Annotated in this window: 44 protein-coding genes (1 of these 44 running past the window's edge); 28 read left to right on the top strand and 16 right to left on the bottom strand. The window is 51.3% G+C overall.

Annotation, left to right across the window (positions count from 1 at the left end):
* The 3 genes from JW499_RS00920 to gap all read right to left on the bottom strand — a co-directional run.
* Nucleotides 1-664, bottom strand: a 664-nt coding sequence (locus JW499_RS00920) for a carbohydrate porin (RefSeq protein WP_205208816.1), incomplete at its 3' end; no start/stop codon positions are given.
* A gap of 744 nt (nucleotides 665-1,408) precedes the next feature.
* The gene (pyk, locus tag JW499_RS00915) at nucleotides 1,409-2,842 is read right to left on the bottom strand and encodes a pyruvate kinase (protein WP_205208815.1); all 1,434 of its coding nucleotides are present in this window, start codon (nucleotides 2,840-2,842) and stop codon (nucleotides 1,409-1,411) included.
* A gap of 13 nt (nucleotides 2,843-2,855) precedes the next feature.
* Nucleotides 2,856-3,860: a type I glyceraldehyde-3-phosphate dehydrogenase gene (gene gap / locus JW499_RS00910; RefSeq protein ID WP_205208814.1), complete on the bottom strand. Its 1,005-nt coding sequence runs from the start codon at nucleotides 3,858-3,860 to the stop codon at nucleotides 2,856-2,858.
* A 187-nt stretch (nucleotides 3,861-4,047) separates the two neighbouring features.
* On the opposite strand from gap, the gene edd reads away from it, so the two are divergent.
* From edd to JW499_RS00865, 9 genes are all read left to right on the top strand, one after another.
* Nucleotides 4,048-5,874, top strand: a complete 1,827-nt coding sequence (gene edd / locus JW499_RS00905) for a phosphogluconate dehydratase (protein ID WP_205208813.1) — start codon at nucleotides 4,048-4,050, stop codon at nucleotides 5,872-5,874.
* Complete coding sequence (locus tag JW499_RS00900; RefSeq protein WP_205208812.1) at nucleotides 5,875-6,840, top strand: glucokinase; 966 nt, start codon at nucleotides 5,875-5,877, stop codon at nucleotides 6,838-6,840.
* 145 nt (nucleotides 6,841-6,985) lie between these two features.
* Nucleotides 6,986-7,708 (top strand): response regulator, encoded by a 723-nt coding sequence (locus JW499_RS00895; protein ID WP_332873984.1) that lies wholly within the window; start codon nucleotides 6,986-6,988, stop codon nucleotides 7,706-7,708.
* Nucleotides 7,705-9,150 (top strand): ATP-binding protein, encoded by a 1,446-nt coding sequence (locus JW499_RS00890; protein ID WP_332873985.1) that lies wholly within the window; start codon nucleotides 7,705-7,707, stop codon nucleotides 9,148-9,150. Before JW499_RS00895 ends, JW499_RS00890 begins: the two co-directional genes overlap by 4 nt.
* Before the next feature lie 207 nt (nucleotides 9,151-9,357).
* A complete protein-coding gene (locus JW499_RS00885; RefSeq protein WP_205208811.1) occupies nucleotides 9,358-10,617 on the top strand; it encodes an ABC transporter substrate-binding protein in 1,260 nt (419 codons plus the stop codon).
* A gap of 199 nt (nucleotides 10,618-10,816) precedes the next feature.
* On the top strand, nucleotides 10,817-11,680 hold the full coding sequence (locus tag JW499_RS00880) for a carbohydrate ABC transporter permease (protein ID WP_205208824.1): 864 nt from the start codon (nucleotides 10,817-10,819) through the stop codon (nucleotides 11,678-11,680).
* Nucleotides 11,673-12,551: a carbohydrate ABC transporter permease gene (locus JW499_RS00875; RefSeq protein WP_205208810.1), complete on the top strand. Its 879-nt coding sequence runs from the start codon at nucleotides 11,673-11,675 to the stop codon at nucleotides 12,549-12,551. Before JW499_RS00880 ends, JW499_RS00875 begins: the two co-directional genes overlap by 8 nt.
* 36 nt (nucleotides 12,552-12,587) lie before the next feature.
* Nucleotides 12,588-13,703, top strand: a complete 1,116-nt coding sequence (locus JW499_RS00870; RefSeq protein WP_205208809.1) for an ABC transporter ATP-binding protein — start codon at nucleotides 12,588-12,590, stop codon at nucleotides 13,701-13,703.
* Nucleotides 13,704-13,815: 112 nt separating this feature from the next.
* Nucleotides 13,816-14,754, top strand: a complete 939-nt coding sequence (locus tag JW499_RS00865) for a helix-turn-helix domain-containing protein (protein WP_232846149.1) — start codon at nucleotides 13,816-13,818, stop codon at nucleotides 14,752-14,754.
* Nucleotides 14,755-14,966: 212 nt separating this feature from the next.
* On the opposite strand, the gene pgi is transcribed toward JW499_RS00865, so the two are convergent.
* Nucleotides 14,967-16,598 carry a glucose-6-phosphate isomerase gene (gene pgi, locus JW499_RS00860; RefSeq protein ID WP_205208808.1) on the bottom strand — a complete coding sequence of 544 codons (1,632 nt, stop codon included), beginning with the start codon at nucleotides 16,596-16,598 and terminating at the stop codon, nucleotides 14,967-14,969.
* Between the two features lie 529 nt (nucleotides 16,599-17,127).
* Here pgi and JW499_RS00855 point away from each other — a divergent pair.
* On the top strand, nucleotides 17,128-18,096 hold the full coding sequence (locus JW499_RS00855; protein WP_332873986.1) for a carbohydrate porin: 969 nt from the start codon (nucleotides 17,128-17,130) through the stop codon (nucleotides 18,094-18,096).
* A gap of 182 nt (nucleotides 18,097-18,278) precedes the next feature.
* Here the strand turns inward: JW499_RS00855 and JW499_RS00850 are convergent, their stop codons facing one another.
* Nucleotides 18,279-19,349, bottom strand: a complete 1,071-nt coding sequence (locus JW499_RS00850; protein ID WP_205208807.1) for a LacI family DNA-binding transcriptional regulator — start codon at nucleotides 19,347-19,349, stop codon at nucleotides 18,279-18,281.
* Nucleotides 19,350-19,803: 454 nt separating this feature from the next.
* Here JW499_RS00850 and JW499_RS00845 point away from each other — a divergent pair, with 454 nt between their 5' ends.
* The 7 genes from JW499_RS00845 to JW499_RS00815 all read left to right on the top strand — a co-directional run bounded on the left by JW499_RS00845 (nucleotide 19,804) and on the right by JW499_RS00815 (nucleotide 28,005).
* Nucleotides 19,804-20,814, top strand: a complete 1,011-nt coding sequence (locus JW499_RS00845; RefSeq protein WP_205208806.1) for a LacI family DNA-binding transcriptional regulator — start codon at nucleotides 19,804-19,806, stop codon at nucleotides 20,812-20,814.
* 78 nt (nucleotides 20,815-20,892) lie between these two features.
* Nucleotides 20,893-22,128, top strand: coding sequence for an extracellular solute-binding protein (locus JW499_RS00840; protein WP_205208805.1), 1,236 nt, complete (start codon nucleotides 20,893-20,895; stop codon nucleotides 22,126-22,128).
* 78 nt (nucleotides 22,129-22,206) lie between these two features.
* Nucleotides 22,207-23,337: a carbohydrate ABC transporter permease gene (locus JW499_RS00835; protein ID WP_205208804.1), complete on the top strand. Its 1,131-nt coding sequence runs from the start codon at nucleotides 22,207-22,209 to the stop codon at nucleotides 23,335-23,337.
* Nucleotides 23,337-24,206 (top strand): carbohydrate ABC transporter permease, encoded by an 870-nt coding sequence (locus JW499_RS00830; protein ID WP_205208803.1) that lies wholly within the window; start codon nucleotides 23,337-23,339, stop codon nucleotides 24,204-24,206. The genes JW499_RS00835 and JW499_RS00830 overlap by 1 nt, the downstream gene beginning before the upstream one ends.
* Before the next feature lie 70 nt (nucleotides 24,207-24,276).
* Nucleotides 24,277-25,416 carry an ABC transporter ATP-binding protein gene (locus JW499_RS00825; protein WP_205208802.1) on the top strand — a complete coding sequence of 380 codons (1,140 nt, stop codon included), beginning with the start codon at nucleotides 24,277-24,279 and terminating at the stop codon, nucleotides 25,414-25,416.
* Between the two features lie 66 nt (nucleotides 25,417-25,482).
* Nucleotides 25,483-26,976, top strand: coding sequence for a glycoside hydrolase family 32 protein (locus JW499_RS22605; protein WP_205208801.1), 1,494 nt, complete (start codon nucleotides 25,483-25,485; stop codon nucleotides 26,974-26,976).
* Between the two features lie 126 nt (nucleotides 26,977-27,102).
* Nucleotides 27,103-28,005, top strand: a complete 903-nt coding sequence (locus JW499_RS00815) for a D-hexose-6-phosphate mutarotase (protein WP_205208800.1) — start codon at nucleotides 27,103-27,105, stop codon at nucleotides 28,003-28,005.
* Between the two features lie 77 nt (nucleotides 28,006-28,082).
* On the opposite strand, the gene JW499_RS00810 is transcribed toward JW499_RS00815, so the two are convergent.
* The 4 genes from JW499_RS00810 to zwf form a co-directional block, all read right to left on the bottom strand.
* Nucleotides 28,083-28,547 (bottom strand): methylglyoxal synthase, encoded by a 465-nt coding sequence (locus tag JW499_RS00810; RefSeq protein WP_205208799.1) that lies wholly within the window; start codon nucleotides 28,545-28,547, stop codon nucleotides 28,083-28,085.
* 114 nt (nucleotides 28,548-28,661) lie between these two features.
* Nucleotides 28,662-29,330, bottom strand: coding sequence for a bifunctional 4-hydroxy-2-oxoglutarate aldolase/2-dehydro-3-deoxy-phosphogluconate aldolase (locus JW499_RS00805; RefSeq protein ID WP_205208798.1), 669 nt, complete (start codon nucleotides 29,328-29,330; stop codon nucleotides 28,662-28,664).
* A 68-nt stretch (nucleotides 29,331-29,398) separates the two neighbouring features.
* On the bottom strand, nucleotides 29,399-30,106 hold the full coding sequence (gene pgl, locus JW499_RS00800) for a 6-phosphogluconolactonase (RefSeq protein WP_205208797.1): 708 nt from the start codon (nucleotides 30,104-30,106) through the stop codon (nucleotides 29,399-29,401).
* Nucleotides 30,093-31,568 carry a glucose-6-phosphate dehydrogenase gene (zwf, locus tag JW499_RS00795; protein WP_205208796.1) on the bottom strand — a complete coding sequence of 492 codons (1,476 nt, stop codon included), beginning with the start codon at nucleotides 31,566-31,568 and terminating at the stop codon, nucleotides 30,093-30,095. Before zwf ends, pgl begins: the two co-directional genes overlap by 14 nt.
* Before the next feature lie 264 nt (nucleotides 31,569-31,832).
* On the opposite strand from zwf, the gene JW499_RS00790 reads away from it, so the two are divergent.
* A complete protein-coding gene (locus JW499_RS00790; protein WP_205208795.1) occupies nucleotides 31,833-32,678 on the top strand; it encodes a MurR/RpiR family transcriptional regulator in 846 nt (281 codons plus the stop codon).
* A 61-nt stretch (nucleotides 32,679-32,739) separates the two neighbouring features.
* On the opposite strand, the gene JW499_RS00785 is transcribed toward JW499_RS00790, so the two are convergent.
* Genes JW499_RS00785 through JW499_RS00775 form a run of 3 tightly spaced genes read right to left on the bottom strand, consistent with a single transcriptional unit; the run spans nucleotide 32,740 to nucleotide 38,801 of the window.
* Complete coding sequence (locus tag JW499_RS00785) at nucleotides 32,740-33,837, bottom strand: DUF6765 family protein (RefSeq protein WP_205208794.1); 1,098 nt, start codon at nucleotides 33,835-33,837, stop codon at nucleotides 32,740-32,742.
* Nucleotides 33,838-33,885: 48 nt separating this feature from the next.
* On the bottom strand, nucleotides 33,886-37,308 hold the full coding sequence (locus JW499_RS00780) for a GMC family oxidoreductase N-terminal domain-containing protein (protein WP_205208793.1): 3,423 nt from the start codon (nucleotides 37,306-37,308) through the stop codon (nucleotides 33,886-33,888).
* A 20-nt stretch (nucleotides 37,309-37,328) separates the two neighbouring features.
* Nucleotides 37,329-38,801 (bottom strand): metallophosphoesterase family protein, encoded by a 1,473-nt coding sequence (locus JW499_RS00775; protein ID WP_205208792.1) that lies wholly within the window; start codon nucleotides 38,799-38,801, stop codon nucleotides 37,329-37,331.
* A 324-nt stretch (nucleotides 38,802-39,125) separates the two neighbouring features.
* Here JW499_RS00775 and JW499_RS00770 point away from each other — a divergent pair, with 324 nt between their 5' ends.
* Genes JW499_RS00770 through JW499_RS00750 form a run of 5 tightly spaced genes read left to right on the top strand, consistent with a single transcriptional unit; the run spans nucleotide 39,126 to nucleotide 44,283 of the window.
* On the top strand, nucleotides 39,126-40,973 hold the full coding sequence (locus JW499_RS00770) for an NAD(P)H-dependent oxidoreductase subunit E (protein WP_205208791.1): 1,848 nt from the start codon (nucleotides 39,126-39,128) through the stop codon (nucleotides 40,971-40,973).
* Nucleotides 40,970-41,674 carry a 2Fe-2S iron-sulfur cluster-binding protein gene (locus tag JW499_RS00765; protein ID WP_205208790.1) on the top strand — a complete coding sequence of 235 codons (705 nt, stop codon included), beginning with the start codon at nucleotides 40,970-40,972 and terminating at the stop codon, nucleotides 41,672-41,674. The genes JW499_RS00770 and JW499_RS00765 overlap by 4 nt, the downstream gene beginning before the upstream one ends.
* A complete protein-coding gene (locus JW499_RS00760) occupies nucleotides 41,671-42,300 on the top strand; it encodes an NADH-quinone oxidoreductase subunit B family protein (protein WP_205208789.1) in 630 nt (209 codons plus the stop codon). The genes JW499_RS00765 and JW499_RS00760 overlap by 4 nt, the downstream gene beginning before the upstream one ends.
* Before the next feature lie 14 nt (nucleotides 42,301-42,314).
* Complete coding sequence (locus tag JW499_RS00755; protein WP_205208788.1) at nucleotides 42,315-43,781, top strand: Ni/Fe hydrogenase subunit alpha; 1,467 nt, start codon at nucleotides 42,315-42,317, stop codon at nucleotides 43,779-43,781.
* Nucleotides 43,765-44,283: a hydrogenase maturation protease gene (locus JW499_RS00750; RefSeq protein WP_205208787.1), complete on the top strand. Its 519-nt coding sequence runs from the start codon at nucleotides 43,765-43,767 to the stop codon at nucleotides 44,281-44,283. Before JW499_RS00755 ends, JW499_RS00750 begins: the two co-directional genes overlap by 17 nt.
* A gap of 36 nt (nucleotides 44,284-44,319) precedes the next feature.
* Here the strand turns inward: JW499_RS00750 and JW499_RS00745 are convergent, their stop codons facing one another.
* Nucleotides 44,320-46,824, bottom strand: a complete 2,505-nt coding sequence (locus tag JW499_RS00745) for an EAL domain-containing protein (RefSeq protein WP_205208786.1) — start codon at nucleotides 46,822-46,824, stop codon at nucleotides 44,320-44,322.
* A gap of 232 nt (nucleotides 46,825-47,056) precedes the next feature.
* On the opposite strand from JW499_RS00745, the gene JW499_RS00740 reads away from it, so the two are divergent.
* From JW499_RS00740 to JW499_RS00720, 5 genes are read left to right on the top strand one after another with little or no spacing between them, the layout of a single operon-like run.
* Nucleotides 47,057-47,578: a DUF2878 domain-containing protein gene (locus JW499_RS00740; RefSeq protein ID WP_205208785.1), complete on the top strand. Its 522-nt coding sequence runs from the start codon at nucleotides 47,057-47,059 to the stop codon at nucleotides 47,576-47,578.
* On the top strand, nucleotides 47,568-48,083 hold the full coding sequence (locus JW499_RS00735; RefSeq protein ID WP_205208784.1) for a hypothetical protein: 516 nt from the start codon (nucleotides 47,568-47,570) through the stop codon (nucleotides 48,081-48,083). The genes JW499_RS00740 and JW499_RS00735 overlap by 11 nt, the downstream gene beginning before the upstream one ends.
* Before the next feature lie 14 nt (nucleotides 48,084-48,097).
* A complete protein-coding gene (locus JW499_RS00730) occupies nucleotides 48,098-48,691 on the top strand; it encodes a DUF3833 domain-containing protein (protein ID WP_205208783.1) in 594 nt (197 codons plus the stop codon).
* Entirely contained in the window at nucleotides 48,688-49,551 is an 864-nt protein-coding gene (locus JW499_RS00725; protein ID WP_205208782.1) for an SDR family NAD(P)-dependent oxidoreductase, read from the top strand. Before JW499_RS00730 ends, JW499_RS00725 begins: the two co-directional genes overlap by 4 nt.
* The gene (locus JW499_RS00720; RefSeq protein WP_205208781.1) at nucleotides 49,535-49,984 is read left to right on the top strand and encodes a nuclear transport factor 2 family protein; all 450 of its coding nucleotides are present in this window, start codon (nucleotides 49,535-49,537) and stop codon (nucleotides 49,982-49,984) included. The genes JW499_RS00725 and JW499_RS00720 overlap by 17 nt, the downstream gene beginning before the upstream one ends.
* Here the strand turns inward: JW499_RS00720 and JW499_RS00715 are convergent.
* From JW499_RS00715 to JW499_RS00705, 3 genes are all read right to left on the bottom strand, one after another.
* The gene (locus JW499_RS00715) at nucleotides 49,969-50,253 is read right to left on the bottom strand and encodes a SemiSWEET transporter (RefSeq protein ID WP_205208780.1); all 285 of its coding nucleotides are present in this window, start codon (nucleotides 50,251-50,253) and stop codon (nucleotides 49,969-49,971) included. The two genes, JW499_RS00720 and JW499_RS00715, sit on opposite strands and share 16 nt — an antisense overlap.
* Nucleotides 50,254-50,375: 122 nt before the next feature.
* Nucleotides 50,376-51,731, bottom strand: coding sequence for an SAM-dependent methyltransferase (locus JW499_RS00710; protein WP_232846148.1), 1,356 nt, complete (start codon nucleotides 51,729-51,731; stop codon nucleotides 50,376-50,378).
* On the bottom strand, nucleotides 51,718-51,938 hold the end of the coding sequence (locus JW499_RS00705; protein ID WP_205208779.1) for a DUF1365 domain-containing protein. It continues 592 nt past the right edge of the window; 221 of the gene's 813 nt are visible here — the last part of the coding sequence; the start codon falls outside the window, past its right edge; its stop codon occupies nucleotides 51,718-51,720. Before JW499_RS00705 ends, JW499_RS00710 begins: the two co-directional genes overlap by 14 nt.

The raw sequence follows: 51,938 nt of genomic DNA, 5'->3' as shown, positions 1-51,938 counted from the left end.
CGGACAGATCAAAGTTCGCCGTTAATGCATAACCGGTCTGATCGACGTTGCCGCCCGCGGTCAGGTCGTATTTAACACTCTCGAAGCCTGCGGTCAGGCTGAATCCATCCGTACTCCAGGTAACGGAAGGGCGGTAACCGGAAACCGCGGTACCGTTATCACCGGCGGTGTCATCATCACCATAGATAGTATCCAGTTCAAACTTCAGACTGTCAGAGGCTTTGAAGTGCAGGGCGATCTGACCGCCATCATCACCGGCAAAACCGCGCACTTTGTTTGCTTCATAAACTGATACGCCACCGGCATGCGAAACCAGGGTGTCTTTACCCAGAGGGAACAGGTTGATCGCCTCGAAGCGGCCGATCTGCGCATCCCAGGTATTGTTGCCCAGCTGAATATAGGCATCACGCACCACCACATTTTTATCGCCATCGGTGGTCAGACGCACGCCGCCTTTGGCTGCAACGAAGTACTCTCCGTTTTCACGTTTAGAGGCGACATTCAGTTCGACAAAACCGTTCTGGTCATAGGTTGTGGAGGAGGTTGCGGTATCAACCGCATCGGTATCGAGTTCAAGATTTGCATCAAACGCAAGCTGTGCCTGTGCCAGGCCTGATAGCGTGCAGCCAAGAATTGCGCCGGTGAGTAAAATTGACTTATTCAAAGTGAAACCTCTTACGATTATTATGTTTATTTTTCGTATTTTGTGTTTATCAGTATTATTTTTATTATCTGATGCGGTTTATTTAATAGGAGGTGGAAACTTTGAACAAATACAAAAATGATGGATGTTGTGTATTTTTTTGACTATGGATTACATCTGTACTTTCAGGTGTCTGAGTTTATACTTTTTTGATTATTTTATTAGTCTGTTCTTTTAGTATGGATTTTTTTGGTTGGGGCTTTCCAGATATCAGCCCCCCGGCCTTTATCAGCAGAGCTCCTTACTGACACTTTTCTGATTCAGATATTCGTACCGATCAGATAAAGTCAGATAGTCAGGTTTGACGGGGTTGATAGTGAGGTGGAAGCGTTTTTTTTCGTCACAACATGGGCCCCACATAGTGCAAGTAATAACAAGCTTGCAATAAATGCTTATCCGCTACGGTGTGTCGACTATTGAGGGTACCTGTTTTTTTAGGGTAACGGTTTTTGTTTATCGTGTGGATAATCTCGTAACTATTATGGCTTTTTATAGAAGATTATTGCTGGCAGGCGGCTAAAGGTTTTAGATTGTTTGTCAGGCTGGTTTGGTTGAAAGGGATTTATTAAAAAATGGCACTCATATTTAAAATATAAGTGCCCAAAGACCTTTGTATACACTCAGGTCATTCCGCGAACGAGCAGTTTTTCAGACAAGCTTTTCAGATAGTCTATTCAGGTAAGCTATTCAGGTAAGCCTTGCCGCTTAAACTCTCACCACTTTCATGGTGTTTGTGCCTCCCTGAGCATTGAGGTAATCACCCTTAGTGATAATAACCATATCCCCTGGTACCACGATTTTACGCTCAATCAGTTCCTGAACCGCCTTGGTATTGATCTCTTCGGGATCATACTGTTCGGTATAAAAGGGGATGGTGTAGACACCGCGATAGAGACCCACTTTGAACTGAGTATCTTCACGGCCTGACAGGGCGAAGATAGGCACTGAGGTGCGCAGGCGCGACATCAGTTGGGGTGTAGCGCCTGACTCGGTCATGCTGATGATCGCTTTAATCCCTACCAGGTGGTTGGCCGCATAGATTGCAGACAGTGCGATGGTTTCATCGATGTCGTGGAAATCTTCATTGATCCGGTGCTTTGATCGTTTCGATGATGGGTGGCGCTCAGCCCCGAGGCAGACCCGCTCCATCGCCTGTACGGTCTCTGTTGGATAGTCCCCTGCCGCGGTTTCTGCGGATAGCATGACCGCATCGGTATAATCCAGAACAGCATTGGCAACATCCGATACTTCAGCGCGGGTTGGCATCGGGCTGCTGATCATCGATTCCATCATCTGGGTGGCGGTGATCACTACGGTATTCAGGGTGCGGGCACGGGCGATAATATGTTTCTGTACTGCGATCAGTTCCGCATCACCGATCTCCACCGCCAGGTCGCCCCGGGCCACCATAACTGCTTCTGAGGCGCGGATAATATCGTCCAGTACTTCAGGGTCAGCGACGGTTTCTGCCCGTTCAATTTTAGCGACCAGCCCGGCAGTCGAACCGGCAGCCTTAAGCAGGGCCCGTGCTTCATGCATATCAGCGGCATCCCGGGGGAATGATACTGCCACGTAATCCACGCCAATGGCTGCAGCGGTTTTAATATCTTCTTTGTCTTTATCGGTGAGCGCCTTTGCCGAGAGTCCGCCACCTAAGCGGTTAATCCCCTTGTTATTGGACAACCAGCCGCCAACCAGCACCTCGGTATTCAGCTTGTTTTCGAACGTTTCCGTCACTTTTAATTCGATACGGCCGTCATCCAGCAACAGAATGTCGCCCACACGGGCATCTTCTATCAGTGCTTTGTAATCAAGACCCACCCGGGTTACATCGCCGGCATCTCGATCCAGTGTGGCATCCAGAGTAAATGGCTGGCCGATTTTCAGTTTGATCTTTTGCTCAGCAAAGCGGGAAATACGGATTTTCGGACCCTGAAGGTCGCCCAGAATGGAAACAAACCGGCCGTGCTTTCTGGATAGTTTACGTACCAGCTCTGCGCGTTGACGGTGGTCTTCCGCTTCGCCATGGGAGAAGTTGAGGCGCACTACATCAGCTCCTGCGAGAATCAGTTTTTCGAGTTGCTCTTCACTACTGGTTGCAGGTCCCAGGGTTGCAATTATTTTAGTACGTCTCAACATTTTCATCATTTCCTCAGGCTGGCGCGTGCATCAGGGCCAGAGTGTTATCCAGCATACGGTTGGAGAAACCCCACTCGTTGTCATACCAGGACATCACTTTTACCAGTCGTCCGGATACCTTGGTTTGAGAGGCATCGAAGATTGAGGAGAGCGGGTTATGGTTAAAGTCAACTGACACCAGCGGAGCTTCGTTATAACCCAGCACCGCTGAGTGGGCGGCAGCGTTGGCAAGCAGTTGGTTGACTTCATCGACGCTGGTTTGCCGTTCGGCGATAAAACTCAGGTCGACCAGAGAGACGTTAATGGTAGGCACCCGTACCGCCATGCCATCAATTTTGCCGGCCAGTCCGGGCAGCACCAGGCCGACCGCTGCTGCTGCGCCGGTTTTAGTCGGAATCATTGACTGTGTGGCAGACCGTGCCCGGTACAGATCAGAGTGATAGACATCGGACAGGTTCTGATCATTGGTATAGGAGTGAATAGTGGTCATCAGGCCGCTTTCGATGCCGATCTCATTCTGCAATACCTGAGCCACCGGAGCCAGGCAGTTGGTAGTGCAAGAGGCGTTTGAAATCACTTCGTGAGACTGACGCAAAATCTGATCGTTGACGCCATAGACCACGGTGGCATCAACATTTTTACCGGGGGCTGAGATAATCACTTTACGTGCCCCCGCAATGATATGTTGCGCGGCTTTAGCACGCTCGGTGAACAACCCGGTACACTCAAAAACAACATCGACGTGCAGCTCTTTCCAGGGAAGTTCCGCTGGATTGCGTACGGCGCTGATGGTGATATTGTCACCGTTGACGACAATATTTTCATCGTCGTGGCTGACTTCGCCTGTAAACTGACCGTGAACCGTATCATACTTAAACAGGTGGGCGTTGATAGTGGCATCGCCCAGGTCATTGATGGCAACCACCTGAATTTTATCGCGGTAGTTATTTTCATAAAGTGCCCGGAGCACATTGCGGCCGATGCGGCCAAATCCGTTGATTGCTACGCGAATTGTCATTGAATATACCTCGGTACTGGCGTTGTAAGTGTTATTTGTTGTTAATATTACGTAGTTTTATGCAAAAATCAATGGAGATTTGAAAAATAAATTAGTAAACTTACCGATATAAAGGTATCGAACACAGGTTATGTTGCAGGCTTTATACTCAGTTTGCGTCTGACCAAAGAGAAGCTCAGGAGTTACTATGCACACCGTTGTTAAGCAGGTTACAGATCGAATCATTGCGCGCAGTCGGGCAACCCGTGAAGACTATTTACGCCAGATGAAAGGCGCAGAAGAGAGAGGTGTGCACCGGGCCCGTCTATCCTGCGGTAATCTGGCGCACGGTTTTGCAGCCTGTGGGGCTGACGATAAGCAGGCGCTGAAAATGGTTAACGCGGTGAATGTCGGCATTATTTCGTCATATAACGACATGTTGTCCGCCCATCAGCCGTTTGAAAAGTTTCCTGATCAGATTCGTGAAGCGGTGCATGAGCTGGGGTCTGTGGCACAGTTTGCCGGGGGGGTTCCCGCTATGTGCGATGGTGTCACCCAGGGACAACCTGGCATGGAGCTGAGCCTGTTCAGCCGCGATGTCATCGCGATGGCGACGGCGGTTGGTCTGTCTCACAATATGTTCGATGCTGCGCTCTATCTCGGTGTCTGCGATAAAATCGTGCCCGGTTTGCTTATTGGTGCATTGCGATTTGGTCATCTGCCAACGCTGTTTGTGCCGGCAGGGCCGATGCCGAGCGGTTTACCGAATAAAGAGAAAGCCAGGATTCGCCAGCTCTATGCCGAAGGAAAAGTTGGCCGTGATGCCTTGCTCCAGTGTGAATCAGATTCCTACCACAGCGCAGGTACCTGCACCTTTTATGGCACCGCGAACAGCAACCAGATGGTGGTTGAGGTGATGGGGCTGCATCTGCCAGGTTCCTCCTTTGTTAATCCCGGCACTGAGATGCGTGAAGCGCTGACCCGTGAGGCGGCCAGGCAGGCTGTACGTCTGACGGCTCAGAATGGTGAGTTCACACCCCTGTATAAAATTGTTGATGAACGCTCTCTGGTGAATGCGGTGGTTGCTTTGCTGGCGACCGGCGGCTCCACCAACCATACCATGCACCTGATCGCGATCGCCCGGGCTGCGGGTGTGATTATTAACTGGGATGATTTTTCAGACCTGTCTGCTGTCGTGCCGCTGCTGGCAAAGGTTTATCCCAACGGTGAAGCGGATATCAACCACTTTCAGGCGGCGGGTGGTGTTGGCTATCTGGTGCGTGAGTTGCTGGCCGGTGGTTTTTTACATGAGGATGTGATGACTGTCGTGGGGCAGGGGTTGTCACGCTACACTCAGGAGCCCTTCCTCGAGAATGGCAAACTGGTATGGCGCGAAGGGGTGCAGGAATCGCTGGACCCTGCCGTACTGAGCACCGTGGAGCAACCCTTCAGCCCGGATGGTGGGTTGAAACTGATGCAGGGTAATCTCGGTCGCGGTGTTATTAAGGTATCTGCGGTTGCACCTGAACATCAAATCGTGGAAGCCCCGGCGATTGTGTTTGAAGATCAGAATGAGATCGGTGCGGCCTTCGAGCGGGGTGAGCTGGAGCGTGATTTTGTTGCCGTGGTGCGTTATCAGGGGCCAAAGTCTAATGGTATGCCAGAGCTACACAAACTGACGCCCTTTTTAGGCGCGCTGCAGGACCGGGGCTTTAAGGTGGCGCTGGTGACCGATGGACGGATGTCTGGTGCATCGGGTAAAGTGCCGGCTGCGATCCATGTCTGGCCTGAAGCCAGTCTGGGTGGGCCGTTGGCGCAGGTGGCCGATGGTGATCTGATCCGGGTTGATGCGACCACCGGCACGCTGGAGCTGATCGCTGAAGATTCATCCTGGTTATCCCGCGGCCTGACGATGCCAGCTTCTGCGGCACAACATCATCATGCGATGGGGCGTGAGCTGTTTGCCCCGATGCGCGACCAGGTTTGCTGTGCAGAAGAGGGTGCAACTGTTTTCAATTTTTCCGGAATAAAGTGAATGACCCAATACGCACTCGTTGGTGATATCGGTGGCACTAATGCCCGTTTTGCATTGGTCCGGCCAGGGGCCGTGGTGTTAGAGCATGTGGATACCCTGCAATGTTCTGAGTATGACAATATAGATGTGGCATGCAGAGCTTATTTCAGCCGTGTCGGTATCGCTGGAATTGAACGGGCCTGTCTGGCATTTGCCTGCCCGGTGCAGGGTGAAGTGATTAACATGACCAACAATCACTGGCACTTTACCCGAACAGGTCTGGCGCAACAGCTTGGCCTGAAACAGCTGAAGCTGGTCAATGACTTTACCGCGATGGCACTGGGGATGCTGCACATCGATGAGGATGAGAAAATTCAGGTGGGCGCTGGTCGCTCTCTTGAGGGCGCAGCGCGACTGGTCATCGGCCCGGGAACCGGGCTGGGTGTCTCCGGATTGGTCAAAGCCAATGATGACTGGATTCCCTTATCAACGGAGGGGGGGCATATCAGTTTTGCTCCGGCAGACGAGGTTGAGATCGATCTGTGGCGAGCGCTGGTCGCCCGTTTTGGCCGGGTCTCGGTTGAGCGGATACTCTGCGGTCAGGGGTTACTGAATCTGTATCAGATTTTATCAGAACTGCGGGGGAGCGGGATCGTCTGTCAATCGCCCGCAGCGGTGAGTGTTGCCGCGGTGGAGGGACGCGATCCTGTTGCGGTAGATGCGCTAAGCCGGTTTTGCCGAATTCTGGGGGGCGTGGCGGGTGATAACGTATTAACGCTGGGGGCCCGGGGAGGTGTTTACCTCTGTGGTGGAATATTGCCCAGGGTAGCGGAGTTTCTCCTTCAGAGTGAGTTCCGGCGGGCCTTTGAAGACAAAGGTCGTTTTACGGATTACATGCAGGCTGTTCCAGTCTGGCTCTGTACCGCAGAAAATCCTGGGTTGTTGGGTGCGGCGGCGGCACTGGATAACAGTGAAGTGATCGGCTGAGTTGTCAGACTATAATCTGTTCATCATAATGACTGGCCATCAGGGTCTGCACGCTGTTCAGACTGGACAGGCGGCGCTGCTGTTGACTGTCAGGCAGCGAGGCTGTAGCAGAGATTAGTCCCGGATTTTTTGAAGGAAACATATCGTGTCGAGTGAGCAGACTAAGCGCATTTTGATTGTTGATGATGATAATGAGATTCGTGAACTGCTGGGGTCTTATCTCGGCCAGAATGGCTATGAGACGCTATCGCTTGAAAGTGGTGAACAGCTGATTAAACAGTTGCAGACAACTCAGATTGATCTGATTATTCTGGATCTGATGATGCCGGGTGAGGATGGCTTCAGTCTTTGCCGTCGGGTACGTATCGATTCTGACGTGCCCATTATCATGCTCACCGCGTCCGCTGAGGAAACTGATCGTATTGTCGGTTTAGAGTTAGGCGCTGACGATTATGTCGCCAAACCTTTTAATCCACGAGAGTTGCTGGCCAGGATCAAGGCGGTTTTACGCCGTAGTCGCTCTGCGGGTACGTCGGGGTCAAAGGGGCGCTATTTCTGTTTTTCCGAGTGGCGTCTGGATACCGTTAACCGTGATCTGATCGGTTGTTCCGGTGAAGTTATTCCGTTGAGTGGGGCCGATTATAATCTGCTGCTATTGTTTCTGGAAAATCCAAATAAAGTGTTGAATCGTGACGATCTGCTGGGAGCCACCCGGGGACGGGAGTCCAGCCCCTATGATCGCAGTATCGATGTGCAGCTAAGCCGGCTGCGACAACGTCTCGGTGAAGATGCCAAAGACCCCCACATCATTAAGACCGTCAGGGGCTCGGGCTATGTGTTATCCGTCGAAGTTGAGCGTGAGATGTGAAGCGCTGGTTCTGGTTTCCCCGTTCACTGCTGGGTCGAATGCTGGCGGTAATGTTGCTTGGCGTGTTGCTGGCTCAGGTGATGAGCAACCTGGTCTGGGTGCAGGAGATTAACCGGGAGAATGAGAAGATGGCCAGCAGCATGGCTGTGGATCTCGCTGAAAGTGTCTCCTCTACTGTTACCTTTTTTAAGGCGCTGCCCAGTGAGTATCGGCACATCGTTTTGTCCCAGCTACGGGATATGGGGGGGACCCGTTTTTTTGTATCACTGAATAAAGAGCTGATCACTATCGAAGATATTGAGGACTCTAAACTCAAGAACATCGTGATTGATAACTTTATTCAGGGGTTACGCAAGAAGCTGGGTAATCAGGTAGAGATTATCGTCAGTTTTTCCCGCCCCGAGACGCTGCATGTGTTTAATAATCAAACGCTGCTGTTGGATCTGCCGCCACGGTGGTCGCAACAAAGCCTTATTTATGATCCGCAATCACCACCAATTTTAGTCGCTCAGATCGGCATGGAGGAGGGGGAGTGGTTGTATCTGGCGGCGTTGTTGCCCAAACCTGATCTGCTAATCAAGACCGATTACCTGCCTGCAGATCGGCTCTATTTTCTGGGATTGTTATTGGTGATCCTGCTGCTGTTAGGCGGGATGATTGTTCGCTGGCTCACCCGTCCTCTGGATAAACTGGTGCAAGCGGCGGAGCAGTTGGGGCGGGAGATCGATGTCCCTCCCCTGGAAGTGCAGGGGCCTCTGGAAATTCAGGCAACTGCTCAGGCCTTTAATCGTATGCAGGAGCGTATCACCCGTTTTATTGATGATCGGCAGCGACTGTTTTCGGCGATCTCCCATGATCTTAAAACGCCGATCACCCGGCTGCGGTTGCGAGCAGAGATGCTGGATAAGGAGCAGGATCGGGAGACGTTTGGCCGCAACCTGGAAGAGCTGGACCGGATGGTGTCTGGTGCTCTGGAGTGCGCCCGGGGGACGGACCTTCATGAAGAGGTGCGGCCGATTGATATTATGGCTTTGCTGGGCGCTTTACAGGATGATGCAGCGGTGCAGGGCCGAAATGTTAAGGTTATTGGTGACGTGGGGCCGGTCTTCTGGGGACGTCCCATCGCACTTAAACGCTGCCTGGGTAATCTGATTGATAATGCTATTTTCTACGGGCAGCAGGCAGAAGTGTTTGTCCAGAACAGTCCTGATCTGCTCACGCTGCGCATCTGTGACCGGGGTGCAGGTATTCCTGAAGAGATGATTGATCAGGTGTTTGAACCCTATTTCAGAGGCGAATCATCCCGCAATCGTTATACCGGTGGGTCGGGGCTGGGGCTAGGAATTGCGCGAAATATTGTCCATGCGCATGGGGGGGAGTTAGAGCTGCATAACCGTGAGGGTGGTGGGCTGGAAGTGTTGGTCCGGCTACCGCGGCATTAGACGGGGTTGTTCTGCATTCCGGCTTTCTTCCCCTTGATGGCATCGCTGGATATTCAAGGTTAATTTATCTTTTGTAACACTTTGTTACACTTCCTTTCCTGCTGTAACCCTAACCTTTTAAAGGCCGTGCTTTAATGCAATCACTTGTCATCGAATGTGACAGGAAAAACCTCAAAGCCTAATAAAAACAAACAAAGGTAAAGGTCAATGAGTCTTAAAAGTGCAAAAAAAGCCGTATTAGCGACTGCGTTATCCGGTCTGGTTTCAATAGCTGCTCAGGCGGGTAATGTTGAGGTTCTTCATTACTGGACCTCCGGTGGCGAAGCTAAATCTGCCGCTGTTCTGAAGCAGTTGCTCGAAGCTGAAGGTCATCAGTGGAAAGATTTTGCTGTGGCTGGTGGTGGCGGTGAAAGTGCCATGACTGTTCTTAAGTCCCGGGCTGTTTCGGGCAATCCTCCAAGTGCTGCACAGATTAAAGGTTTAGATATCCAGGAATGGGCTGAGCTGGGTTTTCTGACACCGCTGGACGCGGTTGCAGACAAAGCAGGCTGGGATAAGCTATTACCGACAGTGGTTAGTAACGTCATGAAGTATGACGGCCATTATGTGGCGGTGCCTGTCAACGTTCACCGGGTTAACTGGCTCTGGGCCAACCCGGAGGTCTTCAAAAAATCAGGGGCTGAGGTTCCAACTACCTGGAATGAGTTTTTCACTGCAGCCGATAAGATTAAGGCGGCTGGCTTTATCCCTTTAGCCCATGGTGGTCAGGCCTGGCAGGATGCAACCCTGTTTGAAGCGGTTGTCCTGGGCATGGGCGGTGCAGACTTCTATCGCAAAGCGTTTGTCGAGCATGATCAGAGTGTACTGACGAGCGCTAAAATGACTGAAATTCTGGCAACCTTCAAGCGTTTAAACCAGTACATTGACGCCGATGCGGCCGGTCGTGACTGGAATATTGCCACCTCAATGGTGATTAATGGTAAGGCCGCTATGCAGGTGATGGGTGACTGGGCTAAGGGGGAGTTTACCGCCGCCGGTAAGCAACCTGGTAAAGACTATCTGTGTGTGGCTGCACCGGATACGCAGAATGGCTTCACCTTCAATATCGACAGTTTTGCGATGTTTGATCTGAAAGACGCCGATGATAAGCAGGCTCAGGCCGATCTGGCCCGTTTGATTATGGAGCCTGAATTTCAGGAAACCTTCAATCTCAATAAGGGATCGATCCCGGCCCGCCTGGGGATGCCAAGAGACAAATTCGACAGCTGTGCCCATAAATCGATGGATGACTTTGTCGCCACGGCTAAGTCGGGTGGCCTGGTGCCCAGCATGGCCCACGGTATGTCCACCACCTCTGCGGTTCAGGGCGCCATCTACGATGTTGTCACCAACTACTTCAACAGCGATTCGCTGACGCCTGAACAGGCAACCGAAAAGCTGGCCCGGGCCATTAAAGCCGCTATCTAAACTTTTCACTTCTGCTTGAATGCTCCTTAGGGAGCGGTTCCGGGGTATCGCCACAGGTGATACCCCTCTCCAAACTCGTATGAGGATGACCTCTATGAAGACGAATGCTACTTCCGACGCTGCCGGAACCCTGTCCACCAGGGACGTATTGGCAGACTCATCCGCACAGGGGGCAGGTTCTTCTAATCTGTTAGATCTGATGCAGCGCTGGCTGCCGAAACTGGTGCTGGCGCCCACGGTGATGATGACGCTGCTGTTTATATATGGCTATGTTATCTGGACCGGGGTGCTGTCCCTGACTAAATCACGCTTTTTGCCCAACTATAACTTTGTCGGTTTTGCCCAGTACGAGAAGTTGCTGGATAACGATCGCTGGTCGGTGGCTTCGCTGAATATTCTTATCTTCGGCGGACTGTTTATCCTGATCTGTCTGTTTATCGGTGTGGTTATGGCGATTCTGCTGGATCAGAAGATTCGTGCAGAGGGTTCAATCCGCACGGTGTTCTTATACCCGATGGCGCTCTCTTTTATTGTCACCGGTACCGCCTGGAAGTGGATTCTTAACCCGGGCCTGGGTTTGGAAAAACTGGTACATGACTTTGGCTACGAGAGCTTTCAGTTTGACTGGTTGGTTAACCCGGATATGGCGATCTATACCCTGGTTATTGCGGCGGTGTGGCAGTCATCCGGGTTTGTGATGGCGCTGTTTCTTGCCGGTCTGAGAGGTGTTGACAGTTCGATCGTTAAAGCGGCGCAACTGGATGGCGCCAGTATGCCGATGATCTATCGTCGTATTATTCTGCCCCATCTGCGGCCGGTATTTTTTAGTGCCTTTATTATCCTGTCACATATTGCGATCAAGAGCTTCGATCTGGTGATGGCGCTGACAGGGGGGGGACCTGGTTATGCGACCGATCTGCCGGCGACATTTATGTATGTCACCACCTTCAGCCGGGGACAGATCGGTCTGGGGTCCGCCAGTGCGATGATGATGCTCGGTGTGGTTCTGGCGATTCTGATCCCCTACCTCTATTCCGAATTGCGGGGTAAAAACAATGTCTGATTCTATCTATACCAACGCCCGTAATGTCAGGGCAGGCCGCATGGCGCTTTATGCCGTCTTGCTGTTGGCGGTGCTGTTCTATCTTTTGCCATTGGTCGTGATGTTGTTAACTTCGCTGAAAAGTATGGCCGATATCCGCGCCGGAAATCTGATCTCCTGGCCCGAGGAGTTCCTGCTGGATGCCTGGGTAAAGGCCTGGTCCTCAGCCTGTACCGGCGTGAGTTGTGAGGGTGTGGGATCATTTTTCTGGAACTCATTTCAGATCACTATTCCGGCAGTGCTGATCTCCACCTTTCTTGGCGCGTTGAATGGCTATGTGCTGACCAAATGGAAGTTTCGCGGCAGTGATATCTTCTTTGGCCTGATGCTGTTTGGCTGCTTTATTCCGTTTCAGGTGGTGATTCTGCCGATGGCGCAAACCCTGGGATGGCTGGGGCTGGCAAACACCACAACCGGGCTGGTGTTTGTTCATATCGTTTACGGTATGGCCTTTACCACGCTGTTCTTCCGTAACTTCTATGTCTCAGTGCCCAGTGAACTGGTGAGCGCAGCGAAGATCGATGGAGCCGGTTTCTTTACCATTTTCTGGCGCATTATTTTGCCGCTATCCACGCCAATTTTTGTTGTCTGTATTATCTGGCAGTTCACTCAGGTGTGGAATGACTTCCTGTTTGGTGTGGTGTTTTCCGGCGGTGATACCCAGCCCATCACGGTTGCACTGAACAACCTGGTTAACAGCTCAACCGGGGTTAAGGAGTACAACGTTGATATGGCTGCAGCGATGATTGCCGCGCTGCCTACTCTGGTGGTGTATGTCCTGGCGGGTAAGTATTTTGTTCGTGGTCTGACCGCGGGAGCGGTGAAAGGCTGATCCAGACAGATTAAAAATAATAACAGGTACAAGGTTATGGCTACGTTAGAGATTTCAAGTGTTAAGAAAAATTACGGTAAGGTCGAGGTGCTCAAAGGCATTGATCTGAGTATTAATGACGGTGAATTTCTGATTCTGGTGGGACCGTCCGGTTGCGGTAAATCGACTCTGATGAATAGCATTGCCGGGCTTGAGGATGTCAGCTCCGGTGATATTCATATCGGTGGTACTAATGTGACCGGATTAGCGCCGAAAGATCGCGATATCGCGATGGTGTTTCAATCCTATGCGCTCTACCCGAGCATGACGGTGCGGGGCAATATTTCGTTTGCGCTGGAGATTCGTAAAGTGCCAAAGAGTGAGAGGGAGGAAGAAGTTGAGCGGGTCGCCGATCTGTTACAGATTAGCCATCTGCTGGATCGAAAACCCTCTGAGCTTTCCGGTGGTCAGCGTCAGCGGGTTGCGATGGGCCGGGCGCTGGCACGTCATCCAAAGATCTATCTGTTTGATGAGCCGCTGTCCAACCTGGACGCCAAGTTGCGGGTTGAGATGCGCACTGAAATCAAAAAACTACACCAGCGTCTGAAAACCACCATTGTCTATGTTACCCACGATCAGATTGAGGCGATGACCCTGGCGGACCGAATCGCAGTGATGAAGGACGGAGAAGTTCAGCAGTTTGGTTCTCCGCAGCAGATCTACGATGACCCTGCGAATATGTTTGTTGCGGGCTTTATGGGCTCACCGGCAATGAACTTTCTCACCTGCACGCTGGAGTGTATTGACGATGGTTATGGTCTGAGTGTGACAACTTCAGATGATGAACGGTATTTTCTGCCGCTGCAGCATGGCGATAGCTCACTGCAGGAGTGGATCGGCAAAGAGGTGATACTGGGGATTCGTCCTGAGCAGATCACCCATGTGATCCCTCATAAGCAGGCGCAGAGCTGTGTTGCCCGTTTTACCGCAAAGGTTGCCGTGGCGGAGCCGACAGGCCCTGATACGCTGGTCCTGATCAATCTGAATGGTCAGGAGGTTGATTGTCGGGTAGATCCGATGGAAGAGAAGCCCGCCGGAAGTGATATGGAGTTTATGGTGGATATGTCTAAAGCGGTGCTGTTTGATCCCAGGACAGAAAAAAGATTGCTTTAAATCAGATAGCTGCAGTAAGGCATATTTTGTTTTAGCTATAAATGACCCTGTAATCTAAGGAGAGCCAGCATAAGCCAGCCTGGCTTTTCCTCTCTATTGGGATGAGCGATCTATGATCAGGAATAAAGAGCGAATTCAACCAGAGTTTAAGCCCTTAGATTCTATGGGAGGGACGTCGATACGATATTTTGAGCAGGATAAGCCAGCCACTCAGGATAACTGTCTTCACTATCATGATGACTATGAATTACACCTGACGACTCATGGCGAAGGGCGAGTGTTTGTGGGTGACTATATGGGTCACTTTGCTCCTCAGAGTCTGATACTGATTGGTCCGAATCTGCCACATTGCTGGGTTAACCAGTCAGGTGATAATGATGATCAGGGCTGCACCGAGCGGATAATCAACTTCTCACCGGAGCTTGTTTCAGCTCATACTAAGGGGGTGCCGGAAATGCAGGCGCTGACCCCTTTTTGGGAGAGAGCGCAATACGGTATTGAGTTTCTTGATGTTGACGCTATTGCCAGAATTCAACAGATTTTTGATGATATTGCAGCGCTATCCGGATTTCGCCGGGTGCTGCGATTCTGGTTTTTGATTGACCTGCTGGCTGCGGTGGCTGAATACCGGGTGTTGTCTGATGCTGCCTATTTGTCCTGTAAGGATGATACCAAATCTGCACGCCTGGACCAGGCGGTAGCCTACATTATGGAAAATTATAATACCGGGATTACGCTGGAGCAGGTGGCCGCACATATTGACATGAGTGTCGGGCATTTCTCCCGATTATTTAAGCGGGAGACCGGCTGCCGGTATATTGATTTTGTTAATGGAATTAAGATCAATAAGGCATGTGAGCAGCTTACGCACAGTGACCGGTCGATTACCGAGATCTGTTTTGCTGTCGGTTTTAATAATATTGCCAACTTCAATCGTCGATTTTACGACGTGAAAAAAATGACCCCCTCTGAATATCGCAGAGTCGCTTTGAAATCTTTATACGGCTATAAGTCTTTCAGCGGTGGCCGCGGCCTTTTGGTCAGTCAGTAACTCCTGGGGCATTATTACTGAGGCTGACGATAAACCCGCTGTTGCTCCATGGCGATGTGTGGACAGCTGTCTGCTGGATATACAGACACCGGTATAGCCGGATAGAAGACGGGCCATACAGGCCCGTCTGGTTTTGTCATTTTAAAGGTTCTAACGTGCAGTTTTTGGTGTTGCAGGGAGGCTTGCTTAAGAGCCTTGCTTAAGAGGCTTACTTAAGAGCCTTGCTTTGATCGCTTTGGGGCGGGTTTCGCTGGCTGCTTAGTTCCCATTTTACTGCGTACGATATTCATCAGCCCCTGAGTTGACGGATCATATTCAGAACTTTTTAGCTCAATATTACGGCTGATCTCAGTCGCCAGACGCTTACCCAGTTGTACTCCCCACTGATCGAATGAGTTGATATTCCAGATAGCCCCCTGCACAAACACTTTATGCTCATACAAGGCGATCAGCGCGCCCAGGTTGTGTGGTGTTAACCGATCCAGGAGCAGGGTGTTGCTGGGACGATTGCCCGGACAGGTCTGATAGTCGAGGATCCCTTCCTGCTGATCTCCATTCATAAACGCGTTGGCCTGGGCGAGCATATTGGTGAGCAGGGCAAAGTGGTGCTCTTCGGTTTTCTCATCAGGTTCAAGGGAGGCGATAAAATCGATCGGCACGAAGCGTGTACCCTGGTGAAGCAACTGGAAAAAGGCGTGCTGACCATTGGAGCCGGTCTGGCCCCAGACGATGGGGCCGGTTGCAAAGTCTACCGGATGACCCTCCATATCCACCGACTTGCCATTACTCTCCATATCCAGCTGTTGCAGAAATGCCGGAAGTTGGTGCAGGGCCTGATCGTAAGGGATGATGGCCTGGGTTTCGGCCCCCAGGAAGTTGATATTCCAGATGCCGATCAGGGCCATCAGTACCGGCATGTTGCTGATCAGTGGAGCTTCAACAAAATGGCGATCCATTTCGTAGGCACCTTCCAGCAACTCGATAAAACGGTCGTAACCGATGGACAGGGCGATTGCCAGACCGATACTTGACCAGAGAGAGTAACGCCCGCCCACCCAGGCCCAGAACTCAAAGATGTTTTCCCGACGGATACCAAACTCCATCGCTGCCGCCTGATTAGTCGACAGGGCTACAAAGTGCTGGCCGATGTCAGACTGACCGGTGTTGTCAATAAACCAGCGTCGTGCCGTACTGGCATTCAGCAGTGTTTCCTGGGTGGAGAAGGTTTTGGTTGAAACGATAAACAGGGTGGTTTCGGGATCAAGGCTGGTCAGTACTTTCTTAATATGCTGTCCATCGACGTTGGATATAAAGTGAAAACTCAGCTCAGGATGCTTGTAGTTTAGCAGTGCACGGCACACCATATTGGGACCCAGATCGGAACCACCGATACCGATGTTAACGATACTGCGGATCCGTTTGCCACTAAACCCTTTCCACTCACCGCTTCTGACCTTGTTGCTGAACGTTTCCAGTTTTTTCAGACTGGCACGAATGGCAGGCATGACATCCTCACCGTTGACGACCACCGGCTCTTCACCCCGGTTGCGCAGTGCTGTATGCAATACCGGCCGTTTCTCCGTTACGTTGATAATGTCTCCGGAAAACATCTGTGCACGGCGCTGATGAAGGGGGGAGTGATCTGCCAGTGTGATTAATGTTTTAAGTGTCTCATCGCTGATCTTATTTTTCGAATAATCAAGAAATATTTCCCCCAGCTGAAGGCTCATTTTATTAAAACGTTCAGGGTCGTTTTTAAAATAATCTGAAATTTTGTCGTTACTGTTTTTTTCAGCCAGTTTAACAAGTTTTTTCCAGGTAACTGAAGAGCTGAGTTGATACATAGATATCTCTCTTTTTATTGTTAGCCTTGATTAAAGGCGCCGCTAACGCTGTCTTTTTATGATGTTGTCGATCTCATATCTGATAGCAGGCAGGCCGACCGGTAGCACCGGGGAGCTACTGTCAGATAGTTCTTGATGTAATATAACGTATAAATATTAAATTTATTCGACAATATATCACTAATTATAGGTAATAAAAACAAAATAGTTGTGTCTGTGTGCTTTTTGTGCGTGAGCCGTGAATGGTGGGGGAGGCTCTGCATTTCTTCGTTCTATCCGTCTGTATGGCCGATGCTGGTTTTTATGGAAACGTTGTATGTTTACTAAATTTTTTATCGTTTTAGTAAGTGTTTAGAACGTTTCAGATATTTAAGATGCAGTGTTTAGATGGTTTTTATTGCGGCTGTCATTCGTTTTCATAATATCTGTCGAAGGATTTATTGATCCTGAATATTTTATCTTCCAGTGATAATCGGAAGTTAATACTTTATTTCCGGTTACCTATAAAAAAAAGACGGAGAAGTATGAAGTGAATTACAATAAGAAAGAGTTTGTAAAGTCGATGCTTGGAGCGGCTATTCTGGTGGCTTTGTCCAGTCAGAGCATGGCCGGTACCGATTTCAATGCTAACCTCGAACTGGATACTGATGCTACGGATACTGCAGCCGCAGATACGACTTATGATCAGAATGGTCGGGTCGAGGTCAACGTGCTTTCCCGTCGTGAAAAAGGCGAATATTTTGTTCAGGCAAAAGGGACCGTGCTGCTCACCGTTGATGGCACAACCTCTGTTGATGACGCCTATGTTCAGTTCGGCTCAAAAACCTGGGATCTGCAGGCCGGGCGCTTTGAAGCGGTAAACCTGTTCCCGAAAGCAAAAGATACCCTGATTGTTCATGCGGGCGGCGTGAGCGTCTATGAAGCCAATATGGTACGTGGTCGTATCGGTGATGGCGGCGGCCAGTTCGCATTGCACTACAATGCAAACGACAATGTTAAGTTTGAGCTGGCAACCATTTTTGGTGATGAAAATGCTTCGGGTGATGACACGACAGCGGTTTCCGGCGTACGCCCTTCAATCACCTGGAGTACCGGGGGTTTCAGTCTGTTTGCGGGTTATGAGAAAGTTAAATATGATCTGACCGCTGGTGGTACTCAGGATAAAAGTGGTTTTGGTATCGGCACTAACTTTGATCTGGGTGCAGCTAACATCAATATCGCGGCTGCCCGCTCAAAAGATGAAAACAGTGACGAAAAGGTCACCTCATACATTGCCAACATGGTTTACGGTAACTTCGGTGCCGGTGTCATTCGTTCAGATGTCGATCAGGGCAGCAGTACCGATCCAAACGTCACCACCGCTTATCTGGCGTACAGCGTTCCGCTGCTGGATATCGAAGGCGCAACGGTTACCTTCGCAGGCTCTTTCTCGTCAGCTGATAATGTCACTGATGATGAAACGACAGCACTGCGTGTGCGCTTAAACTATACGTTTTAAGCACTGATGTTATCCCCCTGGCGGTTTGATGCAATGGAACCCCTTCCCATTGTGTCATCTCGCCGGGACTGATTCACCTGAGGAGTTTATGGGCTGGCAGCTGCTGGCAGCGCGAACACATAAGCTTCTGTGCCATTTGCCGACAGAGATCTCTGATGCCTGTCGGTTTTTTTATATCTGGATCAGGGCATGGGGCAGCTTTCGCGGATAAGCAGCTCAGTTGGCAGTATTGTTTCGCGAGGAGGGGCGGGTTTTGTAAACAGGCCTGCTGCAATCTCACCTTTGGCAAAGTTATCCTGCTTAACGGTTGTCAGTGAGGGGGAGCTGGTCAGTGATTCGGGGACGCCATCAAAACCTATTATTTTAAGCTCTTGTGGGATTCTGATTCCCATTCGGGTTGCCTCTTTTATGGCGGTTAGTGCATAGGTGTCGGTCATGCAAAAAAGGGCATCCGGCCGGGGGGTGCAGTGCAGCGCTTCACGCACGGCAAGCAGGGCTGAGGCTTCCGTGTTATCCGGGATATGCCAGAGTCGCTCATTGGGCAAAGTCATATTGTGTTCACTCAGCGCCTGACGGTATCCCTGCAGGCGAAGCGCAGCGACTGAAATGGTGTTGCTGAACAGATCGTTATCGTTGTAGACACGGCACACATGTTTGGAGTTGATGATGCGTAATCCCAGTATGGCGGGGTATTTCGGAGAGTGTTGCAGTGCCAGATCTGCGCTGTTGAACGCGCCGCCGAAATTGTCACTGGCGATGCTGCTGTGATCCCCCATGGCGCAGTCGACGGCAATCAGTTTTTTGCTTTGCAGCGTGAGCTGATCAAAAATGGCGTCGTCCTCAATATGCCCGTAGACAATAAAGCCATCGACGGTTGATTGTAACCGGCGTACCTGGTTGGTGCTGGATAGCTCCCGGGAGTGGATCATTAGCATGCTCAGATGCTGACTCTCTAACTCGGTGGTGACGCCGTTGAGGAATTGATTGGCAACACTGTCGTTCAGGTTATAGCTGAGGCAATCTGGCAAAACTATGCCAATCACACCCTGGCTACCGCTGCAATCTGCTTTACGGGGAGAGCCAGAGCTGCGATATCCCAGTTGCCGGCACTCAGACAAGATGCGTTCGCGCAGCTCCGGCGAGAGTTGATCAGGATGATTGAATGCATTCGAAATAGTCGCTGTAGAGACACCTATATGATTAGCTGCATCCCGGATAGTGGGGCGGGGTGCTTTTTTGCTGTCAGCGATCATAGTCTGAGTCTCCGCAGTGAAGAGCCGTCAGAGGTTCTCTCTTTAATGTTTCATGGGTGAAACATTTTAAATAAGCAATCAGTTTCATAATGGATGCATTCTTATTGTTATATGGCTTAAGCGATTGAGCGATATGACTTATCTGATATCAGGTCATACCGGTTTGCCGTAACAGGCTTCTCTGAAACAGAAATAGATTTTTTAACTTATTGTTTAATATAAACTTTACCTCTGTTACTTAACGTGACAGGTTTTTTTGTCAGGCTCAATTGATCGTCTGAAAAGCCACTGTCGGGTTAAAAACAATCCCTGTCAGCATTTTGAAGTTTAGCTCTGCTTTGGTTTGTAGTTAAAAAAATCTAATCATTGAGGTGAATAATACTCAAACAATATTGACAACTCAATGGCTCCGATCTAGTATTTGACAACGTTGTCAATAAATGGTCGTAGGTTGATGGTATCCATTAAACAGGTGGCGAAGCAGGCCGGAGTTTCTTTCAAAACCGTTTCCAGGGTGGTGAATAACGACCCTAATGTGCGTGAAGAAACCCGTGCCCGGGTGCAGGAAGCGATCGCTGCTTTGAACTACAGGCCTAACCGGGCTGCTCGTATGATGCGTAATCAGCAGTCGGGTGTTATCGGTTTTATCTCCGATGAAGTGGTGACTCAGCCCTATGCCGGGGACCTGTTGATCGGGGCTCAGGAGGTGGCGAGCCAGCATGATAAGGTTTTAATGGTGGTTAACATTGAAAACGATCGTATTGGCAGGCAGCGAGCCATTGATATGTTGCTGGAGCGACGGGTAGAAGCTCTGGTCTATGCGAGCTATTACCATAAAGAGGTGCAGGTGCCGCAGGAGATGTTGCAGGTGCCATCTGTGTTAGTGAACTGCTATGCGGAAAACGAAACACTCACCACCTTTATTCCTGACGAAGTTCAGGCTGGCTATGATGCTACGCGGCTGCTGCTTGAACAGGGCCATAAACGCATTGGGCATATTACTCTGAATCCGGATATTATCGCTGCGGTAAAGCGACTGGAGGGTTACCGCGAGGCACTCGCTGAGGCCGGTATTGCGTATGATCCGCAGTTGATTGTTCAGGGGGAGTCACGCTTTGACGAAGCCGGGGATAGTGCCAGTGTTGAAAAAGCGGTTGCAGAGTTGTTGAAGCTGACTCATCAGCCAACGGCCTTTGTCTGTGGGAAAGATGAGTTTGCCATGCAGGCCTACTTTGAATTTGCTAAACGTGGCTTGCAGGTCGGCAGAGATATAGCGGTCACCAGTTTTGATAATCAGCGCATGATAGCGCCAGGTTTGTCGCCCGGACTGACGACCATGGCATTGCCTCATTTTGAGATGGGGCAGGCCGCGATGAACAGTATTTTCAATCAGGGGGATGATATGGTCACCCGGTTGATCCCGTTTTCGGTTATTGAGCGGCAGTCTCATTTGCTGAAAAATTAGTGCTTATAATCAAGATAAAATAACAATAAGGGTCAAAACATGAAAAGAATGAACATCTCTCTTTTGTCTTGCGCTGTAATGACAACGTTGACATTCAGTGTTGGCAGCGTCATGGCTGCGACGTCTGAAATTAAACTATGGCGTCATGAAACGAGTAATATTAAGGAGATCGAAGTCAATAAGGCGACGATAGATCGTTTTAATCAGTCACAAACGAAATGGCATATTACCGCAGAGATGATCCCCGAGGGTTCATATACCCAGACGGTCACTGCGGCAGCACTGGCCGGAGATCTGCCCTGCATCCTGGATATGGATCAGCCGGTAGTGCCTAACTTTGCATGGTCAGGTTATCTGCGACCTCTTGAAGGCCTGCTTTCTCAGGACGCGCTTGATGGCCTGATTGGCAGTGCGAAAGGCACATACAAAGGCAAAGTCTATTCTGTCGGTCAGTTTGATGTCGCGCTGGCGTTGTTTACCCGTAAATCGATTCTTGAGAAATATAACCTGCGTCAGGCCACCTATGTGCAGCCGTGGACTAAGGCTGAACTGCTGGATGCGCTGGCAAAACTGAAAGCATCCGGTGAGTTCCAGTATCCGCTGGCGATGCGTACCGGCTGGACCGGTGAGTGGTACTCCTATGGTTATGCACCGATGCTGCAGAGTTTTGGTGCAGACCAGATCGATCGTGACAACTACGTCACCTCTGAAGGTGTGCTCAACGGTGAAGCAGGTCTGGCCTGGGGCACTTTCTTTCAAGGCCTGTTTGACAAAGAGTATGTTGATCGTAACCCGAGTGATGACAAAGCGTTTGTTCAGGGGCGTGCGGCACTGGACTATGTTGGCAGTTGGGAGATGGCAAATCACTCTGAGCGCTGGGGCGATGACCTGGTTGTGATGCCGGTGCCTGATTTTGGTGGTGGTCCGGTTATCGGTGGTGGTTCCTGGCAGTGGGGTATTACTCAGTCATGCGCGAACCCGGAAGGCGCCGCGGCATTCGTTGACTTTATGTTGCAGCCTGAAGAGATCTCCGCTATGTCAGTGGCAACGGGCATGATTCCTTCCTCTCCAGAAGCCGCAGAGCTGACAGAGCATTATCAGGTTAGCGGCGACTGGCGTTTTTTCTACGATTTTTCAGCCGCGTTTGCTGTACTGCGTCCAGCGACTCCAGCCTATCCAATTATTTCCAGCACCTTTGAAAAAATGGCGCGGAATATAAAAGATGGTGCTGATGTGCAGGATGCCCTGGATGAAGCAGTTGATACTATCGAACGCAACATTTCTGACAATAAAGGCTACGGTTTTACTCAGTAAACCAGCCTTTCCGGACTGTTATTGTGCTCTGTAAAAGAGGGCAGTAGCAGTCTGATAGTGAAGCAGCGAGATATCTGTATGAATGCTAGTACGTCTGTTAACAGTAGTGACACGTTAACCGTGTCATCCGGTCGGTCTGCCGAGACCCGTCGCCCACCGAGAAAGCGTTATGTTTTTCTTATGAGTGCTCCGGCTCTGCTGGGTCTGTTTATGTTTATGGTTCTGCCGTTTTTAATGGCACTGGGGATGTCATTTACCGATCAGCGTTTGTTGTCGCCTAATGCGACAGAGTGGGTTGGGTTACGTAACTACGACCGCTTGTTAAACATCAGTTGGTTGGTGCAGGAACCTGTTTCAGACGCAGATAACCATCTGAAACAGACCGCCGATGGTGAGCTGGTCTATCCAAGACTGCGTTCAGTGCTGCGTAAGAATCCTGAATATAAAGAGTTTAAGGAGTTTACTCACTGGTCTTTTGGCGATAAGCGTGTGGTCCTTCTGGCCAAAGATCCAAGCTTCATCCAGTCCATTATTAATACGTTACTGTTTGTCATTCTGGTGGTCCCCATCCAGTGCGGTACCGCCCTTGGATTAGCGCTGCTGATTAATCAGAAACTGCGGGGAATCTTTCTGTTTCGAACGGTATTCTTCTCGCCGGTGGTGACATCGATTGTGGTGGTGTCGATCGTCTGGAGCTTCCTGTATCACAAAGATTTAGGGTTATTTAATCACTATCTGAATGCGATGTCGTTCGGTCTCATCGGTCCGGTTGACTGGCTGGGTGATCCGGACTGGGCAATGCCCTCGATTGTGCTGATGTCTGCCTGGCAGGCGGCCGGGGTGCAGATGCTTATTTTTCTGGCGGGTTTGCAGGGCATCTCCGGCGATCTCTACGAAGCCGCTGAGCTCGATGGTGCCGGTCCCTGGGGTAAGTTTGTCAACGTGACGCTGCCGGGGCTTAAAAACACCACTATTTTCGTTGTTATCAGTACCACGATTCAGGCCTTCGGTCTGTTTACTCAGGTTGATGTGATGACCCGGGGGGGTCCACAGGGCTCTACCTCGACGGTTATGTATCATGCCGTGACCAAGGGATTCCGCGAGCAGGATATTGCCTATGGTTCGGCGATCAGCGTGATTTTCTTTCTGGCTATTCTGGCAATTGCGTTGCTACAGAAGCGCTTCTTTGACAAGCGGGAGGATGCGTAATGAAACGTTTACAAAAGCTGGGCGCCTATCTCTTTCTTCTATTGATCGGTTATGTGTTCCTGTTCCCGCTGCTGTTTATGATTATGTCTTCATTTAAGCCGGAGCAGGTGATCTTTGCTGATCTTTACAGTATCCGGGCCATTCTGCCGGTCGGCGATCTTACTCTGGATAACTATCGTCAGGTATTTGAAAAGAGTGATGTTTTGCTTTATTTCCGTAACTCAATACTGATTACGTCGGCGGCAGTGGTTCTCGGGTTGATCGTTAACAGTTTACTGGCATTCACCCTCTCCCGTATGCGCTGGAGTGGTCGCAAATATATTCTTGCGGCGGTGGTTGCACTGATGATTATCCCTATTGAAGCGATTGTGGTGCCGCTGTTATTGCTGGTCTCCAAGTTGCCAACAATCGGCTGGGAGCAGGGTGGTCTGGTGCTGATGGGGTCCTGGTTAAACTCGCTGGAAGTACAGATTCTGCCTTTTGTTGCGAACTCCTTTTTTATCTTCCTGTTCTATCAGTTTTTCAGGGATATCCCGAAAGATTTTGATGAAGCCGCTGAGCTGGATGGTGCGACTCCGTTTCAGATCTACCGACACATTATTGTGCCGATGTCCGGTCCCGTGTTTGCCACTGTGGCGATCCTGCACTTTCTGCTGATGTGGAATCAGTATATCTGGCCGATTATGGCGGTGCAGGGAGAGGACGCCCGTCCGGTTATGCCGGGTATTCAGATCTTCTTCGGCAGGCAGACCAGTTGGGGGGAAATTATGGCCTACGCCTCATTTGTTACCCTGCCGGTGCTGGCCGTGTTCCTGGCGTTCCAGAAGAAGTTTGTTAGCAGTTTGGCCGGAGCCGGCATAAAAGGCTGACCGGTTGTTGGAAAAATAAGAATTTATGTACTTGATCGCCTGTACGGCAGGCGATCTTGGGAGAAGAAAAATGGCAGACGTAAAGCTGACCAAAGTCGTTAAGCGCTATGGTGATGTTGAAACAATTCACGGTATCGATCTGGATATTAAGGATGGTGAATTCGTTGTCTTCGTTGGTCCATCCGGTTGTGGTAAATCTACACTGCTGCGCATGGTTGCAGGGCTTGAAGATATCACCGAGGGTGAGCTGCATATTGATAATGAATGTGTCACCTCTGTTGCCGCATCCCGTCGGGGGGTGGCGATGGTGTTTCAATCCTATGCCCTTTATCCACATATGACGGTGCGGGAAAATATGGGGTTTGGCCTGAAAATGGCAAAAACGGATAAGGCTGAGATCAAGCGTCGGGTGGATGAGTCGGCCAGAATTCTCCAATTAGAGCCATTACTGGATCGCAAGCCTAAAGCGCTTTCTGGTGGTCAGCGTCAGCGGGTCGCCATTGGCCGGACCATTGTGCGCAACCCCAAAGTCTTTCTCTTTGATGAGCCATTATCGAATCTGGACGCCGAACTTCGCGTTCAGATGCGGGTTGAGATCGCTAAACTGCACTCTCAGCTGAAGAATACCATGATCTATGTAACCCATGATCAGGTGGAAGCGATGACCATGGCGGATAAGATTGTCGTTTTACGGGGTGGAAATATCGAGCAGGTCGGCAGCCCGATTGAGTTGTACCTGAACCCGGTTAATGAGTTTGTTGCGGGTTTCATCGGCTCTCCCCGGATGAACTTTTTTGATTGTGATGTTATCGCTCAGACCGACGATTCTCTGACGCTGAAACTGCCTTGTGGTGAAGTGTGTCAACTGGCGGCGGATGTCAGTCGTTCTCCGGGAATGACCCGGGTGAAACTGGGTATTCGTCCTGAGCATCTGAAAGAGGATCAGAGTGGCGAAATCAGGATTGGCGTCGATGTTGATGTAGTGGAGCATCTCGGTGGCTCAACCTATGTTTATGCCCGTTACAGTGGTGAGCATGAGCTGATCATTCAAACCGGCGGGTTAAGTCCGGTCAGGCGGGGCGATCATTGTGATTTCAGCTTTAACCTCGACCAGTGTCATCTGTTTGATTGTAACGGTCTGTCGCTCAGAGCGGCCAAACCTGTACCGCTTCACACCCAGGCACCTGTCGCGCAAGCCCTCTCAGGTTAATCACAGCTTTTACGTTTCTCAGCACACCGGCAGCGTCTGGTGTGCCCTGACTATTACCGGTACTTTATGACTTCTGTTGCTAATGTTTATGCCCCGTTGCCTGTAAGGCCCCTGCTCCATTTTACGCCACCGAAGGCGTGGATGAATGACCCTAACGGGCTGGTTTATTTTGATGGTGAGTATCATCTGTTCTATCAGTATTATCCTGAGGGGCTGGAATGGGGACCGATGCATTGGGGGCACGCGGTCAGTCGAAATATGATTGACTGGCAGCATCTGGATGTTGCGCTGTTTCCCGATGAGCGGGGGATGTGTTTTTCCGGTAGTGCGATTGTTGATCATAACGATAGCAGTGGGTTGTTTGATGGTCAGCCGGGTCTGTTGCTCTTTTATACTGCGCATCGGGTAAGCGGGAGCGCCGCGGAGGATTATGAGCAGGATCAGTGTATCGCCTATAGTTGTGATAAGGGGCGTAGCTGGCAGAAATATGCTGGGAATCCGGTTATCCCGGTGCCGGGTTTCCGGGATTTTCGTGACCCTAAAGTGATCTGGCATGAGGCCTCGCAGTACTGGATTATGGCGCTGGCCTGTGGCCAGACAATCCGTTTTTACCGCTCTGAAAATCTGCTGGACTGGTCGTTATGCAGTGAGTTTGGTGAGCATCAGGGGTCTCATACAGAGGGCCCCTGGGAGTGTCCTGATCTGTTCGAACTGCCGGTTGAAGGCGGCACAGGCAGTCGCTGGGTGCTGGTTGTGGGGGTAGGGGCCGGTAAAGATAGCTGGGGGTCCTTTACTCAATATTTCATTGGCGACTTTGATGGCACCCATTTTCATAATGAAAATGCTCCGGATAAAGTGCTGCTGATGGATCACTCCCGTGATTTTTATGCGGTACAAAGCTGGTCGGATGCGCCGGATAATCGCCGCATCGTCATTGCCTGGATTAATAACTGGTTGTATGCCAATAAGATTCCCGAAAATGGCTGGCGTGGCATGATGACCATTCCCAGAGAGATCCGTCTGGTTGCCACCACTGAAGGGGTGAGGATTGGACAGCGGTTTGTGCCAGAACTGGGTGAGCAGCGGGCATGGCAAAGGGCTATGATCGCCTGTGGCGCAGTTGATGAGGGCGGGCAACTTGCCCTGACGATGGCACAGGAGAGCATAAAGCCGGTCCATGGATCAATCAGTTTTGCTATGCAGCCGGGCAGTTGTGTTGATCTGTATCTGAGTCAGCCTGAGCAGCCTGATCTGACTTTCAGACGGACGGATAGCGGGCTGATCATGAGTTATCAGCGTGCGGGACAGAATGGTGACGACGCATTTGATCGGTTTTTCCCCTGTCACTTTGATCTGCCAATCATCCAGAGCCAGGCTTCAGTAACGCTGGAATGGGCCAGTGATAATGGCAGTCTTGAATTGCTGATTAATGATGGCATCTACTCATTAACCAGTCTGCAGCTGTGCCAATCTGATGTTGTCGTCGATAATATGCAGAAGCTGATGGTTGTCAGTGGCGGCATTGAGATAACGGGCGGTCAGACTAACGTTCTTGGTTAGCAGGTTTTGCTGTACTATTCAGCTCTACTATATGTCTGCTCTGCTACATGCCAGTTGCACTGAATTCTCAGCCGTCTGTTGATGACGGCTTTCCCTGTATGAATAATCTGATCGAGGCCGGTAATTATGGATCATGCACCGTTTCAGGATAGCCTGGAAATTACAATTTCAGGCATGGCTATGGGGTGCCACTCCCTGCAATGGAGCGGATATGAGCTGGTTGTTTATAAGGCGCTCTGGGGCGAGCTGGTCCTCTCCCTGCTGGGCGGGCAGGTGCTGTTGTTTCGTCCGGCGGGAGAGAAACCTCTGTTATGGCTGACAGAAAAGCCTGCCGGTGCACCTGCGGCGATCCGTGGTGGCATACCGGTCTGCTGGCCCTGGTTTGCGGAGCACCCTGAAAAACCTGAGCTGCCTAAGCACGGTGTGGCCCGCACCGCCCGCTGGCAGATCGATGATCGGACTGTTGATGATGCTGGCGGACGGTGGCTGATGTCACCGGAGGACTCGCTTTGTGACGGGATTCAGTTACAACTGGAGATCACTGTGACCGGTGCTGAACTTTCGCTGGCGCTGACCACCACTAATGAGTCTGATCAGCCGATGGCAGTGACTCAGGCGCTGCACAGTTATTTTGCGGTGTCTGACAGCCGTGAGACTGAGATACTGGGATTAGCGGATTGCCGCTGTCTGGATAAGGTTCAGGGGATGCAACCGGGAGTGATGCCGTCATCCCTGCGCTTTACTGCGGAAACCGATCTGGTGGTTGAACAGGCAGATAATAGTGAAGCAGTGGTGCTGATTGATCATGGCTGGAAACGTAGGTTGCGCATCACTAAGAGGGGCGGTGGCTCAACAGTTGTCTGGAATCCGGGGCCAGCGGCGGCTAACATCGGTGATGTAGGGATGGATCAGGTGGCCCGTTTCGTTTGTGTCGAGGCTGCCAGAACCCGGTTTTTCGATGATCAGACGCTGGCTGTTGGCGAAACACAGACACTGGCCACGTCGGTCAGTGTGCTGCCATACCCTTAGTGCGATCAGCCGGAATAGCCCCACCGTTACCTCGATTCATTACAACGCATCAGGGCAGAGTATTTCTGCCTTTTTATTTACGGGTTATTGAGCCGTTTCTGCAGATAGCTTTCATAATCCGGTACGCTATAGGGGTGCTTCTGACTCAGTAGTGGCGAGCTGATCATGAAGTCGGCAGAGCTTCGGCTACAGGCCACCGCAACATTCCACACCGCCGCAACCCGCAATAGCGCTTTAACATCAGGGTCGTGGGGCATCGGCTCGAAGGGATCCCAGAAGAACACAATAATGTCGATCTTCTGTTCGGTCAGCAGCGCGCCAATCTGCTGGTCGCCACCCAGTGGACCGCTGATAAGTTTGGTAATCGGCACCTGCAGATGGTTTTCCAGCAGATGGCCGGTGGTACCAGTGGCATACAGCTGGTGCTGGCGCAGCGTGCTGAGGTTCTTGTGTGTCCAGTCGAGCAGATCCTGTTTCATATTGTCGTGAGCGATCAGTGCGATGCGTTTCTGTTCAGGCATCTCAATCTGCTTCATATCCATTCAGGCCCCCTTTTTTTGCGTTATGTCGGTGAATAAAAAAGCCCGCATAGCAGCGGGCAAGCCTTACATCAGGTAACTGTTAGCTGAAGTTGAAATTCCAGGGTTTGCATAGTTTCAGATGCCGCTTTTAGTGGCACTTGAGACGGCCTCTTGCGCCAGGCGCATGACGCCAGCCCAGTCTTTATTGGCGATCAGCTCATCCGGTGTCAGCCAGGTGCCGCCAACGCACATAACATTTGGCAGTGCGAGATAGTCGGCTGCGGTGTGCACCCGGATACCGCCGGTGGGGCAGAACCGGATATCAGCAAAGGGGCCGCCGAAGGCTTTCAGTGCCGCTGTGCCGCCAGATATCTCTGCCGGGAAAAACTTAAAGCGCTTATAGCCCCGTTTGATCCCCTCCATCATCTCTGAAACGGTCTGGATACCTGGCAGATAGATTGCGTCACTGTTCACACCGTAGTCCAGTAGTTCGTTGGTGATACCCGGGCTGACAATAAAAGAGCTGCCGCTATCGACACAGCGCTGAAAGCTTTCCGGATTGATAACGGTGCCTGCGCCGACTTTTGCCTGGGGCACTGAGTGGGCTATCGCTTCGATCACTTTGAGGGCATTCCCGGTGCGCAGGGTGACTTCAAGTACAGGCAGTCCGCCTTCAACCAGCGCTTCTGCAAGAGGTACGGCATCTGCTACATTTTCAATGGTGAGCACCGGAATAACCGGGCCCAGGCTGCACAGTTGATCTACTTTCGCAATTATCTCGGCTGATAGTGTTTTTTTAGTCATACATAATCCTGTTATTTTTTTGGGGCCTGGGCCAGTGATATAAGATCGTTATATACACAGGGTGATGGTTATGGCGCCCAGTAGATCATTATCGGGTGTTGCAGAAACAGATTGATGGGCATCGACTCAGGCTTACTGGTAAGTGCCCGGGACAGAGTCTCCAGTTTGTCATTTCCACAAATATGTAAAATTCTAAGCTCGCTATTTAGCAGACGCGCGGGTGTGAGAGAGATCCGGGCGTAAGGTGCTGTGCTTGGATTAACGGCCACACAGTCAGCATTGCTGGTAAGCGCTGCGTCAAGCTCAGAAGAGCAGGGGAAGAGTGATGCGGTGTGACCATCGTTACCCATGCCTAAGATCACGATATCCAGCGGACCATCGATCGCTGCCAACCGTGTGTTGCAGCGATCAACAGCCGCTTCAGCTGAGCTGTCGGGCTGCCACAGCCGGATGTAGTGAGCTTGCTTAGCGCTGTTTTGCAACAGATGAGTATGCAGTAACCTGTCATTGCTATCGGTTTCATCAGGGCTGATCCAGCGGTCATCAACCAGAGTGACCGTAACATTTTCCCAGGCTAGCTCAGCGTGACTCAGACTCTGGAACAGAGGGATCGGGGTTGAACCGCCAGAAACGGCCAGGCTGGCTCCGCCTCTGTTTTCGATTGCTTGCAGTAATCGATGCTGCAGAAGGGTCGACAGGTTGTCTGTCAGCGCCTCTCTTGAATCAAATGCGCAGACCGTTACATGGTCCGGTAAATTCAGATCACTGATCTTCATGCCAGCTATTCCCGTCTTTGATTAACATGAGATCTGATGCTTTGGGGCCCCAGCTGCCAGCAGAATAGGGCTGGGGCGGTTTAGTATCATTCGCCCAGTGTCCCATTAACTGATCACACCAGTGCCAGGCATGTTCCACCTCATCCCGCCGGACAAAGAGGTACTGGTTGCCCTGAATAACCTCAAGCAGCAGTCGTTCATAGGCATCGGGTATACGGCTCTGTTCAGACGACTGGGAAAAGTTCAGATTCAGCGACTCGCTACGTAAGCGCATCCCTTTATTCAGTCCGTGATCCTTATTCAGAATCTGCAGGGAGATTCCCTCTTCCGGTTGCAGGCGGATAACCAGTTTATTCTGTGCCAGATGTCTCTGACTCTCATCGAAGATGAAGTGTGGCTGCGGTTTAAAGTGAACGGTTATCTGTGATAGCTTTTCCGGCATCCGCTTTCCGGTTCGCAGATAGAAGGGCACTCCCGCCCAGCGCCAGTTATTGATCTCCGCCTTGATAGCAACAAAGGTTTCGGTTTTGCTGTCCGGGTTTGCGCCTTCCTCCTCCATATAGCCTGGTACGGGATTACCTTCCAGAACCCCTTTGGTATAACGGCCGCGAACCACATGGGTATTACACATCTCCAGAGTGATAGGGCGCAGGGCTTTGAGTACCTTCACTTTTTCATTGCGGATCATATCGGCAGACAGATCGTCAGGTGGATCCATTGCGGTCAGACAGAGCAGTTGTAACAGGTGGTTCTGTACCATATCGCGCATCTGACCCGCTTTATCGAAGTAACCCCAGCGGCCCTCTATGCCGACTTTCTCTGCCACGGTGATCTCAACGTGGGAGATATGACTCTGGTTCCACTGTGAACCAAACAGAGGGTTGGCAAAGCGCAGGGCGATCAGATTTTGTACCGTTTCTTTACCCAGATAGTGATCGATACGGTAGATCTGGGTTTCATCGAAGTATTCAGCGACCTGATCATTAACCTCATTGGACGATTGGAGGTTATGGCCGATCGGTTTTTCCAGAACAACGCAGCTGTTGGTGTTAGTGCAGCCACTCCTGGTCAGGTTTCTGCTGATCGATCCATAGATGGATGCGGGGGTTGCATAGTAAAAGATCCGGGCCCGTTCAGCGCTTTGATCGAGTATCGCTTTCAGGTTCTGGTAGCTCTCTGTTTCAGTAAAATTGACAGCGCAGTATTCGACTTTGTCCAGAAACCGGGCCAATATTTCAGGCTCAAGCTCGTCTGCCTTAATATATTTTTGCAGACTTTCTTCGCAGGTATGGGTGAAGCTGGCGGTATCTTCTTCATGTCTGGCGACGCCGATGATTCTCGTTTCCTGGCTAAGCAGGCCTGCGCGCTCAAGCTGATAAAGGGATGCAAAGAGTTTGCGTTGCGCAAGGTCACCCATGGCTCCGAAGATGACAATGTCGCTGGAAGTATTAGGAATGGACATGGTTGAACCTGTTTTGTAGTTATTAATGCAATATAATGGCTATACTATGTCTTATTAATTGTATTTTCAATATAAAAATACGTAATATAACAACATAATATTCATGTATCTGTGACTTCCTTGTCGATATTTGCCCCAAAATAGTGCTGGAAGCGATTTTGCTACGGGGTTATAGTCACCGTTATATATTTAAATGTAGTTAAATAACCACCATTTAGTCTAGTCGTCTGGCTAAAGGGTCTATTGAACCAGAGTAAATAAGCTATGAACCTGTTAGAGCAGATTTACGATCGTCTTGATTCGTTAAATAAATCTGAGCGTAAAGTGGCCAATGTCATCATTGGTGATCCGGCGACGGCAACACGATTGAGTATAGCGTCACTGGCGCAGGCCGCTTCAGTCAGTGAGCCAACTGTGAACCGCTTCTGTCGTAATTTTGAAGCGAAAGGTTACCCGGATTTTAAGATTCAGCTGGCCCAGAGCCTGGCGGGGGGCACACCCTATGTCAGTCGCAGTGTTGAACAGGATGATTCGACAGAAGAGTATACCGATAAAATTTTCACCTCGACGATTGCGGCGCTGGATATCGCCCGTAAAGGGGTGAATGCCGGATTGATCAGTAAAGCGGTTGATTATCTGATTCAGGCAAAACAGATCTCCTTCCTCGGGTTAGGAGCGTCCGGCCCGGTTGCCACCGATGCGCAGCACAAGTTCTTCCGTTTTAATCTGCCGGTCGCCGCCTATGAGGATGTACTGATGATGCGGATGGTTGCTGCAGCGGCGCATACCGGAGACGTATTTGTGGTTATCTCCTACACCGGCCGCACCCGGGAGTTGGTTGATGTTGCCAGGATCGCCCGGGAGAATGGGGCAACGGTGATCGGTATCTCTGCTGAAAACTCGCCATTGGCAAAAGAGTGTACTGTGTTACTGGCTGCACCGACACCGGAAGACACCGATATCTATATGCCGATGACCTCGCGGATTGTCCAGCTAACCTTGCTGGATGTGCTGGCCACCGGTGTCACTCTGCGCCGGGGCGTTGATTTCCATCAGCATCTTAAGAAGATTAAAGAGAGTCTGAAGGCGACCCGTTATCCCAGTGAGTGATAGTTTTCAGGTGTTATTAAAAAGCCCGCAACAGCGGGTTTTTTTGCGCTTGTTGATACCGTTATGCTGCGCTGATGCCGTAGCGGGGCAGAATATCACTAATCACCGCGAACCTGTGGGCCAGCAGGGCGTCATGAAAATGCTTCCAGTCACTGTCGAGGAAAGAGGGATGGTAGGTAAAAATTTCGCTTTTTAACTGTTTTGAGCGGGTATCACTAATCGCTTTGTGTTTCCACGAGCCTTTGCCTTTGGCAATATATTCCAGCTTTTCAGGCGGGAAGCCAAACTCGCCATTTTCGATCGCTTTAAGCCAGACTTTGTGACGTTTGTCTCCATCTTCTTCAATGATACTGCGAAACATTGAGTCCAGCTTTATCGAGTCGCTCTGGTTGAGTCCGGCGACGCTGGCATCGGCATCGCCCAGCTGAAAACGCCGCATCGCTTTACACATCTCCTCTGCCGCTTCCAGAAAATCCTTAGGGTTATCCCGCTCAACAAAACTGCCTTCGCCATTGGTGTAGTGCCATTTCAGATAGGGACGATCCGGGTAACTCAGTGCAGCACCATGCCCAAGGGGTAATATATCGCCGACAAAGTCTGAGGTGATATCGTCAAACCGGTCGGAAAAAAACTCTTTTACCCTCCCTAACAGGCTGGGGTCCGGGCTATTGTTTTCATCCAGTACATCCTTTACCAGATTGATCCTGTCGTTGATCCCTGCAAACCCCTGATGAGCCCAGGTATCGGCATAGACATGCATGGTGATTCCTAACCGGTGCAGGGCGTTGGGTTTGGTGCGATCATCAATACAGGCCCGCACCATATCCCGGGCAATGAAACTGTTGGGTTTACAGACGATTTTATGGCGGAAATCAGCATCAGGATTCAACCCCGCCGCTTTGCCCTCGTTGCCTGGCAGAAAATGGAACGGTATCCAGACCTGATGGTTGGCCAGCTGTTCGATGTTTTTATAGTCGAGCATCTTATGGGCCGAGGCGATACGTTTATACATCGCCTGGTTATCAAAGCAGATCAGAGCATCATTGGTGGCATCATCAACATATTGCGCGGCATGGGCAATGATCTCTGCTTTCGCATGGCCGAAGCCTGATAGTCTGGCAATCACATAGGTTGTCGCATGGTGAAAATCGATCTGCATAGTCGTTCTCCTTTGCCTCTCTGGCGATGACTGTTTCACTGGTCTTCGTTAAGACAATGCGGTTTTTTCCAGATGATCTAACACATAGGGATAGACATCGATCACCGCGTTTCTACCGAAAATACAATCGATATGGCCATACCCCGGAATCTCCTGGCGACTGTACTGGCCTGCACCAAAGTGCTGGCACAGGATGTCATAGGTCAGTTTGGTACTCATGGGCAGATAGCACTCGTTTTCCGCACCGGAGATAAACAGGATTGGCAGATCAAGCCGGGCCAGGTTGGGCATATAGACATCGTTGCCATCGGCATCAACCAGAGTACCTTTACGACACATCAGTGCCAGATGCTCAAAGGCACCGATATTGGCTTCGGCAAACAGTTCATCAAGGTTATCGTGTAACAGATCGGTCAGGGTACTGTGTTTGTAAAGTGATGCGTACATAAAGGTGATGCGGTGACAGGTCTCACTGTGGCAATGTCCCTGAGCCTCGGCCATCGCGTACAGGTTGAGAGCCTTATCATAGAGCTGTGTCAGTACCGACCCGGATTCCGGCACCTCGGCGGTGAGGTGATCGACATTCAGCCGCTCCAGAAATGAGGGCAGGTGCAACCCGGTCTTCAGTGCTGTGGTTGGCGGCACGACGAGATTGGTGGCGATCTGAGAGCAGACGATACTGCGAACGCCCTGAAGTCCGGCCAGCATCGACATAAAGAAGGTTGTTGCGCCATAGCAGTGGACCACTGCCTGAATACTGTCTGCCGCGGTGACTGAACATATTTTGCTGATGGCTGCGGGGTAATCGTACTGGGCTACCTGATCGCCATTGGAACGCTGCTTCGCCGCGGCTAACAGGATGCTGACCCGGCAATCGATCAGCCACACATCATATTCATGGGCGACCAGATATTCGACCAGATTGGTGTCGATCATATCGGTGCTGAAGATCGATGATGCCACCCCCAGGCCGTGCACCAGCATGACCGGCCCTTTTGCCCCCCCCTGAAAACGGGTGAGTTGTAAACTGACACCATCAGCGGTGATGAATGGATGGATCTCGGGCGCTGGCGCCCGCAGGGGGCGTTTCTTTCGTGGAGCTTTGGGTTCATCACAATGGCTATCGTAGAATATCCCGCCGTAATTCTCATACAGCACACCCGCAAAGAATTTACCGAAGCGGGCTATCGCGCTGAGTCTCTGTTCCATATTTTCGGCATGGGTGACCTCCATGGTGGTCATCTGTACCGCAAAGTCAGTGGGCAGTATATTGACAACCCCTTTACCCGCCAGCAGGCCGCTGTCATCACTGCCTTTATAGACGGTTACATAGAGGGTTGAGGTATCGGGCCAGATATGCAGGGCATCCGGATCGTTACTGATCAGCTTATATCCCTTGAAGTAATAGAGTGCACCCTGTTCGGTGGTTAACAGCATGGAGTAGATCATATGCCGGGTATCCGGCGGAGATGGCATCTGCTCGAACAGGTTAAACTCGCCTTCACTGACACTCATCGGTTTATCCGAGAGCGCCGGGCAGGTCACGGTGCCGCTGATCCGGGCACTATGATCATCACTGGTGAGCATCGTTTCCAGGTCATGGGAGTGTATGGTCAGGGTAAACTCCATCGGTGATGCTGTCGCATTTGTTGCAGCGTTGCGATAGCTTTCCAGCGCCTCGCCGGTATCGGCCGTGGTCGAGAACTGTCCTCGCATCGTTTCTGTAAAGCGGATGCCCAAGGTGGGCGAAGGGTGCGGCTTAGCCGGTGCTGAAGGCAGTGTATAGTCTATCTCCCAGCCCCGGTCAGCGGCGATCAGTGCGCAGCAGCGTTCGCTGATGGCGCTGATGGTCAGCAAGGGGTTCACCGCCAGCGATGTTGGTATGACGGAACCGTCAGTGACATAGAGGTTTTCATAGACCGAGGTGTCGGAACCGCAGAATAGCTGACCTTTATGATTGACCACTCCCTGGGCGCCGTTGACCGCCATATTACAGCCACCCAGAGGGTGAACGGTAACCAGACTCTGTTTGAACAGAGGGGTCCATAAAGGGTTTTCCACATACTGCCCTCCCAGCGCCTTAGTGGCGCTGAGCAGGTTTTTATTACCGTTGATAAAGTTCTGTTGATGCCCCACATTGGGCCACTCAATCTGTAGCCGGTCGTTGACCAAGCGGGCCTGACCTTCACCACTGTCATGACTCATGATCAGATAGGTCTGGGTATTATGAATGGCGCCATGATAGGGGCCCCGCAGTAAACTCTCCGTAACCCGGGTTTGCTCCTGTATCTCATCGGGCATGCCGCTGTCGGTATCTTCGCCGATAAGGTTTTCAGCGGCTGCCAGTGCGGTTGGCAGGAAGTTGCCAATCGCACCGGGCAGTGAGCCCTCCTCAATGACCATGCGTTTGCGCCAGTCGTCATGCTCGGTGCGGATAACACTGGTGATGCAGGGGCCAACGGGCTGACGGCCATCAGGTTTGAGGTTGCCAAAGCCGATACCGTTGATCGTCCGGTCGCAGTTATAACCAAAACCGAGAATATCGCCGTTGCCGCTGAAACCATAGCCCAGTTGGTCACTCACCGGCAGTCCCCTGGCTTTACTGCGTAACAAAATTTCGTTGGAGCCCAGGGTTCCTGCGCTGAGGATAACGATATCGGCTCTGATAAACAGAGGGGAGGCATCGAACTTTTCACGCCCGACCTCTACCTCCTGATAGTGTACTAACCAGCCGGCATCGGTTTTCTGCAGATAGCGGACATCCGCCTGGCAGAATATCTCCGCGCCGTGGTTCCAGGCATCGGGCAGATAGTTCATCCGGGTGGTGTTTTTGGCACCATAATTACAGCCTGATACACAGTCGCCGCAATTGGTGCAGGCCTGCTGCTCTACGCCGACATGGTTAACACCATTGCCAGGTGTTTTGAAGTTGACATTGATGGGGGTGCGACAGAAGGGTTCATTCATCGCAGTCGCTGAACGCTTATGTGCTTCTGTTTTTGCCAGAGTGGGCCAGTCATCGGGGTAGAGCGTCGGCTTGAGCATCTCTCTGGCTCGCTGATAACCCTCTTTCAGTAAACTGTCCTTATGCTGCAGAATCTCCGGAGGCCAGCAGGGAGCTTCGAATACATCCGGGTCGGGTTCCAGGGAAACATTCGCATTGATCAGCGATGTGCCGCCTAAACCGCAGCCGACCACCACATTCTGCTGTTCCTGTACATGGATATCATAGAGGCCGATACGGGAACCGATATGTCCCGCAGGGGTGTGGAACTGAATATCTTTGAAAACTTCATTGGCGGTGTCGGGAAATTCGCCTACCAGAAATTCCCGTCCGCGCTCCAGCAGACAGACCTTCTTTCCGGCTCTGGCCATTCGGGATGCAGCGATACCTCCGCCATAACCGGAACCTATAACGACCACATCATAGTGGGGCTGAATCTCATCGAGCGGCAGTGCGATCGGTTTCATGGTGGTTCCCTGTTATACGGTTATTTTAAATTAACTTCATACTCGTCAAAGTCCCGTGCAGGCAGGTTTTCACTGTCCCTTTCCCGGACCCGCCAGGCATTGACTTTAAGCCTGACTTCACCGTTACCTGCCCGATTGAAACTGGCGGTCATAAAGTGCTCCCGGGTACGTGCCATTGGATAGGCCGATAATGGCCAGCCTTTTTTTGTGCTGACCGCGAATGATTTGTCATACCGCACCGGTTGTGCCGACCATCCGGGAATACTGAACAGCGCGGGGTCGGGAAATTTTTTCGGTTTGAAGCTGGGGGTTGCAGTCGCGATGCCGTTGAGACCGGTGAGATTTGACAGGGGGGAAGCTATCACTTCGATCAGGCGGCCACCCTGCGGCCCCAGTGAAGCGACCGCGATACGGCCAAAATGAACATCGCCACTGAGCAGAACAATATCGTGACCACTCTCCCCCAGTGCCTCTATCAGTTGCTGATATTGCTGTTTAAAGCTGAGCAGGTTCCGCTCGGTTTTGTTCTCTTCAACAATCAGCGGCTGGGGGATCACCAGTACTCCGGGTGCGGTCAATGACCGGGCCCAGTGGGTCAGGCGGTCAAAATCAGCATCTGGCAGGAAACTGTGCTGATCCCGGTAGGAGCGCAGATCAGCGAGACAGAATGACAGTTCATCACCAAGCTTAAAAAAATCGAGCCGTGGGCTTTGCTGAACTCTCTGAACCCCATCGTATGCAGCCCTGCTCCAGGTCTCCCGGACCTGTTTAATTTTAAGTGTCAGCAGGGTGGGAATCAGCGAGTCGTAAAAGGGATAATCGTTCCAGTATTCATGATCATCGGGCAGCATCCAGGTGGCTCCCCGGTTAAGAATACTGCCCAGCGCCTGCCAGTGAAGCGCATAGTCGTCTGCTACCCGCTGTCTTATTTCGCTGTTAACAAAGGAGAGTGAATCAAAACCGATATCCAGATATACCTGATCGCCGGTGAGAAAGGTGATCGTGGGTTTGACTGCCTCATCCCCCCGGTCGTACAGTGCTTTGTATGATCCGGCGGCCTGGCCCCCGTCCCGGTGGTTATAGAAACAGCTGCCAAAACCGACGGTAAAGGGTTTCTGACCGCTGTCGGGAAGCTGAGCAGGCAGGGTCTCAAATTGCCCCGTGCGAAGCTGCTGCCAGGACTCATCCCTGACGCCCTCAATTGCCTCAATGCGCCTCAGAAAATTGATTTTATAATGTGTGCCGGGCTGCAGGTTGTTAAAGCTGGCGGTGACATAGAACCGTTTACGGAGATAACTGAAGGGTCTGTTCCAGTCTGCTTTAGTGATCTCGTGGACCACCGTGTGGTCGGGTGATACCAGCTCAATTCTGGCGTGATCAGGCATTTTTAATGTTGAGAAGAGAGTGCCTGCCCAGACTTTCACAGAGTTCTGAGTTGCCCGCAGCACCACCAGTGACCATTGACCGGTATTTGTCCTTATTGCATCGCTCATTTTGATTATTCCTTGTTTTTCAGATCCGGGAGCCATCCGCTACCCTCTGAGCGTTCATAGATCAATGTAGGCAATGACATAGGTGTTAGCCAACAAAAACCTCATACAGACATATGAAGTAAATTCATACAACTGTTTTAAGTGGTAGTTTTTTGCACCTATATTGAGGAAAACATGTTAAAAAAGAGAGCCGGATAACGACTTAAAATGGATAGCTGATAGAGGTCATTGTGCTATCGCAGCGATTATATTCAGATAGGATGTGTAGCGATTTTACGACTACGCTATACCTGCAACGGTGTAAATGTCATGAAGGATGAGAATATGAATAACCGAATCCAGGCGATCATTCAGCGTTATCAGACCGACCGGACCCGCCTGCTTGATATGCTCTGGGAACTTCATCATCTGTATGGTTACCTCCCCGATGAGGCGCTGTCTGAGCTGGCGGACGGGCTGAATATGGCCGTTGAGGATGTGCGTGAAACCAGCTCTTTCTACCACTATTTTCACCACCGGTCGACCGGCAGCTACACCCTCTATCTGAGCAATACGGTGATCGCCAGGATGCAGGGCTATCAGGAAGTCCTGGACGCACTGGAACGCGAGACCGGTGCTACGCTGGGGGAGATGGATCCCTCCGGAACCTTTAGTTTGTATGACACCCCCTGTATTGGTCTGAGTGACCAGGAACCGGCGATGCTGGTGGATGAGGTGGTCTTTACCCGGCTGACCCCGGAAAAAGTATCCGGCATTATTAGTCAGTTAAAATGTGGCAGGTCACCAGAAGAGATTGCTAATCCCAGGGCACTGCCTAAAGCGGATATTGCCTATATTGATCAGTTAGTAGGAACCAATATCTGCAAGGCCGGCCCGGTTTTTTTCCACAAGGGGAATGACTTTCCTGAACTGCTGAAAAACTGTCTGGATGCAGGCCCGGAGGCGGTTATCGCGGCTATTACCCAAGCCCAGCTGAGAGGACATGGGGGGGCGGGCTTCGCCACCGGTTTAAAATGGAAACTCTGCCGGGAGGCTCCGGGAGCGACTAAATATATTATCTGTAATGCTGATGAGGGAGAGCCAGGCACTTTCAAAGACCGGGTGCTATTGACCCGCTCGCCACAGGCTGTTTTGATGGGGATGGTGCTGGCCGCCAGTGTTATTGGCGCCCGTGAAGGCATTATCTATCTGCGTCAGGAGTATATCTACCTGAAAGCGTATCTGGAGCAGCAGCTACAACTGTTCAGAGAGCAACAGCTGCTGGGGAAAAATATTCTGGGGCGCGCTGATTTTAACTTTGATATCCGTATTCAGATGGGGGCCGGTGCCTATATTTGTGGTGATGAATCCGCGCTGATCGAGTCCTGCGAGGGGAAGCGTGGCACACCCCGGGTGAAACCCCCTTACCCGGTAGAGCAGGGATATCTGGGTATGCCCACCTGCGTTAACAATGTTGAAACCCTGGTGGCGGTTACCCGGGTGATGCAGGAGGGGGCTGAATGGTATCAGAGCCTGGGCACTGAGGATTCCCGGGGCTGCCGGTTGATGAGTGTGTCGGGGGACTGTCAGCGCCCCGGTGTTTATGAAATAGAGTGGGGTACCAGCCTGAATCAGTTGCTGACCCTGGTCGGGGCTGAGGACCCCTGGGCGGTGCAGATCAGCGGTCCCTCCGGGGAGTGTGTTGCGGTCGACAAAGGCGGTGAGCGGCGTTTTGGATACGGGGATCTTTCCTGTAATGGCTCGGTGATGATCTTCAATCGCAGCCGCGATCTTCTCGGTATTGTGAAGCACTTCATGCAGTTTTTTGTTGATGAGTCCTGCGGTATCTGTACTCCCTGCCGGTCGGGGAATGTTGATCTGCGTAACAAGATGGAGCGGATCATTGCCGGTCGGGGATGTCAGCAGGATCTGGATGAGATGGTGAGTTGGGGAGAACTGGTGCGTAGTACCAGCCGTTGTGGACTGGGGGGCACATCCCCCAATCCGATTCTGACGACATTGCAGCAGTTTCCTGAGCTCTATCAGGCAAAGTTGACAGAGCAGTCGGGAGTTTTGTTACCCTCATTTGATCTTGAGGCCGCGTTACAGGGGAACGAGCGGGCGAGGATCGAACTGACTCACCACGACTATATTCCCCGAGAACTGATTCAAGACCCGGAGACGGAAAAATGAGCATTCAGATAACCATTGATGGTCAGCCAGTCGTTACCGAAGCCGGTGAAAATCTGGTGGACGTTGCCGCGCAAAACAGCGTGTATATTCCCACGCTTTGTTATCTGAAGGGGAAGCCCTGTCTGGGCACCTGTCGCGTCTGTTCAGTCCGGGTGAATGGCCATTTTACCGCGGCCTGTAGTGTGCCGGTGACTGAGGGTATGCAGGTTGAAGTCGATACAGCAGAGCTGGCGGATATGCGCAAGGCGCTGATTGAGTCGCTTTTTTCCGAGGGTAATCACAACTGTCCCAGCTGCGAAAAAAGTGGTCGTTGTGAACTTCAGGCCACCGGCTATGAGGTGGGAATGGTGGTGTCCCGTTTCCCCTATCGGTTCCCGCTCAGACCGCGGGAAGTGGCAGCAGATCATATCTGGCTGGAGCGTGACCGCTGTATTTTCTGCCAGCGCTGTGTTGAGTTTATCCGGGATCGTCAAACCGATCAGAAAATCTTCGCTATCAAGGGGCGGGGCACTGCTGCACAGATTGAGGTTAATACTGAACTGGCCAACCGGATGCCGCCGGAGCAGGTACGCGAAGCCGCGGATATCTGTCCGGTGGGTTGTATCATTGAAAAGGGGGTCGGTTTTAACGATCCGATCGGGCGGCGTAAATTTGAGCTTCAATCGGTGCGTGAGCGGGCATTGGGGGAGGAAGAGTCATGAGTAAATCCGGTAAAAACCAGACCTGTTCCCATGATCTGCCGGCGACCCAGCTGGACCCTGCATTGCAGGCTGCACGGGATAATAAGATAAAAGTTGCCATGATCGGCCTGTGTGGCTGCTGGGGTTGTACCCTGTCAATGCTGGATATGGATGAGGCGCTGCTGGGGCTGCTGGATAAAGTCACTATTCTGCGTACATCGCTGACCGATATTAAGCGGATTCGTGAACGTTGCGCCATCGGTTTTGTCGAAGGAGGAATCGCCAATGAGGAGAATATTGAGACGCTGAAAGAGTTTCGTGAGAACTGCGATATTCTGATCTCGGTAGGAGCCTGTGCTGTCTGGGGCGGTGTTCCGGCGATGCGCAACGAGGTGGAACTGAGTGATTGCCTGCGAGAGGCCTATGTTGATTCGGTGACCGCGGTAGCCGATGCGATACCCACGATCCCCTATCATGAAGATATACCGAGGATAACCACCCGGGTCTACCCCTGTCATGAAGTGGTTAAAATGGATTATTTTATTCCTGGTTGCCCGCCCGACGGAGCGACCATTCTAAAAGTGCTGGATGATCTGATTAACGGGCGCGAATTCGATCTGCCGGCATCGATTAACCGATACGATTAACAGAGGGAACCGTGATGAGTCGAAAACTGGTTATTGATCCTGTTACCCGTATTGAGGGACATGGCAAAGTCACCATTCAACTGGATGATGACAATAACGTCACCGATGCCAAACTTCATGTGGTGGAGTTTCGCGGCTTCGAAAAACTGATACAGGGGCACCCCTACTGGGAGGCTCCGATGCTGCTGCAACGGATCTGTGGCATCTGTTTTGTCAGCCACCACCTGTGCGGTGCCAAAGCGCTGGACGATATGGTGGGGGTCGGGCTGGGGTCGGGTATCCCTATGTTGCCAACGGCGGAAAAAGTCCGTCGGCTGGGGCACTATGCCCAGCAGTTACAATCCCATGTTACCGCCTATTTTTATCTGGTGGTTCCTGAGATGCTGTTTGGTATGGATGCCCCGCCGGAGCAGCGTAATGTGCTCGGGCTGGTGGAGCAGAATCCGGCGCTGGTAAAGCGGGTTGTGGCGTTGCGTAAGTGGGGCCAGGAGCTGATCAGGACGGTGTTGGGTAAGAGAATGCACGGTATCAGCTCGGTGCCGGGCGGCGTGAGCAAGAATATCAGTCTTGAAGAGCGTGATCGTTTTCTCAACGGTGAGGAGGGACTTCTCTCAATCGATGAGGTTATCGAATATGCTCAGGAAGGCCTGAAGCTGTTTTATGAGTTTCATGGGCAGCACCGCGAGCAGGTAGACAGTTTTGCTGTTGTCCCATCTCTGGATATGTGTCTGGTCAATGATGAGGGGAATGTGGATTACTACCACGGCAGAATCCGTATTCTCGATGAAGACAAGCGGATTGTGCGGGAGTTTGATTATCACGATTATCTTGAGCATTTCTCTGAAGCGACCGAAGAGTGGAGTTATATGAAGTTTCCTTTCCTCAAGGATCTGGGACGGGAGAAAGGCTCGGTACGGGTGGGGCCGCTGGCGCGGATGAATGTGACAAAGACGCTCTCTACCCCGCTGGCTCAGGCGGCGCTGGAAAAATTCCACGCCTATACCGGTGGTAAGTCAAACAATATGACCCTGCATACCAACTGGGCGCGGGCTATTGAGATTATTCATTCAGCGGAGCTGATTAAAGAGCTGTTGCATGATCCCGATCTGCAAAACGAACAGTTGCTGATGACACCCGCAGACAACGCCTGGACCGGCGAGGGGATCGGTGTTGTTGAGGCCCCGCGGGGGACTCTGCTGCATCACTACCGGGCGGACAGATCGGGCAGTATCAGTTTCGCTAATCTGATTGTGTCGACAACCCAGAACAATAGTGTTATCAACCGGACCGTCAGGTCGGTTGCGCAGGACTATATCAGCGGTAAAGCTGAAATTACCGAAGGGATGATGAATGCGATCGAGGTGGGGATTCGTGCTTATGACCCCTGTCTCAGCTGTGCAACCCATGCACTGGGGCAGATGCCGCTGGAGATCTCACTGTTCAATGCTGAGGGGCAGATAGTCGATGCACAGCGCCGTTGAACCGGCCCGGCTATCGCTGGCAGATTTAAGTCATGACGACTGTCTGATCTATGGCATCGGTAATGTGGGACGCCAGGATGATGGGCTGGGGTGGGCGTTTGTTGACTGGCTCGAAGTTGCCGGGCTCTGCGTCGATGCAGAGAGGGTGCGAAACTATCAGTTGTTTCTCGAAGATGCCGACCTGATCAGCAGTAAGCAAAAAGTGCTGTTTATCGATGCTACCCGGAGTCCGGAGGTGAGTACGTTTTCGCTGTACAGGGCCAGGGCCGAGCTGGATTTCAGCTTCACCTCCCATGCGATCTCCATTCCCTCGATCATCGCCACTTGTCAGCTCTGTTTTGAGCGACAACCCGAGGTCTATGTTCTGGCGATCAGAGGTTATGAGTGGGAGTTACAGGAGGGTCTGACCATAGCGGCGAAGTCTAACCTAGATGCGGCTATTGCCCACTTCAGTGCTGAGCTGACTGAGACCCATTCTGGCCCGGCTACCAGAAAGGGGTAAATATAGGGGCTAAGCATCAAGGGCTAAGTATCAGGGTTAAGCATTCTGGTGTTTATACCAGTTAATAAACGCATCTGCCGGCATCGGTCGGGCTAACAGAAACCCTTGTAACTGATCGCATTTCATCTGTTTGAGAATCGTTACCTGAGCCTGATGTTCGATGCCTTCGGCAACTACTTGCAGGCCCAGTACATGGCTCATCTCTATGATTGAGGTGACGATTGCCCGATCCACCTCCGAGGCTTCCAGATTGACCAGAAAACTACGGTCGATCTTGAGAATATCAAGTGAGATGGTACGAATATAACTGAGACTGGAATAACCGGTGCCAAAATCATCGATCGCCACCTTAATACCCTGGCTGCGAAGTGCATTCAGTGCTTCCTTGGTCTCCTCAGGACAGTAGAGGAAACAGGATTCGGTCAGCTCTACAGACAACAGGTGCGCGGGCAGGTTGTGCTGTTTCAGGCAGTCAAAGATCTGTTCAGCGATATCGCCCTGCTGAAACTGCCTGGCCGAGAGATTGATGGCGACATTGATCTCTTCTCCCTGTTCACGCCATCGGGCAATCTGTCGACACGCCTCCTCAAGCACAAAAAGTCCGATTCGGTTGATCAGCCCCAGATCCTCTGCCAGCGGTATAAATTCTGCTGGTGAGATAAACCCCAGTTGCGGATGCAGCCAGCGTAACAGCGCTTCACAACTGGTCGGTCTGCCCGTGTGAAGGCCGACTTTTGGCTGGAAATAGAGTTGAAACTCGGAATTGTCTATCGCAGCCTGCAGGTCACTTCCCATCTGATAACGGGACTGAATCAGGCGGTGCTGTTCCGGGGAGAAAAAGCGGAAGCTGTTGCGCCCGAAATCTTTTGCCAGATGGACTGCCGAGTTGGCACACTTGAGCAGCGACTCGGCATCGTCTGCATCGGTTGGAAAGAAACTAACACCGATACTGACAGTGACTTTCAGCTCTTTCTCTTCGATCAGAATGGGCTGATTGACGGTGCTGAGTAAGCGGTTGAGAAACTCACTGATATGGGGGGTATCATCGACATCAGTGAGGATCAGATTAAATTCATCGCCGCCAAAACGGGCAACGGTGTCGCTGTCATCTAACTGATGCTCAATGCGTCGACCGATCTCTTTAAGTACTCTGTCACCGGTTTCATGGCCATGCAGATCGTTGATCTGCTGAAAAAAATCCACATCAATATAGGCCACGGCAATCCGGTGCTGATGCTCTCTGGCATAGCCTATGGAGAGTTGCAGACGGTCATTAAACAGTTTTCGGTTGGGAAGCCGGGTCAGCTCATCGAAGTAAGCGAGCCGTTTGATACGGGCTTCCGACTTTTTTATTTCCGTCAGATCGGTGAAGATTGATGCATATTGCGAAATATTGCCATGGTCATCCCGGATTGAGGTGATACTGAGCCACTCCGGATACACCGCACCATCTTTCCGCCGGTTCCAGATCTCCCCCTGCCAGAATCCCTGCTCTGTGAGACTCTGCCACATCGCTTTATAGAACGATTTGTCGTGACGTCCTGAACTCAGGATGTTCGGATTTTTACCCAGTACTTCGGCGCTGGTATAGCCGGTGATCTCGGTGAATGATGGATTGACCCGAAGGATCTGAGCGTTCTTGTCGCAGATAACGATCGCCTCCATTGACGCTTCAATCACTTTATCTGCGAGTTTAAGGCTGTGCTGAGATTTCTCCAGCGCCTTGTCCCGTTCATTGAGCAACTCCCGCAGGCGGTAGACATAATCATTTTCGACACTACGGAGGATATCGGAGTAGGAGATCAGTCCGGTGATCTTTCCCTGATGGTTGGTAATCGCAAGATGCTGGAACTGGTGTTGCAGAAACACTTTGCGGGCGTTATACAGGCTTAAACTCTGCTCAACCGTTACCAGAGTGTTTTTGCAGAGATCGCAAATCAACCGGTCCTGCATCTCCTGCGCGATCAGTGCCACCGCGTCCCGTTCGGTGAATATGCCGCTGACTTCGTTATGCTGGGTGATTAACAGGGCCGACCTGCAGGACAGGTTCAGTTTTTTCAGTGCAGTGAGCACGGTGCTGTTGCCATCAACAGCGACCGGCGAATGATCGGCGATCTCTTCAACTGAGCGGAGGAAAAGATCATGCTCGATGCCGTGGCTGTTCACGACATCGGTTTCAGTAATAATGCCGCAGGCTTCACCGGAGTTTTTGGTGACGACGAAGTGGCGTACCTCCTCAGCGATAAACTTAAGGCCTGCTTCATCGACTGATTCCCATTCGGAGACGGTGTGTACCGGTGAGGACATGAATTGAGTGACCGGCAGGTGCTGGGTATGGCCGGCCCACAGGCCGATCAGATCCCGTCGGGTAACGATACCGACCGGCAAGCGGTTTTCGCACACAACTATGCAACCTATCTTCTTGTCGGCCATCAGCCTGATCAGGCTGTCTGCTGTTGAATCCGGAGTGCAGGTGATCAGATTAGACTGAGCAATATGCCTGACAAGTAACGGACTAGTAACCTTAGGAGGTCTGGACATCGAAAAAAGAACCTTTTCACCAGTGGTCTTGCTATGAAAAGAAGATGATTTTACTCGGGCATTTTAAACGGGTATAGCTATTTCATGCCTTAAATGAGGAGTTGTTGAGGTTGAATTTAAACAAAATAGATATTCTATGATATAGATCCTGTTTGATGATTCTTGTCAGCCTCCCGTTTGACTGATCTTACTTTGACGTTTTTGCGTAACAGTCTCAGGAGGAGCAACGTCGATGAAATCAGGTTTGTCTCAAAACTTCTGGGTTAATCAGGCAGGCTTTCAACTGGCCTGGTGGAGCGCCATTCTGCTCACCAGTCAGAGTGTTGCTGTGCTGATTACCTTATTACTGCTACACCTGTGGTTCCACAGACAGCCGGTTCATGAAGTGTATGTGGTGCTGCTCTGTGGCCTGACGGGGTTCGCGGTTGATCTGCTGTTAACTCTGGCGGGCTTGTTTCGTTTTCCCTCTACACCGCTGCTCCCCTTATGGTTACTGTTGCTGTGGTTATGTTTCGCAGCAACTCTGAACCAGAGCCTGAGATTTTTCCATAAGCGCTGGGTTGTCGCTTCAGTATGTGGTGGAGTTGCCGGTAGCCTGGCATATAGTGCAGCGGCAAAGCTGGGCGCTGTGAGTCTTGGCGTGCCATGGTTGCCAGGGGCTCTGATATTGATGTTTATCTGGATGGCCCTGTTCCCCCTGCAGCTCTGGATCAGTGGTCAGCACTTTTCGGGGGAGGGCCGTGGTGCGTATTAATCTGTTATTGATCACTCTGGTTCTGTTTTCTGCCGGTCTGGCCCATGCGGTTGCGACTCCGCTGCCAAAAAATATGAAAGTGGTCGGCGAGGCTGAGCTGAAGGTGCTCTGGTTGAGTATTTATCGTGCCCGTCTGGCCAGTCCGCAGGGATCGTTTGTCTCTGCATCAATGCCTTTGTTGCTTACTCTCGAATATCAGCGCGATGTCAGCAAGCAGAGCCTGCTTGACGAGACGCGCAGGCAGTGGCAGAAGGCCGGTATCGCGCCGGATGATCAGGCGCTATGGCTCAGGTCACTGGCAACCCTGTGGCTGGATGTAGAGGACCAGGACTCCCTTGGCTTTTATCAGGATGCCGATGGATATGGGCACTTTTATCACAATCAGAACTATCTTGGCAGCATCAGAGATAACCGTTTTTGCCAGGCGTTTCTGGGTATCTGGCTATCTGATAACAGTGATTTCCCCGGGTTTACACGACAGTTAACTGGAAGAATTTCAGAGTAAAAAGGACGATTGTTATGACGCAAACGACTTCATTACTGGCGCTGGCTTTACCTGTTTTATTAATACTTCCCGGTTGTGCCAGTTCTCTCGATGCTTATCGTGATGAGAAACCCACATTAGCACTGGATCAGTTTTTTAATGGCCGTCTGGTTGCCTATGGCATGGTGCAGGATTTTTCCGGCAGGGTGACCCGACGTTTCCGCGCCGACATATCGGCACAGTGGCAGGAGGGCAAAGGGGTTCTGGATGAACAGTTCTATTTTAGTGATGGAGAGCAACAAAGCCGCTGCTGGACCATAGTCAAGGAGGGAAACCGCTATCGGGGAACTGCCGGTGATATTGTCGGCGAGGCGCAGGGAGAGGCTCAGGGGAATACTCTTAACTGGCGCTATACCCTACAGGTACCGGTTAACGGTAAGGTTTGGAATATCGCTCTGGATGACTGGCTGTATCTGATCGATGAGAACAATCTCATCAACCGTACTCAGATGAAAAAGTTTGGTCTGCCGGTGGGCCAGCTTACCCTGCATATCCGAAAACTGGCAGATGACGAGGCATTTCAGACTCGGGACGTTGAGTCGGTATGCACCGGTCCGGAGGGACAATGAGTAAAGCTAACAGTACAGGAAGGCCGCGCTATCCCTGGAAGACCGCCTGGGTGACGGGGGCGGGGAGAGGGATAGGGGCAGAGCTGACCCGATTATTATGTCGCCAGGGGGTCACCGTTTATGGCTCTGCCAGAACCTCTGAGCAGCTTGAACAGTTACAGCAGGCGTTGCGCGGCTGCGAGGGTGAACTGATCCCGGTACCGCTTGATATTCGTGACGCAGATGCTCTGCAACAGCTGTTTCTTAGCTGGGATGCTAAAGGGTTTATGCCAGAACTGGTGGTGTTGAATGCGGGCACCCATGATCCCTTTTCCGCATATGAATTTTCTGCTCAGCGCTGCAAAGCGCTGCTGGATATCAATTTACAGGGGACAATAAACTGTCTTGAACCTGTTTTATACCGTTATCTTGGAGGAGGTGTTCCGGTCTGCCAGGCGAAACCGGCTGACGCGATAAAAACATCTGGATCATCAGGGCAGATTGCGGTGGTTTCATCTTCTGCAGGATATCGGGGGCTGCCGACGGCGGCAGCCTATGGTGCCGGTAAAGCGGCACTGATCAACCTCTGTGAGGCGCTGCGGTCAGATCTGCAGGGCAGTGGGGTTAAGCTTCAATTGATCAACCCCGGCTTTGTCCGCACACCGCTAACCGATAAAAATGACTTTTCCATGCCGGCCCTGATGGACGCAGATGAGGCTGCCAGACGAATAGTGGCGGGGCTTTTAAGCGACCGGTTTGAAATTATATTTCCCCGCCGTTTCGTTTATCTGCTTAAATTATTCAGAATAATCCCTTATCGCTGGTATTTCTGGCTGATTGGCAGAGCCACAGGAGCAGGTAAAGATGTCAGAAACCGTTAGTCATAGCATTACAGCGCGGTTAAACCGATACGCGATCTGTCTGGCCCAGTTAACGCCGGCTAAAATTGCCGATCTGGGCGAGCTGGTGGCAGATGAGATACAGTTTACAGACCCCTTCAACCGGGTGCAGGGTAAAACCGCCTTTCTGGGGATTATGGAGGAGATGTTCCGGCAGTTGCAGGATGTACGTTTTGATCTGCTTGAGTGGCAGCTACAGGGCCACACGGGCTATATTTACTGGCGTTTTTCTGCTGCCTCGCCGCTGACAGGTTCATTTTCAGCGGAGGGAGTGAGTCGTATCTGCCTGAATGAACAGGGGTTGGTGACTCGTCACCAGGATTTCTGGGACGCCAGTATCCTGATGCAGGAGTTTCCCCTGCTGGGACGCGTTATTGGTTATATACGTAAGCGGGCCGCTTATAAAGCGGGATGATCTCTTTTGATCCTGTATCGCTTGATCAGCGTCAGCACAAGCACCGTAGAAGCCAGAACCAGAGTGACCAGATTGGCCAGTATCACAGGAAGATCACCAAGCAGCAGGCCATAGGTCAGCCATAACGCTACGCCAACAGTGAAAACGGAATACATCATCAGTGAGATACCCTCCACATTACCGGTGCGTAGTATGTGAACTACCTGGGGCACAAATGAGAGGGTGGTGCAGGTGGCTGCCATCAGCCCTATCAGAGTGAAGTTATCCATCATGGGGTCATTAAAGCGTTATCAAGGTTGCTGAACAGTTGTCTCAAAAATGAGCATCATAGGTTGCCCCGGGGCTTTATACAAATGATGTTTTTTAATTCTCACCAGGAAACGAAATAACATTAGTCTGTGTTCCGGTTGATCAGTTGATACAAGCCTACATCGATGGTCCCTTCTTCAAAGCCTCCCTCGCAATAGCTAAGATAGTAACGCCATAAACGTCTGAAACGCTCGTCATAGCCCAGCTGTTCTAGGGCTTCGCTGTGTTGTTCAAAATTCTCCCGCCAGAGCCTGAGGGTGCGGGCATAATCTTTGCCAAAGAGCTGTTTATATTCCAGAGAGAAGCCATGCTCAGAAAACTTTTGCTTCAGTCGACTGATACTGGGTAGCATCCCTCCCGGAAAAATATAGCGTTGAATAAAGTCCGCCTGATTGCGATAGGTTTTAAACCGTTCCTCTTCGATACTGATCACCTGAAGTACCGCTGTTCCGCCCGGTTTGAGTGATTGTTTGAGGGTATTGAAATAGCTGTCCCAGTATTTTTCCCCCACTGCTTCAAACATCTCAATGGAGACAACCGCATCATACTGACTGAGCAGATCCCGGTAATCGGTGAGGCTGATATTGGCGCTTTTATCGAGCCCTGCTGATGCGAGTCTGTTGCGACTCCACTGAAGCTGCTCTTCAGACAGAGTAACGCCATGAACTCTGATTTTATGTTGCCGTAAAGTCTGCTCTGCAAAGCCTCCCCAGCCACAGCCTATCTCCAGAATATGGTCGTTCTCCTGTGGCTTTAGCAGATCAAGAATCCGCTGGTATTTGGCGGTTTGTGCCTGTTCGAGTGATTGCTGTGGGGAGCTAAACAGCGCTGACGAGTAGGACATTGTCGGGTCCAGCCAGAGACGATAAAAGTCATTGCCCAGGTCATAGTGGGCGGCAATATTGCGGCGACTTCCGGTGCGGCTGTTATGGTTGCGCCAGTGATGAATATTATCCAGTAGCTGCTTAATAAAGCCTGCTTTGGCGAACCCTTCAAGAGTCTTTTCGTTCTGCAGTGCCCAACGTACCAAAGCGGTCAGGTCAGGGCTGTCCCATTCGCCGGCTATATAGCCTTCAGACCAGCCGGTGATTCCCCCGGTGTAAAGGCGTAAAAGGCAGCGCAGACTGTTGAGTTGAACGGTGACCTGAAGCATTTCATCGGATTGATTCTGACAGGCCTCAGTGTCGGGCTGATCGTGATCAAGACTCCCTTTGCCGAACGCCTGTTGATAGCCGCTGGGCATAATCAGGTGGATTCTCCCCCGGGTTTGACTCAGGGGCGAATTGAGCCGGTTGAGCACCCGTTGTTCCAGCCAGTCAGGTTTAATAGCCGTGTCGTACTCTTGCTCATACCTGTGTTGCGCCATGGACTGTTGTGCCAGGGTTTTGACCTGTGACCGGCCTGCGGTTGAGGTGGTCTGATAGTTACAGGTTTTCATAGTGAGTTTCTCCATTGCGATCTGACCAACTGATGCTGTAGCTTTTTGTGGTGTTACGCGGCTGAAGTTTTAGGCCTTTCAGCCAGAGTCTGAGTGCTTCCCAGTGGATAGCCCCCATCACTTTCAGGGTCATCAGTGGATGACTGATAAACAGCCTGAGCAGGTTTATATCGTTTATCTCCTGTCGTTGTCCGGTAAACGTGGCAT

The sequence above is a fragment of the Amphritea pacifica genome (genome assembly GCF_016924145.1).
GTDB classification, from domain to species: Bacteria; Pseudomonadota; Gammaproteobacteria; order Pseudomonadales; family Balneatricaceae; genus Amphritea; species Amphritea pacifica.
Note: the sequence above shows the minus strand (reverse complement) of the source record. Positions and strands in the feature narration are given on the sequence as shown.

What these genes read in the sequence shown, in the direction of transcription:
- JW499_RS00815 (WP_205208800.1), top strand. Translation starts at nt 27,103, where the DNA reads ATGGATCATGCACCGTTTCAGGATAGCCTGGAAATTACAATTTCAGGC.
- pyk (WP_205208815.1), bottom strand. Translation starts at nt 2,842, where the DNA reads ATGTTGAGACGTACTAAAATAATTGCAACCCTGGGACCTGCAACCAGT.
- JW499_RS00830 (WP_205208803.1), top strand. Translation starts at nt 23,337, where the DNA reads ATGAAACGTTTACAAAAGCTGGGCGCCTATCTCTTTCTTCTATTGATC.
- JW499_RS00755 (WP_205208788.1), top strand. Translation starts at nt 42,315, where the DNA reads ATGAGTCGAAAACTGGTTATTGATCCTGTTACCCGTATTGAGGGACAT.
- JW499_RS00725 (WP_205208782.1), top strand. Translation starts at nt 48,688, where the DNA reads ATGAGTAAAGCTAACAGTACAGGAAGGCCGCGCTATCCCTGGAAGACC.
- JW499_RS00775 (WP_205208792.1), bottom strand. Translation starts at nt 38,801, where the DNA reads ATGAGCGATGCAATAAGGACAAATACCGGTCAATGGTCACTGGTGGTG.
- pgl (WP_205208797.1), bottom strand. Translation starts at nt 30,106, where the DNA reads ATGAAGATCAGTGATCTGAATTTACCGGACCATGTAACGGTCTGCGCA.
- JW499_RS00760 (WP_205208789.1), top strand. Translation starts at nt 41,671, where the DNA reads ATGAGTAAATCCGGTAAAAACCAGACCTGTTCCCATGATCTGCCGGCG.
- JW499_RS00720 (WP_205208781.1), top strand. Translation starts at nt 49,535, where the DNA reads ATGTCAGAAACCGTTAGTCATAGCATTACAGCGCGGTTAAACCGATAC.
- JW499_RS00710 (WP_232846148.1), bottom strand. Translation starts at nt 51,731, where the DNA reads ATGAAAACCTGTAACTATCAGACCACCTCAACCGCAGGCCGGTCACAG.
- JW499_RS00885 (WP_205208811.1), top strand. Translation starts at nt 9,358, where the DNA reads ATGAGTCTTAAAAGTGCAAAAAAAGCCGTATTAGCGACTGCGTTATCC.
- JW499_RS00825 (WP_205208802.1), top strand. Translation starts at nt 24,277, where the DNA reads ATGGCAGACGTAAAGCTGACCAAAGTCGTTAAGCGCTATGGTGATGTT.
- JW499_RS00770 (WP_205208791.1), top strand. Translation starts at nt 39,126, where the DNA reads ATGAATAACCGAATCCAGGCGATCATTCAGCGTTATCAGACCGACCGG.
- JW499_RS00745 (WP_205208786.1), bottom strand. Translation starts at nt 46,824, where the DNA reads ATGTCCAGACCTCCTAAGGTTACTAGTCCGTTACTTGTCAGGCATATT.
- pgi (WP_205208808.1), bottom strand. Translation starts at nt 16,598, where the DNA reads ATGTATCAACTCAGCTCTTCAGTTACCTGGAAAAAACTTGTTAAACTG.
- gap (WP_205208814.1), bottom strand. Translation starts at nt 3,860, where the DNA reads ATGACAATTCGCGTAGCAATCAACGGATTTGGCCGCATCGGCCGCAAT.
- JW499_RS00790 (WP_205208795.1), top strand. Translation starts at nt 31,833, where the DNA reads ATGAACCTGTTAGAGCAGATTTACGATCGTCTTGATTCGTTAAATAAA.
- JW499_RS00810 (WP_205208799.1), bottom strand. Translation starts at nt 28,547, where the DNA reads ATGGATATGAAGCAGATTGAGATGCCTGAACAGAAACGCATCGCACTG.
- JW499_RS00865 (WP_232846149.1), top strand. Translation starts at nt 13,816, where the DNA reads ATGATCAGGAATAAAGAGCGAATTCAACCAGAGTTTAAGCCCTTAGAT.
- JW499_RS00730 (WP_205208783.1), top strand. Translation starts at nt 48,098, where the DNA reads ATGACGCAAACGACTTCATTACTGGCGCTGGCTTTACCTGTTTTATTA.
- JW499_RS00845 (WP_205208806.1), top strand. Translation starts at nt 19,804, where the DNA reads ATGGTATCCATTAAACAGGTGGCGAAGCAGGCCGGAGTTTCTTTCAAA.
- JW499_RS00750 (WP_205208787.1), top strand. Translation starts at nt 43,765, where the DNA reads ATGCACAGCGCCGTTGAACCGGCCCGGCTATCGCTGGCAGATTTAAGT.
- edd (WP_205208813.1), top strand. Translation starts at nt 4,048, where the DNA reads ATGCACACCGTTGTTAAGCAGGTTACAGATCGAATCATTGCGCGCAGT.
- JW499_RS00740 (WP_205208785.1), top strand. Translation starts at nt 47,057, where the DNA reads ATGAAATCAGGTTTGTCTCAAAACTTCTGGGTTAATCAGGCAGGCTTT.
- JW499_RS00850 (WP_205208807.1), bottom strand. Translation starts at nt 19,349, where the DNA reads ATGATCGCTGACAGCAAAAAAGCACCCCGCCCCACTATCCGGGATGCA.
- JW499_RS00870 (WP_205208809.1), top strand. Translation starts at nt 12,588, where the DNA reads ATGGCTACGTTAGAGATTTCAAGTGTTAAGAAAAATTACGGTAAGGTC.
- JW499_RS00780 (WP_205208793.1), bottom strand. Translation starts at nt 37,308, where the DNA reads ATGAAACCGATCGCACTGCCGCTCGATGAGATTCAGCCCCACTATGAT.
- JW499_RS00875 (WP_205208810.1), top strand. Translation starts at nt 11,673, where the DNA reads ATGTCTGATTCTATCTATACCAACGCCCGTAATGTCAGGGCAGGCCGC.
- JW499_RS00715 (WP_205208780.1), bottom strand. Translation starts at nt 50,253, where the DNA reads ATGGATAACTTCACTCTGATAGGGCTGATGGCAGCCACCTGCACCACC.
- JW499_RS00805 (WP_205208798.1), bottom strand. Translation starts at nt 29,330, where the DNA reads ATGACTAAAAAAACACTATCAGCCGAGATAATTGCGAAAGTAGATCAA.
- JW499_RS22605 (WP_205208801.1), top strand. Translation starts at nt 25,483, where the DNA reads ATGACTTCTGTTGCTAATGTTTATGCCCCGTTGCCTGTAAGGCCCCTG.
- JW499_RS00785 (WP_205208794.1), bottom strand. Translation starts at nt 33,837, where the DNA reads ATGCAGATCGATTTTCACCATGCGACAACCTATGTGATTGCCAGACTA.
- JW499_RS00840 (WP_205208805.1), top strand. Translation starts at nt 20,893, where the DNA reads ATGACAACGTTGACATTCAGTGTTGGCAGCGTCATGGCTGCGACGTCT.
- JW499_RS00835 (WP_205208804.1), top strand. Translation starts at nt 22,207, where the DNA reads ATGAATGCTAGTACGTCTGTTAACAGTAGTGACACGTTAACCGTGTCA.
- zwf (WP_205208796.1), bottom strand. Translation starts at nt 31,568, where the DNA reads ATGTCCATTCCTAATACTTCCAGCGACATTGTCATCTTCGGAGCCATG.
- JW499_RS00880 (WP_205208824.1), top strand. Translation starts at nt 10,817, where the DNA reads ATGCAGCGCTGGCTGCCGAAACTGGTGCTGGCGCCCACGGTGATGATG.
- JW499_RS00765 (WP_205208790.1), top strand. Translation starts at nt 40,970, where the DNA reads ATGAGCATTCAGATAACCATTGATGGTCAGCCAGTCGTTACCGAAGCC.
- JW499_RS00900 (WP_205208812.1), top strand. Translation starts at nt 5,875, where the DNA reads ATGACCCAATACGCACTCGTTGGTGATATCGGTGGCACTAATGCCCGT.